Annotated in this window: 46 protein-coding genes and 1 pseudogene (1 of these 47 running past the window's edge); 24 read left to right on the top strand and 23 right to left on the bottom strand. The window is 72.1% G+C overall.

The genetic code is table 11. The features are described 5' to 3' along the window. Nucleotides 1–751 precede the first annotated feature (751 nt). Nucleotides 752–853: pseudogene (locus ACRB68_RS00520) on the top strand (IS5/IS1182 family transposase); the annotation flags it as partial. A 150-nt stretch (nt 854–1003) separates the two neighbouring features. On the opposite strand, the gene ACRB68_RS00525 reads toward ACRB68_RS00520, so the two are convergent. Further along, nucleotides 1004–1810 (bottom strand): GNAT family N-acetyltransferase, encoded by an 807-nt coding sequence (locus ACRB68_RS00525; protein WP_235958687.1) that lies wholly within the window; start codon nt 1808–1810, stop codon nt 1004–1006. 403 nt (nt 1811–2213) lie between these two features. Here ACRB68_RS00525 and ACRB68_RS00530 point away from each other — a divergent pair, with 403 nt between their 5' ends. From ACRB68_RS00530 to ACRB68_RS00540, 3 genes are all read left to right on the top strand, one after another. Continuing rightward, complete coding sequence (locus ACRB68_RS00530) at nt 2214–5156, top strand: protein kinase domain-containing protein (protein WP_194293159.1); 2943 nt, start codon at nt 2214–2216, stop codon at nt 5154–5156. Nucleotides 5157–5171: 15 nt separating this feature from the next. Then, entirely contained in the window at nt 5172–6116 is a 945-nt protein-coding gene (locus ACRB68_RS00535) for a hypothetical protein (RefSeq protein WP_153530364.1), read from the top strand. A gap of 152 nt (nt 6117–6268) precedes the next feature. Next, nucleotides 6269–7384 (top strand): hypothetical protein, encoded by a 1116-nt coding sequence (locus ACRB68_RS00540; protein WP_194293160.1) that lies wholly within the window; start codon nt 6269–6271, stop codon nt 7382–7384. A 215-nt stretch (nt 7385–7599) separates the two neighbouring features. On the opposite strand, the gene ACRB68_RS00545 is transcribed toward ACRB68_RS00540, so the two are convergent. Continuing rightward, nucleotides 7600–10023 carry a tetratricopeptide repeat protein gene (locus ACRB68_RS00545; RefSeq protein WP_153530366.1) on the bottom strand — a complete coding sequence of 808 codons (2424 nt, stop codon included), beginning with the start codon at nt 10021–10023 and terminating at the stop codon, nt 7600–7602. Nucleotides 10024–10224: 201 nt separating this feature from the next. Here ACRB68_RS00545 and ACRB68_RS41900 point away from each other — a divergent pair, with 201 nt between their 5' ends. Continuing rightward, entirely contained in the window at nt 10225–10350 is a 126-nt protein-coding gene (locus tag ACRB68_RS41900; protein ID WP_268890256.1) for a hypothetical protein, read from the top strand. A 29-nt stretch (nt 10351–10379) separates the two neighbouring features. Here ACRB68_RS41900 and ACRB68_RS00550 read toward each other — a convergent pair whose 3' ends face one another. The 6 genes from ACRB68_RS00550 to ACRB68_RS00570 all read right to left on the bottom strand — a co-directional run bounded on the left by ACRB68_RS00550 (nt 10380) and on the right by ACRB68_RS00570 (nt 14877). Then, complete coding sequence (locus ACRB68_RS00550; RefSeq protein ID WP_153530367.1) at nt 10380–10778, bottom strand: hypothetical protein; 399 nt, start codon at nt 10776–10778, stop codon at nt 10380–10382. Nucleotides 10779–10796: 18 nt separating this feature from the next. Further along, entirely contained in the window at nt 10797–11150 is a 354-nt protein-coding gene (locus tag ACRB68_RS42775) for a DUF3987 domain-containing protein (protein ID WP_194293161.1), read from the bottom strand. 5 nt (nt 11151–11155) lie between these two features. Further along, a complete protein-coding gene (locus tag ACRB68_RS40040) occupies nt 11156–11302 on the bottom strand; it encodes a hypothetical protein (RefSeq protein WP_194293162.1) in 147 nt (48 codons plus the stop codon). Between the two features lie 35 nt (nt 11303–11337). Continuing rightward, the gene (locus ACRB68_RS00560; protein WP_194293163.1) at nt 11338–12396 is read right to left on the bottom strand and encodes an alcohol dehydrogenase catalytic domain-containing protein; all 1059 of its coding nucleotides are present in this window, start codon (nt 12394–12396) and stop codon (nt 11338–11340) included. A 76-nt stretch (nt 12397–12472) separates the two neighbouring features. Further along, on the bottom strand, nt 12473–13609 hold the full coding sequence (locus ACRB68_RS00565) for a Gfo/Idh/MocA family protein (RefSeq protein ID WP_153530369.1): 1137 nt from the start codon (nt 13607–13609) through the stop codon (nt 12473–12475). Further along, entirely contained in the window at nt 13606–14877 is a 1272-nt protein-coding gene (locus tag ACRB68_RS00570) for an ROK family protein (RefSeq protein ID WP_153530370.1), read from the bottom strand. The genes ACRB68_RS00565 and ACRB68_RS00570 overlap by 4 nt, the downstream gene beginning before the upstream one ends. Before the next feature lie 237 nt (nt 14878–15114). On the opposite strand from ACRB68_RS00570, the gene ACRB68_RS00575 reads away from it, so the two are divergent. The 12 genes from ACRB68_RS00575 (at nt 15115) to ppk2 (ending at nt 27581) form a co-directional block, all read left to right on the top strand. Then, nucleotides 15115–16395 carry an ABC transporter substrate-binding protein gene (locus tag ACRB68_RS00575; RefSeq protein WP_194293164.1) on the top strand — a complete coding sequence of 427 codons (1281 nt, stop codon included), beginning with the start codon at nt 15115–15117 and terminating at the stop codon, nt 16393–16395. A 74-nt stretch (nt 16396–16469) separates the two neighbouring features. Then, on the top strand, nt 16470–18467 hold the full coding sequence (locus ACRB68_RS00580) for an ABC transporter permease (protein WP_153530372.1): 1998 nt from the start codon (nt 16470–16472) through the stop codon (nt 18465–18467). Further along, on the top strand, nt 18464–19264 hold the full coding sequence (locus tag ACRB68_RS00585) for an ABC transporter ATP-binding protein (protein ID WP_153530373.1): 801 nt from the start codon (nt 18464–18466) through the stop codon (nt 19262–19264). Before ACRB68_RS00580 ends, ACRB68_RS00585 begins: the two co-directional genes overlap by 4 nt. Continuing rightward, complete coding sequence (locus ACRB68_RS00590; RefSeq protein ID WP_153530374.1) at nt 19257–19967, top strand: ABC transporter ATP-binding protein; 711 nt, start codon at nt 19257–19259, stop codon at nt 19965–19967. The genes ACRB68_RS00585 and ACRB68_RS00590 overlap by 8 nt, the downstream gene beginning before the upstream one ends. A gap of 38 nt (nt 19968–20005) precedes the next feature. Next, nucleotides 20006–20410 carry a C-glycoside deglycosidase beta subunit domain-containing protein gene (locus tag ACRB68_RS00595; protein WP_153530375.1) on the top strand — a complete coding sequence of 135 codons (405 nt, stop codon included), beginning with the start codon at nt 20006–20008 and terminating at the stop codon, nt 20408–20410. Next, nucleotides 20407–21432, top strand: coding sequence for a sugar phosphate isomerase/epimerase family protein (locus ACRB68_RS00600; protein WP_153530376.1), 1026 nt, complete (start codon nt 20407–20409; stop codon nt 21430–21432). The genes ACRB68_RS00595 and ACRB68_RS00600 overlap by 4 nt, the downstream gene beginning before the upstream one ends. Beyond that, the gene (locus ACRB68_RS00605) at nt 21429–22937 is read left to right on the top strand and encodes a GMC oxidoreductase (RefSeq protein ID WP_153530377.1); all 1509 of its coding nucleotides are present in this window, start codon (nt 21429–21431) and stop codon (nt 22935–22937) included. The genes ACRB68_RS00600 and ACRB68_RS00605 overlap by 4 nt, the downstream gene beginning before the upstream one ends. 4 nt (nt 22938–22941) lie before the next feature. Next, complete coding sequence (locus tag ACRB68_RS00610; RefSeq protein WP_153530378.1) at nt 22942–23952, top strand: sugar phosphate isomerase/epimerase family protein; 1011 nt, start codon at nt 22942–22944, stop codon at nt 23950–23952. Nucleotides 23953–24535: 583 nt separating this feature from the next. Continuing rightward, nucleotides 24536–25243 carry a hypothetical protein gene (locus ACRB68_RS00620; protein ID WP_153530379.1) on the top strand — a complete coding sequence of 236 codons (708 nt, stop codon included), beginning with the start codon at nt 24536–24538 and terminating at the stop codon, nt 25241–25243. A 25-nt stretch (nt 25244–25268) separates the two neighbouring features. After that, a complete protein-coding gene (locus tag ACRB68_RS00625; RefSeq protein WP_153530380.1) occupies nt 25269–25850 on the top strand; it encodes a TetR/AcrR family transcriptional regulator in 582 nt (193 codons plus the stop codon). 345 nt (nt 25851–26195) lie between these two features. After that, nucleotides 26196–26513, top strand: a complete 318-nt coding sequence (locus tag ACRB68_RS00630; protein WP_153530381.1) for a DUF6920 family protein — start codon at nt 26196–26198, stop codon at nt 26511–26513. Between the two features lie 90 nt (nt 26514–26603). Further along, the gene (gene ppk2 / locus ACRB68_RS00635; protein WP_153530382.1) at nt 26604–27581 is read left to right on the top strand and encodes a polyphosphate kinase 2; all 978 of its coding nucleotides are present in this window, start codon (nt 26604–26606) and stop codon (nt 27579–27581) included. 277 nt (nt 27582–27858) lie between these two features. Here ppk2 and ACRB68_RS00640 read toward each other — a convergent pair whose 3' ends face one another. Beyond that, the gene (locus ACRB68_RS00640) at nt 27859–29262 is read right to left on the bottom strand and encodes an MFS transporter (protein WP_207709542.1); all 1404 of its coding nucleotides are present in this window, start codon (nt 29260–29262) and stop codon (nt 27859–27861) included. A 228-nt stretch (nt 29263–29490) separates the two neighbouring features. Here ACRB68_RS00640 and ACRB68_RS00645 point away from each other — a divergent pair, with 228 nt between their 5' ends. Beyond that, nucleotides 29491–30108, top strand: a complete 618-nt coding sequence (locus ACRB68_RS00645; protein WP_153530383.1) for an HdeD family acid-resistance protein — start codon at nt 29491–29493, stop codon at nt 30106–30108. Between the two features lie 96 nt (nt 30109–30204). On the opposite strand, the gene ACRB68_RS00650 is transcribed toward ACRB68_RS00645, so the two are convergent. Together ACRB68_RS00650 and ACRB68_RS00655 are read right to left on the bottom strand one after the other, a co-directional pair. Continuing rightward, a complete protein-coding gene (locus ACRB68_RS00650) occupies nt 30205–30699 on the bottom strand; it encodes a DUF1269 domain-containing protein (RefSeq protein WP_207709543.1) in 495 nt (164 codons plus the stop codon). Between the two features lie 122 nt (nt 30700–30821). After that, nucleotides 30822–31331: a hypothetical protein gene (locus ACRB68_RS00655; protein ID WP_153530385.1), complete on the bottom strand. Its 510-nt coding sequence runs from the start codon at nt 31329–31331 to the stop codon at nt 30822–30824. Between the two features lie 241 nt (nt 31332–31572). Here ACRB68_RS00655 and ACRB68_RS00660 point away from each other — a divergent pair, with 241 nt between their 5' ends. Continuing rightward, on the top strand, nt 31573–32031 hold the full coding sequence (locus tag ACRB68_RS00660; RefSeq protein WP_153530386.1) for a DUF6069 family protein: 459 nt from the start codon (nt 31573–31575) through the stop codon (nt 32029–32031). 69 nt (nt 32032–32100) lie between these two features. Here ACRB68_RS00660 and ACRB68_RS00665 read toward each other — a convergent pair whose 3' ends face one another. Further along, entirely contained in the window at nt 32101–33948 is a 1848-nt protein-coding gene (locus ACRB68_RS00665; RefSeq protein ID WP_153530387.1) for a glycoside hydrolase family 15 protein, read from the bottom strand. A 260-nt stretch (nt 33949–34208) separates the two neighbouring features. On the opposite strand from ACRB68_RS00665, the gene ACRB68_RS00670 reads away from it, so the two are divergent. Both ACRB68_RS00670 and ACRB68_RS00675 read left to right on the top strand, forming a co-directional pair. Continuing rightward, nucleotides 34209–35624, top strand: coding sequence for a hypothetical protein (locus ACRB68_RS00670; RefSeq protein ID WP_153530388.1), 1416 nt, complete (start codon nt 34209–34211; stop codon nt 35622–35624). Between the two features lie 116 nt (nt 35625–35740). After that, the gene (locus ACRB68_RS00675) at nt 35741–36292 is read left to right on the top strand and encodes a hypothetical protein (protein ID WP_153530389.1); all 552 of its coding nucleotides are present in this window, start codon (nt 35741–35743) and stop codon (nt 36290–36292) included. A 560-nt stretch (nt 36293–36852) separates the two neighbouring features. Here the strand turns inward: ACRB68_RS00675 and ACRB68_RS00680 are convergent. Together ACRB68_RS00680 and ACRB68_RS00685 are read right to left on the bottom strand one after the other, a co-directional pair. Then, entirely contained in the window at nt 36853–37767 is a 915-nt protein-coding gene (locus ACRB68_RS00680; RefSeq protein ID WP_153530390.1) for a hypothetical protein, read from the bottom strand. 69 nt (nt 37768–37836) lie between these two features. Beyond that, nucleotides 37837–38178 (bottom strand): STAS domain-containing protein, encoded by a 342-nt coding sequence (locus ACRB68_RS00685; RefSeq protein WP_194293165.1) that lies wholly within the window; start codon nt 38176–38178, stop codon nt 37837–37839. Nucleotides 38179–38768: 590 nt separating this feature from the next. Here ACRB68_RS00685 and ACRB68_RS00690 point away from each other — a divergent pair. Further along, the gene (locus ACRB68_RS00690; RefSeq protein WP_153530392.1) at nt 38769–41531 is read left to right on the top strand and encodes a LuxR family transcriptional regulator; all 2763 of its coding nucleotides are present in this window, start codon (nt 38769–38771) and stop codon (nt 41529–41531) included. 54 nt (nt 41532–41585) lie between these two features. Here the strand turns inward: ACRB68_RS00690 and ACRB68_RS00695 are convergent, their stop codons facing one another. Continuing rightward, on the bottom strand, nt 41586–42029 hold the full coding sequence (locus ACRB68_RS00695) for a hypothetical protein (RefSeq protein ID WP_153530393.1): 444 nt from the start codon (nt 42027–42029) through the stop codon (nt 41586–41588). A gap of 235 nt (nt 42030–42264) precedes the next feature. Between ACRB68_RS00695 and ACRB68_RS00700 the strand changes: the two genes are divergently transcribed. After that, entirely contained in the window at nt 42265–42813 is a 549-nt protein-coding gene (locus ACRB68_RS00700; RefSeq protein WP_153530394.1) for a hypothetical protein, read from the top strand. A gap of 13 nt (nt 42814–42826) precedes the next feature. On the opposite strand, the gene ACRB68_RS42320 is transcribed toward ACRB68_RS00700, so the two are convergent. After that, nucleotides 42827–45592 (bottom strand): LuxR C-terminal-related transcriptional regulator, encoded by a 2766-nt coding sequence (locus tag ACRB68_RS42320; protein ID WP_328594056.1) that lies wholly within the window; start codon nt 45590–45592, stop codon nt 42827–42829. Between the two features lie 110 nt (nt 45593–45702). On the opposite strand from ACRB68_RS42320, the gene ACRB68_RS00710 reads away from it, so the two are divergent. Further along, nucleotides 45703–46311 (top strand): hypothetical protein, encoded by a 609-nt coding sequence (locus ACRB68_RS00710; RefSeq protein ID WP_153530396.1) that lies wholly within the window; start codon nt 45703–45705, stop codon nt 46309–46311. Nucleotides 46312–46328: 17 nt separating this feature from the next. On the opposite strand, the gene ACRB68_RS00715 is transcribed toward ACRB68_RS00710, so the two are convergent. The 7 genes from ACRB68_RS00715 to ACRB68_RS00745 form a co-directional block, all read right to left on the bottom strand. After that, nucleotides 46329–46580, bottom strand: coding sequence for a hypothetical protein (locus ACRB68_RS00715; protein ID WP_153530397.1), 252 nt, complete (start codon nt 46578–46580; stop codon nt 46329–46331). Nucleotides 46581–46669: 89 nt separating this feature from the next. Then, entirely contained in the window at nt 46670–47122 is a 453-nt protein-coding gene (locus ACRB68_RS00720; protein ID WP_153530398.1) for a DUF7144 family membrane protein, read from the bottom strand. 514 nt (nt 47123–47636) lie between these two features. After that, nucleotides 47637–48470, bottom strand: a complete 834-nt coding sequence (locus tag ACRB68_RS00725) for a class I SAM-dependent methyltransferase (RefSeq protein WP_328593564.1) — start codon at nt 48468–48470, stop codon at nt 47637–47639. Between the two features lie 342 nt (nt 48471–48812). Next, entirely contained in the window at nt 48813–51887 is a 3075-nt protein-coding gene (locus tag ACRB68_RS00730) for a non-ribosomal peptide synthetase (RefSeq protein WP_153530400.1), read from the bottom strand. A 1-nt stretch (nt 51888) separates the two neighbouring features. Further along, the gene (locus tag ACRB68_RS00735; protein ID WP_153530401.1) at nt 51889–55848 is read right to left on the bottom strand and encodes a non-ribosomal peptide synthetase; all 3960 of its coding nucleotides are present in this window, start codon (nt 55846–55848) and stop codon (nt 51889–51891) included. Further along, nucleotides 55845–56906, bottom strand: a complete 1062-nt coding sequence (locus ACRB68_RS00740) for a TauD/TfdA family dioxygenase (RefSeq protein ID WP_153530402.1) — start codon at nt 56904–56906, stop codon at nt 55845–55847. Before ACRB68_RS00740 ends, ACRB68_RS00735 begins: the two co-directional genes overlap by 4 nt. Then, nucleotides 56903–57671 carry the 3' portion of an MFS transporter gene (locus tag ACRB68_RS00745; RefSeq protein ID WP_194293167.1) on the bottom strand. Its footprint extends 515 nt past the window's final position, so 769 of the gene's 1284 nt are visible here — the last part of the coding sequence; its start codon lies beyond the right edge, outside the window; its stop codon occupies nt 56903–56905. Before ACRB68_RS00745 ends, ACRB68_RS00740 begins: the two co-directional genes overlap by 4 nt.

Consider the following 57671-nt stretch of genomic DNA (forward strand, 5'->3'; position numbering starts at 1 on the left):
GCGGCATGAGTGACAGCGGTGAGCAGTCGCCCTTGGCGGGCGCGGGTTAGTCGCTGCTGCCTGTGACAGGCCAGATCTGGATCAGGTGGCGTTCGGTGTGGAGCCCGGGCTTCGCAGAAGGTTGGAGGGGTCTGTGCCGGCCTCGTGCGGAGATGCGGACCTGGTAGGTGCGGGTCTGCCCGGGGGCGGCGGGCAGGTCTTGGAAGGTGTAGGGGCTGGTCTGGTCGTCTAGGTAGTTGCAGCCTACGGAGGGGCCGGTGAAGACCATGGTGGCCTGTGCGGTCTCCCCAGTTCTCGGGGGCAGAGCTTGCGGGAGCGGCGCTGGGGGCGGGTTCCTGGTCGAGGATGTCCAGGACGGCCTCGACGGCGCTGCGGGGATGGGTGGTGAAGATCGTGGCCATGTGCCTGTCGGCCTGAGCGAGAATGAGGCTGCCCGGGGCACCGGCAGCGGGGGTGTCTGCGGTGTGGCGGTCGCTGCTGTGGTCGGTGAGCCAGTACCGCTCTGTGGGGGTCTCCACGATGAAGTCGGTGCGGGGCAGGGCGGGGTCGGGTGCCCAGGCCGGCCAGGTGAGCTCCTTCAGCCAGCGTTCGGGTTCAGGCAGTGACGGCCACAGCTGGATCAGGTGCCGCTCGATCGCCGGGTCGCCGTCGGTCAAGGAGACGTGCTGGGCTTCGGCGGCGTCCTGGCGGCCGGTCACCCAGTACCAGGCACCGGCTCCTCCTTCAGGGCCAGGGGAAGAGCAAGGTCGAGAAGGAGCGGAAGTTCCTGCGCGGCTGCCGCCTCAAGGGCGACGGCGTGTACCACGCGATGCTCGGCATCGCGCGCCTGCACAACCTGACCCTTGTGGGCTGAGAGGGCGTTCTTTTCCGATCTCCATGTGTGGTTTTCGCTGGTCATGCATGAGGTCGAAGCTGGAGGCCCATCGGGGCGATGCCCCGGGCGTGAAGCGTTGCCGATGGACTACCAGGCGTCGGTGAAGAGCGGAGCGGTTGCCCTGACGGGTCAGGGGGTGAGGGCGTACTCGGTGAAGTGGCCGCAGACGGTGAACCCGAGGCGGCGATAGACAGGTTCTCCGTCGGCGGATGCCTGCAGCACCGCGGTCTGGTAGCCCGCGTCCCGGGCGGTGTGCAGGATGGCCGCGGTGATGGCGCCGCCATAGCCGCGGCGGCGGTCGGTGGCGAGTGTGGCGATGTTGTAGATGCCGGCGACGCCCGCGTGCAGGAAGACCTCGGCCGAGCAGACGGGACGGCCATCGACGTAGCCGACCAGGTAGCGGGCGGGGCAGGCGGCGGCGAGCGCCGAATCGGCGGCGTCGGCAAAGAACTGGCGCACCGTGGCGGCGGGCGGGTTCCAGTTCGCGGCGAGGACCGTGGCGTAGTCGGCGAGCTGTTCCGGGGTGGTGACCGGGCGGATCTCCAGGCCGTCGACGTGCGCGTCGGGGAGGGGGGCGCGCAGGTCCTTCCACATGCCCGCCTCCGTTTCCGACGCCTCCAGGCCGGCGGCCTGAAGATGCTCGGCGAGATCGTCCGGCGTGGAGGCGGGGCCCACCCACCAGGAGAAGGGGCGGCCCGTGGCGGCCAGGGTCCGGGCCGTTTCCGCGGCGCGGGCCAGGGCGGTGCCCGGGGTGAAGCGGGCCGTCGCGACGATGTTGAAGGTGTCATCGTCGAGACCGCTGTCGGCGATCAGCAGGTCGCCGGTCTCCGTGACGGACGCGCCCTTCAGGGTTCGGTGCAGGTGGCAGGCATGCTCGGCGAGATTCTGCTCCATCGCGAGCGGAAGGTCGGATTCATTGGCGGACAGGGTGTGCATGGGTTTCATGATGATCCACCCCAGCACACCGTCCGAGGTGCTCGCAGATCCTTTTTCCGTGCCTGCGAACGGGCTGACCAGGAGCTATCCGCTGGAGACCGGGCAGAGGTCCGGTCGCGCCGTCGCCCGCCGTGCCGAGGAGCGACAGGATCACGATCAGTGCGGGGAACGCCGACAGCAGGGCGTAGTAGGTGAGGGTCACCGCTCGGTCCCCAGGCAGTCGGCGCGGACTTCGGACACCACCCGGCGAATGGTGGCGCGCCTCGCCTCGGAAGCCCTCAACCGAGCCTGGTCCGTAAGAACAACTGTTCCGGATCAAGGCGCCGGTCCCCTCCCCCACAGCACCTCGGGCGATATCGCCATATGCCATGGATGCCTGAAACGCCCGGAGTACCGTGGGGTCATGCGGACGCCAGGTGAGCTGCTGGCCGATCTCTTCACCGACGACACCGACGATCCCGCTCCGTCAGGCACGTTGGGCAGACTCGGCGACCTGGACGTCATCGAGGTCCGCCGGGGCGGCATGGGCGAGGTCCTCATCTGCCGCTCGCAGGTCCTGGACGACGCGCTCGGCGCGGCCTCGGGAACGCTCGCCTACGCCTACAAGTCCTTCCAGCGGCAGTTCTTCTTCAGTCCGCAGGTCCGGTCGGCGTTCCTGCGCGAGGTGCGGCACTGGTCGCGGCTCTCGGGCGTCCCGCACATCATGCCCGTGCTCGGGTTGCGGACCCTCGACGACCGGCCGTTCGTGATCATGCCTGGTATCCGCGGGCCGCTGCGCACGCTGCGCGACGTCATCGACCACCTCGAGCCCGGCCCTTGGTCGGCCGCCTTCCTGGCCGCACAGGTCGCCCTGGGCATGCAGTTGGCCGGTGAGCGGATCGACGGCCTCGTCCACGGCGATCTCAAGCCCGAGAACGTCCTGCTGTTCGACAACCTCGCCTTCGTCTCGGACTTCGGGCTCGCCCGCGCCGCCGGCGAGAACCACGGGCTGACCAGCACTCCGGCCTACCGGGCGCCCGAACTCCTCGCCGGTCCCGCGGCCTCGAGCGTCGCCTCGGACGTCTACGCCTTCGGGGCGATGCTCTGGGAGCTGCTGACCGGCGGCCTCCCCGGCGCCGAGGCGCCCGGGGACGATCCGGGGCTCGCCGAGCTGGCCCGCTCCTGTCTGGCCGAGGACCCGGCGGAGCGTCCGGCGTCGTTCGCGGAGATCTACCATGCGATCCTGCGGATCGCGGGTGACCGGACCACCGGCCTCGTCACGCAGATCATGGAGGCGACGGCGCGGATCCACCACGTGCTGGCGTTCATGGCGCCGCTCCTCACCGCCGCGCGGATGACCAACCTGATCGCGCTCGAGCAGTACGACCTCGCGATCCAGGAGGCCGACGACGCCGCGGAGCCGACGGCGAGGATCCTGTCCCTGCGCGGGCACGCGCTGTCCCTGTCCGATCGCGACGAGGAGGCGCTCGCCGCCTTCGACCAGGCCCTCGCCCTCGGCCCGGACCAGGGGCTGGTCCTGGACTGCGTGGTGGGCCGCGGGCTGTCGCTCAAGCGGCTCGGCCGGTTCGACGAGGCCGCCGAGGTGCTCCGCAACGCCGCGATCGGCCTCCCGGACGGCCTTCGCGCCGAGGTCCTGGTCAACCTGGGAACCGTCCACCTGGAGCAGGGCGAGCCGGCACGCGCCCTTGCGGTCTTCCAGCTGGCCGCAAAGCTGCGCCCCGGCCTCTGGGCGGCCTGGGCCAACGTCGGCCAGGCGCTCGGCAGGATCGGCGATCACCGCGCGGCGCAGTCGGTCTACCGGCATGCGGTGCGGATGGCGCCGCAGGAGGAGATGCCGGCGCTGCTGCTGGCCGCGGTCTGCATGGACCATCTCGGCGAGATAGGCGCCGCCTGGGCCGTGCTGGAACAGATGGATCAGCAGGGGTTGTGGAGTTTCGACTGGGCGGCCCGCTCCTGGGCCTGCCTGCTGACCGACGAGCGGCTCGCCGACCGCGCCGCCCGCTTCGAGCGGCAGATCCGCGAGACCTGGCCCGCCGATGCCGACGCCATCGGCGAGCGGGCCCGCCAGATCCTGGCGGAAATGGAGGTTCCCGACGAGTCCGGAAACGTCCCGGACGACCCCGGCCCCGAACCTCCCGCGGCCAAGCCCTACGCGGACTTCCTGAAAGACCTCCGGGAGAGCATGCCGGAGGGCACCGAGGTGGGCTCGGGCGATCAGAACGGCTTCGAGCCGCCGTCCGACCCCGCCATCGCGGCCGGCTACACCGTCGCCCGGGACGGCCGGTACTTCCTCGGTATCCGCCAATACCAGACGAGCGGCTACCACTGCTTCGACTTCTACGGCCCGTCCGACGACGCCGCCTACCTGGACCGGCTCGCCGACTTCCTCACCCAGGCGGTCACCGCGCTGGAAACCGCGGAACCGGCCACCCGGCGCCGCGAGATCCCGCCCTACTACCATCGATGCCCGGCCTGCGGCGTCCTCGTGCTGACCGACCGGACGCCGGGCGTCCTCCTGCGGTGCCGCGGTTGCGCCCAGAGCGCCCCGACGCAGCCGTTGCGCACCCCCGAGTTCGACGCCCTCGTCCAACGGGCCGCCGAGCACCTCGGATTCACGATCGCGGACGTCTCCGGATACGAGCAGCTCTTCCTCGCCGCACTCGACGACGAGCGGCTGGCCGAGCCGGCGATCATGCTCGCCGCGACGCTCGGTTTCACCCCGGTCGGCCTCCAGGCGCCCGCGCCGCGCGACCTCCTCGGCTGGATCCGCGCGAACCGGAGCCCGACGTTCGGCGACCGCGAAACCCTCGTCGCGCTGCGCAAGACCGCCGCCGACGGCGCGCTGGCCTACCAGGGCGGCGGGACCCCGGATCTGGAGGAGCTGGAGTTCTTCCTGCGCACCACGCTCGGCCTGGTGCTGTCGGCCTCGGTCTTCTACGACCCCGACGGCGGAACCCCGATGGAGATGCGGCTCACCGACCGGCAGGAGGACCTGCTCCAGAGCATCCGGGCGGAGGTCGCGGCCGATCCGCACGACCTGGCGCTGCGGGTGGCGCTGGTCCGCCGGCTCCTCCGCCTCGGCCGGATCCGGGAGGCCCTCGAGGAGGCCGCGGAGTGCACGGAGCGCTGGCCCGAGGCGGCGGAGTCCTGGCTGGCCCGGGCCGAGGCGCAGGCGGCGGAGGGCGTCGCCGCGGAGGCCGTGGAGTCGGTGCGGCGGTCCCTGGCCGCCGATCCGGTGCAGCCCGGCGCCTACCGGCTTCTCGCGACCTGCCTGTTCCTGCTCGGCGACCAGGAATCGGCCGCCGCCGCGATGCATCAGGCGATGGGACTCGGCGGAGGTAGCTGACCAATGGATCCGTCCATGGCGCGCGCGGTCGGCTCCGCCGGTTCCGCGCTCTCGAAGTACGCGGTCCGCGCGGCGCTCGGCACCCCCCGCCGGCGCGCGCTGGAAGGCGTCTACCGGCAGGCGATCGAACATGCCGTCCGGAAGGTCGCGGCCGACGAGGGGACGACCGACTTCGACCTGCAGCACGCGGTGGGGCTCCTGGAACTGATGGTGGGCGCGGCGGCCGAAGGCGACCTTCCGCTGCTCGACTCGGGCGTCGCGGCCGACGGGACGGCGCTGAGCCGGTGGCGGGAGATCGCGTCCGAGCAGGGCCTGGACGCCGGGACCTTCCCCCTCCCCTTCGAGAAGCTCATCGACCACCTCCTGAAGGGTGTGGCCGCCGAGGCGCTGCACACGGCGGTCGACGCCGAGGGCAACGCGCTGTTCCCCGCGGTCGCCGCGGCGCATCTCGCCGACCTGCGGCACAGCATGCGCACCCTGACCCGCACGATCGTCCCGGACGGACGTCTCCGCGCGGCCCTGGCCGCCGCCTACGCCTCCTGCCGTGACCGCGACCGCATGCTCCACACACCCGACGTGCTCCTGGCCCTGATGCACCTGTCGGACGGCTCGGTGACGGCCTGTTTCGAGCGGGTCCGCACGGGGCTGGCGGGGCGGGTGACCGGCTCGCTGGAACGGTTCCAGGCCGCGCCGGTCGACACCTTCCAGCCGTTCGACTGGGTCGAGCGCCCGGAGATGCGGCAGGCGCAGCTGTACGCGTGGGTGCACGGTGCGGCCACCGTCAACGGGCCGCTCCTGCTCCTGGGCGTCCTGGACACCCCGTCCGGCACCCGGGACGCCCTGCTCACCGCCCTCGGCGACGGCGTCGAACCGCTGCGGCTCGCCGCGATCAGCCGGATCGATCCGATCACTCCCGCCAGGACCCCGGGCATCTTCTTCGAGGGGCTCGAGGACGCATGAGCCTGGAGGAGATCTGGCGGGAGGCCGCCGCCGAGAGCCCGGAGGCCCGGCGGTTCCTGGCCGTCCACGAGAGCCGGGCCCTGCCCGTCCGCCCCGACGAACGGCCCGCGGACTCCGCGCGATCCCCCGGCCGGGACGGCTCAGAGCCGTTCATGGCCATCGAGATCGAGGTCCGGTTCGGCCCGTCGATGATCCTGGGCCTGGTGACCGATCCCGAGCAGCGCATCGAGCTCTTCCGCACGCTCACCGACGTCCGGCCGCAGCACTACCGCACCGCCCTCGCCGAGGCGATCATGGAGCTCGCCGACCGGCTCGAGCGGGGCGGTGACCTCGACGGCGCGGTCCGCCGGATCGATGAGGCGATCGAGGTCTCGCGCCGGGTCGTCCGGCGGGACGCCGGGACGATCCTGGCCCGGATGCTGTTCCAGCGGGCGCGAGTGACGCTGCGGATCATCGGCCGCCACGAGGAGGCGCTCCCCTTCCTCCGGGAGGTGGGCATGCTCCCCGCCGACGACGGCACCGTCGAGGCCGCGCTCCGGCTCCGCCTGAAGCTGCTGGATGCCTACAGCCAGGGCGCCCTGATGGAGCGCAACCGCGACGAAGCGGTCGGCTACCTCGCCGAATACGCCGAAGCTCTGCGGGCGGCCGCCGAGCGGGACCCGTCGCACCTCCCCGACTTGGCGATGGCCCTGAACAACATCGCCGGCCAGTGCATGGAGCACGATCGGGAAGAGGGCCGGGCGGCCGCCCGGGAGGCCATCGCGATCCGGCGGAGGCTCGCCGCCGACGATCCGGAGGAGTACCTCCCGGTCCTCGCGGCCGCCCTGCACAATCTCGGGCATCTCAGTTCGCGGTCGGGCGATCTGGAGACCGCCCGGTCGAGCCTGGCCGAGGCCGTCGAGATCCGCCGCAGCCTCGCCCGCATCGATTTCGCGAGGTTCGCTTCCCCACTGCTGCGGTCGCTCAGCAATCTCGTCGTCGCACTGGCGTCGTCCGGCCCGCCCGCGGTCGACGAACTGCTGAGCATCACGACCGAGGCCCGCGAGCTCTCCGAGGCGATCCTCTCGATCGCCCCGGACACCACTCACGACGTCGCGTTCTGCCTGTTCTGGTTCGCCCGAGCCCGCGCGTTCGCGGCAAGCGACCTTCCCGCCGCCCGAACGGCCGTCGACACCCTTCTGACCACCTACCGCCCCGACATCGAGCGTCTCGGCCTGCTCGAGCCGACGAAGCTCCTCGACGAGCACCTCCCCACCCACCCGAGCTGACGCGAGGTCACCTCTGGTCAGCGGCGCACCGGGACGGTCCTTAGCCGCTGGAGACCAGCGGGCTGGCCCGGAGGTCTCAGGTCAGGCGCGACCTTGAACGCGTCGCCGTGGCCGGTGGCCGAGGGGGCATCGAGGACTCGGTAGCGCTGGTAGAACTTGGCGAGGGTGCGCGGCAAGGAGAACCTGCAAACGAGCGTTCTCGGCGACCAGGCCGTCTACTCTTGGCCGCCCATCTGGTTCCGCCAGTACGCCAGGCTGCTGCGGATGCTGTTGGTGCGCGGATGGCCGGGGCCGAGCACTCGTTCCGCGTCGACGAGTAGTTCTGCAAAGGATGTGGCTGCACCCGGCGCATCTCCTGTTTGTCCGCGCCAGAAGGCGACGCTAGAGCGGGCCACAAGGGTCTCGAGATGGTCAGGACCTAGCACCCGCTCCATGTCGGCGAGAAGGGCCTCGAAGGTGGCGGCACCGGTCGGGTCTCCGACTTCGCCTCGCCATCGTGCCAGGTTGCCGCCTGCGATCAGGGTGTCGCGGTGGTCGGGACCCAGCACCCGCTCCATGTCGGCGAGCACCTCCTCTGTCGCGGTGACCGCAGCCGCCGCGTCGCCCGCTTCGCCTCGCCATCGTGCCAGCAGGCTCCGCTGGATGAGGATCAGGTGGTCGTCAGGGCCGAACGCCCGCGTCACGGCAGGGAGCAGCTTCTCCAGTGCTGCGGCTGCTCCCGCTGAGTCACCGGCAGCCCCCAGCCAGTACACGAGGTTGCCGGTGATGGCGACGATGAGGTCGGGATCGGAGCCGGGGTCCAGCACGCGCATCGCGTCCGCGAACAGCTCATGGAATGCGACGATCGCACCCGCCACGTCCCCCGCCAGGCCCCGACACACCGCCAAGTAGTTACGGACGATGAGTACATCAGGGTGGTCGGGACCGAGGTGACGTAAGGCGGTCGCATGCAGGTCGGTGAAGACAGGGATGGCGGTGGTGAACTGCCCGGCCTGGTAGAGGCTGTCGGCGGCGTGGATCAGCACCGTGGGGAGACCGTCGGCGGAGTTCCACAGCGCGGTACCGGCGGCTTGGCCGAGGGCGGCGGTGTTGGCGCGAAGGATCCGGCTGAGCTCCTCGAACTCGGGCTTTGCCTCTGGCCACACATGAAGGAGCGCGTCTGCGGCAGTGTCAGCGAGAGCCGCGAACAGTTCGGGGCCGAGATCCGGCTGGGCGGCGAGGTTTTCGCGGGTGGCGCGTTGCACGAGTTGGTGGACGCGGACTTCGTGGTGGATCGCGCTGCGGTCGTGGTCGATCAAGCTGTACCGGTGCAGCGTCCGCAACGCCTTGCCCACCATTGCCGCGTCGACTGCTTGGGCTCGGATCGGTTGGTGGCTGGTGAGGTGGTCCAATGCGGGCGGGCTGGACAGGACGGTGTGGGGTATCCCCGCGGAATCCAGCACGCTGGCCAGTTGCAGGACCGGTTTGGCGAGTCCGGCCGGGTGGGCGGCATCGGCCTGGTCGATGGACAGGTTCCAGGTGGCGGTGACGATCTGCTGGTGGTCGTCTGTCAGGTGCCCCTCCTCGGGGACCACGTCCTTCAGCAGTTCGGTCGCCAGCAGATTCCGGTAGTCCCCCGGGGTGATCTCCATGTTGGCGATGTAGGCGGCGGCCTGGGCCAGCGCCAGCGGCAGATGTCCCAGGCCACCGGCCAGCGCCCTGCGGTCGGCGGCGTCAGCGCGTTCTTCGAGCCTGGCCCTGAGATAGGAGTCGGCTTCCTGGGGGGTGTAGATGCCGATCTCGAGGAAGTGGTGATCGGCGCGGGCCAAGGCGGCCTCGCGCAGCCGGGTGGTGACCACTACCCGGCCACCGGCCGCCGAGGTGCCGGCGGGCGGCCACAGCCCGTTCACATCCGCCGGGCGCTGCACGTCGTCCAAGACCACCAGCCAGCGGCGGTCGGTCGTGGTCTCCGCCCACACCAGGAACTTCTCGGCGGCCTTCCTGGCGTCCTCGTGGCCGGCCGGGACCAGGCCTAGTTCCCTCGCCGTCTCGGCATAGGCGGAGATGATGCCGTCGCGCGACCTCGCGTTCACCCACACCAGCACCTCGACCCCGGTCTTCCAGGCGTCGCGAGCGTAGGCGGCCGCCAGCTGGGTCTTGCCGACCCCGCCCATCCCCGCCAGCACCTGCGTCAGCGCCACCGTTTCGCCTGCCCCTGCCGCCGCCCGCATCCGCTCGGCGACCTGGCGGTCCTGGAAACAATCGGCCGGCCGCGGGATCCGACCGACGCGGATCCGCTCCAGCACCAACGACCTCGGCCCCGGCGGATGCTCACGGTGCGGACGGCCGCCGCTCTTACGCTCGGCCCGCGCCCGCCCCCGAACCCTCTCCCACCAGCCATCATCGGCGCAGATGAACTCCGGCGCCCGCTCCCGGGCCCGGTGTCTCAGGAACACCACCAACCAGCCCGCGACCGCCGGATCGGCAGGAACGCGGCGGCCGTTCAGCCACTCGCTCCACGACGACGACGTCACCCTCAACGGAGGCCTCTGCGCCTTGGCCTGCCGCTCGATCGTCTCACCGGTCGGTTTACCGGCCGCCGTCCACAACTCCCGCAGCGCCTGCGCCCACACCTGCGTCCAATCCAGCGGTTCACCCACGACCGTGCCCTCTTCCTGATCGCCCCGGATCCGGCCAAGCCCCCTCCGGAAAACCCGAGGCGCGCCCGGCGACCCAGGTCACCAGCGTGTCCCGCCTTGACCCCCGACAGAAGACAAACCGGAAAACCCGCCGGACAAGGTCAATCGGTGGCACCAGGCCCCAACACCGGCAGCGGGCCGCCACCGAAAGGAACAACCGCCATGTCCCGACGTACCTACCTGCGCCGCCTCGCCGACATCGCCGCCCGGGCCGCCATCCGCGGCGCCGCAACCGCCGCCGGCACCAGCCTCGTCGCCCTGCTGTCCTGGTGGATCACCCGCCACTGACAGACCACCACAAAGCGGTCCGTGCACGCCTAGATCGTTGATGGGAAGTTGCCGAACCTGGTGCGGACACGATGAAGGGCGCCCATGGTCGGTGCGTGAAGACTGATCTGGACGCCCTTCTGACCGCACTCTAGGTTCATCTGGACGATCACGTCCTGCCTTCGCCGCGACAGCGGCAGCCGGGGCCGGCCCCGGCTGCCGACCGATGCCGAACTGGTCTGCGTGGCCCACTCCAAGATGATGCGGGCCTGATGAACGGCCGGATCGGCGCCGATGGCGTCGTAGGCGGCTTGGGCGTGGGTGAGGAAGTATTCGCCGAGCTGGCGGGCGTCGGCGAGGGTGGCGGCGGTGAGGGGATGTTCTGCGGCGCGAGTATGTGGGTGGCGATGTGCAGCAGTGCGGCCAAGCGGACCACGACACCGGTCCACTCCCCCATGTAGGCCAGGTCACCGGTGCCCGGGGCCAACCGGAGTTCGATCGTGCCGAGCAGGTCGGTGACGGCGTCGTGGGCCTCGGCAGTGCGGGTGAGGCTGATCGGACGCCGTGCGGGCGTAGTCGTCCGCCAAGTGCGCAGGTACGGGGTCGGGTCGGGTGTTGCAGCGTCCGAGCAGGGATTCGGGCATGGACACCAGCAGGCGCCCGAGCAGGCCCTGCTCACGGAACTCGGGGGTGTCGCCGAGTTCCGTGAGCACCCCCGGCTGCAGATACACCCCGATGGTGAGGGTGGCGGCGTCGATGCGCTCGGACGCGCGCCCGATGCGTTCGATGCGGATTTCCTCACCCGCGCGCCCAGACAGCACGGCGCTCAGGTCGGGGGGCCGGAGTACCTGCCGCCCTCGGGCGCCAGCACCGCGTACCGGCCGTTCTGCTCGGCCAGGCGTGAAGTGACCTTTTCCATGGTGGAGTCGTTGCCGCCGAACAGTGCCGGTTCCGTGGTCTCCTCCAGCACCACGCGGGCGACGGCGGCCTTCCTCGGCTGCCAGGCGGCTACGGGACGAGCACGATCTTGCCGATGTGGGCGCCGGCGTCCAGGGCCCGGTGGGCGGCCGCCGCCTCGGTCAGGGGGTAGCGCGCACCGATCACGGGGGCGATCTGCCCGCGCGCGGCGAACTCCAGCACGAGTTCCTGCTCGCGGCGGGTGGACGCGCGGGTGCCGAGGATGTCCAAGTGCTTGGCGAAGATCTCACCGATGTGCACCTCGGCGGTGCGGCCGCCCATCACCGCGGCCAGGACGATCCGGCCGCCGAGTCGCGCGGCCTTGATGGCGAGAGGGACCATCGGGCCGCCCACGTTGTCCAGGACGACGTCCACGCCGGTGCCGCCGGTGTGCTCGCGGATCTGCTCCACGATGTCGGTGTCCTTGTAGTTCAGGACGGTGTCGGCTCCGGCGGCCAGGATCGCGTCGGACTTGTCGTCCGATCCGGTGAGGCCGATGATCAGCCGTGCGCCGGCGAGGCGGGACAGCTGGAGCGCGGCCGTGCCCATACCGCCGGACGCGCCGGTGACCAGGACGGTGTCGCCGGGCTGGACGCGGGCGCGCGCGTTCACCATGTGCAGGACGGTTCCGTAGGACCACAGGACGCAGGCCAGGGTCTCGAAGTCGAGGCCGTCCGGGGCTTTCAGCAGGCCGTGCTCGGGCGCGGTCACGTATTCGGCGTAGCCGCCGAAGCGCTGGTGCCCGGGAAGCTCGGTGTCCTGGCAGAGGTTGTCGTCGCCGCGGCGGCACGCGGCGCAGCGTCCGCACGCGGGGCAGGTCATCACCACCACGCGGTCGCCCGGCGCGAAGGACCGCACGTCCGCGCCGACGGCGGCGACCTCGCCCGCGGCCTCGCGCCCGAGCTGGAAGGGCAGCGGCAGCGACGGGACGCCCGGCCGCGGCTGGACGATGCCCTTGCGGTATCCGGCATCCCACCAGTTCACCGAGGTGGCGCGCACCCGGAGCAGCACCTCGCCGGGGCCGGGTGCGGGAACCGGGACCCGCTCGACGGTCAGGACGTCGGGTCCGCCGTGCTCGTGGATCCGGACGGCCGTCATCGTTGCACTCATGAGTTCTCCTGATTTGTGACGGACTGAAGTCGCGATGAGGCTCGGCCGGGCGGCAAGCAAGATCGCGCGGGGGTGATCAGATGGTGGGCGGGACGTCCGTCCAGGCGCCGGTCGCGGCCGAGCGCAGGACGGCATCGGTCAGGCGGGCGGCGGCCAGGCCATCGTCGAAGGTCGGCATGGTGGCGGGCACGGTGCCGGTGCGCACGCCGGTGTAGACGTCGCCGAGGAACGCCTCGAAGCACCGCTCGTACCCCTCGGGATGACCGGCGGGCAACGAGCTGACGCGCCGGGCGTCGGCCGGGAGGCGGGCGGGGTCGCGCACGCGCAGCTCGACGCCGTCGCGGCGTCCGCACCACAGCGTCTCCGGCCGCTCCTGGTCGAAGGCGAGCGACTCGGCCGCCGCGTCGAACTCGATGTGCAGCCGGTTCTTGTGGCCGGCGGAGATCTGGCTGACCATCAGCGAGCCGAGCGCGCCGCGGTCGGTGGTGAACTGGACGGCGACCGCGTCCTCGGTGTCGACCGGAACGAGGCCGCCGGTCGGGGCCTGCTGCGAGAACGAGGTGCGGCCGGGGGTGCGACGGCGCTCGGCGTGGGCTTGCAGGGTCCGTGCGGTCAGGCTGGTGATGACGTGCCCGGAGACGAACTGGGCGAGGTCGCACCAGTGCGAGCCGATGTCGCCGAAGGCGCGGGAGGCGCCGCCGAGGGCCGCGTCCACCCGCCAGTTGTCGTCGCCCTCGTCCAGCAGCCAGTCCTGCAGGTAGCCGCCGTGGATCAGGCGCAGGTCGCCCGGGCCGCCGCCGCGCAGCCGGGCGCGGGCCTGCCGGACGAGCGCGTAGTAGCGGTAGACGAAGGGGACGGCGGTGACGAGTCCGCTCGCGCGCGCCTCCCCGGCGAGGGCCTCGGCCTGCGTCACGTCCATGGCCAGGGGTTTCTCGCACACCACGTGCTTGCCTGCGCGCAAAGCCGCCGTCGCCAGCGGCGCGTGCAGGTGGTTGGGCGTGCAGAGGTGGACGATGTCGATGCCGGCGGAGGCGATGAGCTCTTCGGCGGAGTCGAAGGCCCGCTCGGCGCCCAGCCGGCGCGCGGCCTCGCGTGACCGCTCCGGCGTCGAGGCGGTGACCCCGGCGATCCGGGCGCCGTTCAGCAGGGCGGCGCGGGCGTGCACGGAAGCGATCATGCCCGCGCCGACGATCCCGATGCGCAGGGTGCTCATGAGGCCTTCCCGGTCAGCAGGGTGGTCAGTTCGTCCAGGTGGGCGGGGCCGAGAAGCTCCTCGACCGCGGTGAGCGCCGCGCCGACGACGCCCGCGCGGTCGGCGTGCTCGGACAACGCGACCCGCAGGTCCCGGGTGGCCAGCGGGAGCGACCGCTCGTAGACGACCTTGCGCAGCGACGGCAGCAGCAGGTCACCGGCCATGGAGACACCGCCGCCGACCACCACCAGCGCGGGGTTGAAGATGTTGATGAGGCTGGTCAGCGCCTCGCCGAGCCGCTCCCCGGCGGTGCTCAGCAGGTCGAGGCAGACCGGGTCGCCCTGCGCGGCGGCGGCGCTGACGTCGGCGGCGGTGACCTCGCCGGCCTCGGCCAGGCGGCGCGCGAGCGGCCGGCTCTCCCCGCTCTTGGCCAGCCGCGTCGCGGTCCTGCCCAGCGCGTTCCCGCTCGCGAAGGTCTGGAGGCAACCGGTCTTCCCGCAGCGGCACTGCCGCGTGGACGCCGGGTCGATGCACAGATGTGCGATGTCGCCCGCGCAGCCCTGCGCGCCGCGGTGCAGGCGTCCCGCCGACACCAGGCCCGCGCCGATGCCGGTGCCGACCTTGACGTAGATGAAGTCGTCCAGCCCGCGCGCGGTCCCGGCGCGCAGTTCGCCGAGCGCCATGGCGTTGACCTCGTTGTCCACCCAGACGCCGACGCCGAACCGGGAGGCGAGCCATTCGCGGACGGGGTAGTCGTCCCAACCCGACAGGATCGGCGGGGACACCGGACGGCCGCTGGCGAACTCCACCGGGCAGGGCAGCCCGACGCCGATGCCGGCCAGCGGCGGCGCGTCCGGACGGGCGGCGAGGATCTCCCGCATCATGGCCTCGATCCGCGCGAGGGTCTCCTCGGGCCCGCGCGTCACGCTCCAGGCGTCCTCGCGGACCTCCAGCGGCGCCCCGTCCAGCGAGGTCAGCCCCACCATCACGCTCGTGACGCCGACCTCGACGCCGAACACCGTGGCCGCCTCGTGATGGAAGCGCAGTTCGCGCGGGGCCCGCCCGCCGGTCGAGCGGCCCTTGCCCCTGCGGGCCAGCAGGCCGACCTCCAGCAGGTGGCCGATCCGCTGTGCGACCACCGTCCGGCCCATGCCGGTCGCGTCGCACAGGTCGTTCGTCGTCGCCAGGCCCTGGGTGCGGACGAGCTCCACGAGCGTCGCCGACATCGTCGTCGGCGTGGACCTCGGCAGCCGGGACGGAGGCACGCGCACCGCATCTCGACCGTCCATGTGCTGTTTCAATCGCGTTTCCTCACGTTGCGCAAGGGTTGACTTATTGCCGATCACTGGCTTACTTTCCTCGCATTCCGACAAAAGTTCAACCGGTTCCGGCGTAAGCGATCGAACGACCGCCTCCGCGCCGCCGCGGCCCGCCGTCCCTCCCCGGTGACGGAGCCGCCCCACCCCACCCCCATGACCACCGGCGCGCCTCGGCGACCGGCGGTGACGCACCTGCAGGAGCTGCGAATGAGCGCTTTCCCCACCGGGCGGCTGGCCCTGATCGCCATGGCCACCGGCCTCGCCGCGAGCCTCACCGCCTGCGCGAGCGACGACTCCGGGCCCAGCGCGGGCGCGGACGACAAGGCGCCCACGACCATCGACGCAACGCTCGCCAAGTCCGTCAGCGGCGCCACCGGCAACGGCAAGGCCACCGGCGCGCCGATCACGGTCGGTCTGATCAACCAGCAGGGCGGACCGGTCTCCAACCCCGAGTTCAGCGTCGCCGCCAAGGCCGCCGCCGACTACCTCAACGCCGAGCTCGGCGGCGTCGGCGGGCACCCCATCGAGTTCTCGACCTGCGACATCGTCTCCGCCGAGTCACAGGGGCAGAAGTGCGGGCAGCAGATGCTCGCCGACGACGACGTCAAGCTCGTCGTGCAGGGCGGCCTCAACGTCGGCACGCAGTCGCTGCACGCGACCCTGGACGGCAAGAAGCCCGACCTGGTCGCCGTCGCCAACCCCGGTCCGGACGTGTCCGCCAAGAACACCTACGCGCTGAACGCCAGCTCGCTGGCGGGCAAGGCGTCCACACCGATCTTCCTGGCCACCAAACTCCAGGCGAAGACCGTCGCGATGATCGCCGACGACAACCCGGGCAACCAGGAGATCGCCAAGAGCATCAAGCAGGGCATCGAGGCGCGCGGCCTGACCGTCAAGCTCACCACCTACCCCTCCGGCAGCGCGGACCTGATGAGCCCGATGCAGGCCGTCGGCGCGGGCAGGACCGACGTCATCATGCCGATCGCCGTGACGCCGACCGCGTGCGTCGCGATGGCCAAGGCCTACGAGCAGGCGGCGATCAAGGTGCCGCTCGTCTCGTCCGGGCTGTGCGCCTCCGGCGCGGTGAGGAAGGCGCTCGGCGACCTGCCCAAGTGGATTTTCAGCGGGTCGCTGCTCAACACCAACGCGCCCGACCCGTCCGGCCACGTCGGCCTCTACAAGGCGGTCATGAACAAGTACGCGGGCAAGGGCGCCGAGCTCGGCATCAACGCCCCGGCCGGCTTCGCCGCCATCATGGCCGCCGCCAAGGTCCTGGCCGCCGCCGGAGCGGACACGCCGACCGTCGAGAAGGTCTCCGCCGCCGCCCGGGCCTACACCGGACCCCTGCTCATGGGCCCGCCCAGCCTCAGGTTCGGCGTGAACCCGCAGTTCCCGACCCTGGGCGCGCAGGCCGCCAGGTACTACCGCTACGAGGGCGGCGGCAAGTGGACCGACGCGTCCGGAGGCTGGATCAACCTGCCTTCCTGACCCCGACCGGACGACTCTGACCGCGGCCACCGCACACCACCTCTGACCGCGGACCGCACGACCGGAGAGATCACGTGGACCAACTGATCCTGTTCATCCTGCTGGGGGTCGGACCCGGCGCCATGTACGCCGGCCTGGCCCAGAGCCTCGTGCTGACCCACCGCGGCGCGGGCATCATCAACATCAGCGCCGGCGCGATGGCCATGTGGGGCGCCTACACCTTCTACGGGCTCCGCGACGGGCACCTGCTGCTGCCCTTCCTCTACCCGGGCCTGGGCGGCCCGGTGCCGGTCATCCCGTCGTTCCTGCTGGCCGTGGCGCTGTCAGCGGGGCTCGGCGCGCTGATCGACGTGGCGGTCTTCAAATGGCTGCGCGGCTCCGCGCCGCTGGCCAAGCTCGTCGCCAGCGTCGGGCTGCTGCTGACCGTCCAGGCGCTGATCGTGCTGCGCTTCGGCGGGACAGGACAGACCGCCCCTCCGGTGCTGGCGGGCGGCAGCATCCAGGTCTTCGGCGGATCGGTCCCGGTCGTGCGGCTGGAGGTCATGGGCATCGCGGTCGCCGCCGGCGTCGCGCTGACCGCGGCCTACCGCCACACCCGGTTCGGGCTGGCGACCCGCGCCGCCCAGGAGGACGAGGCCGAGGCGATGATGTCGGGGTTGTCGCCCCGGCGGCTGTCGCTGCTGAACACCACCTTCGCCGGCGCGCTGGCGGGTGCGGTGGGCATCCTGGTCGCGCCGATGACCCAGCTCGACCCCGTCACGCTGGCGCTGGCCGTCGTACCCGCGCTCGGCGCGGCGCTCATCGCCCGCTTCACCTCCTTCACCGTCGCGGCGTTCGCCGGCCTGGGAATGGGCGCACTCCAGTCGGTCGCGCTCTACCTGCAGACCCTGCCGTGGTTCCCCACGTCCAAGGGCCTGCCGATGCCCGGCCTGCCGGACGTCCTGTTCTTCGTCGTCATCGCGGTGGCGCTGATGTGGCGCGGCAAGAGCCTGCCGGACCGGGGCACCGCCGTGGAGCCCCGGCTCCCGCCCGCGCCCGCCCCGCGCCGGATCACCCGCCCCGCCGTGACCGGCTTCGTGATCGGCGGCGCCGCGCTGCTGATCCTGCCGTTCGACCTGCGGCAGGGCCTCGTCAACACCATCATCGCGGTGATCGCCTGCCTGTCGCTGGTCGTCCTGACCGGGTACGTGGGGCAGGTCTCGCTCGCCCAGTTCGCCTTCGCCGGACTGTCCGGGCTGGTGGTCTCCAAGCTCGGCGTCGGGCTCGGCATCGGGCTGCCCTGGGCGCCGCTGGTCGGCATCGCCGCCGCCGCGGTCTTCGGGTTGGTGGACGTGCTGCCCGCGATGCGGGTACGAGGCGTTCATCTGGCGATCCTCACGCTCGCCGCCGCCGTGGCGTTGCAGAACTTCGGGTTCCACAACCCGTCCTGGGGCGCGAGCGGACTCGGCTCGCCGGTGCCCGCGCCCAAGCTGCTCGGCATCGACTTCGGCCCGTCGGGCCACTTCTTCGGCTTCAAGCGCCTGCCCAGCCCGCTGTTCGGGCTGGTCTGCCTGCTGGTGATGGTCGTGTGCTGCGCGGCCGTGGCCAACCTGCGGCGCAGCGGCCTCGGCCAGCGGATGCTGGCGGTGCGCTCCAGCGAGCGCGCCGCCGCCGCGGCCGGGATCTCCGTCCCGGGCATCAAGGTCACCGCGTTCGTGCTGTCGGCGTTCCTGATGGGCGTCGTCGGCGTCCTCACCGCCTACAACTACGGCTCGGTCGACCCGGCCAACTTCGGTGTCGTCAACACGCTCGTCCTCATCGCGCTGGCCTACCTCGGCGGCATCTCGGTGATCAAGGGCGCGCTGATCGGAGGCATGCTCATGTCGGGCGGGCTCGCCTCCACGATCGTGGAGGACTACCTCGGCCTGCCCGCCGACTACCTGCTGCTGTTCGCCGGGGTCGCGCTGATCCTGACCGTGACCACCACTCCCGGCGGGATCGCCCTGGCCCACCGCAGGTCCCGGCCGGCCGGGGGACCACCGGACCAGACGGACGCCCGGCCGCCCGCGACGGTCGTGGAGGCCGTGCGATGACCGAGACCCTGCCGAATCCCCTCTCGAAGAGCAAGACCCTTCATGTCAGCGACCTCACCGTCCGGTACGGCGGGGTGGCCGCGCTCAAGGGCGTCGGCCTGACCGTCGGCCCCGGCGAGCTCGTCGGCCTGATCGGCCCCAACGGCGCGGGCAAGACCACCTTCATCGACGCGGTCTGCGGCTTCACCAAGGCCGACGGCCAGGTCAGGCTCGGCGACCGCGACCTCACGGGCAGCCGCGCCTACGTCCGGGCCCGCGCCGGCCTCGGCCGCACCTGGCAGTCCGCCGACCTGTACGACGACCTGACCGTCCGGGAGAACCTGACCGTCGGCGCGTATCGGCCGGACTGGCGGCGCACCGTGCGGGAGGCGCTGCGCGGACGCGCCCGCCACGACGACGGCGTCGCGCACCTGCTCGGCATCCAGGACCTGCTGGACCGTCCGAGCGACGGCCTGTCCGCCGGACAGCGCAAGCTCGTCGACCTCGCCCGCGCCCTCGCGGGCCGGCCCGACGTGCTGCTCCTGGACGAGCCCGCCGCCGGCCTCGACACCGACGAGAGCGGCCTGCTGGCCACCCGGCTGCGGTCGGTCGCCCGGTCGGGCACCGGCGTGCTGCTGGTGGACCACGACATGAGCCTGGTGCTCGGCGTCTGCGACCGGATCGTGGTGCTCGACTTCGGCAGCGTCATCGCCACGGGCACCCCCCGCGAGATCCAGACCAACGACGACGTCATCGCCGCCTACCTCGGCCGCGCCGCGCGATCGGACGTCGACCCGGAGGAGATCACCCATGACTAGCCCGCCCGAGCCCCTGCTGGACGTTCGCGGCCTGACCGCGGGGTACTTCGGCGCCGCCGTGCTGCGCGACCTCAGCCTGACCGTCGGCCCCGGCGAGGTCGTCGCGCTGCTCGGCCCCAACGGCGCCGGGAAGTCCACGACCCTGCGCGCGATCTCGCGGATCCTCGCCCCGATGTCCGGGACGGTCCTGTTCCAGGGCCGGGACGTGGCCGGGCAGAAGCCGCAGGACATCGCCCGCGCCGGGCTCGTGCACATGTCAGAGCGGCGCGGCGTCTTCCACGGCCTGACGGTCGAGGAGCACCTGCGGCTGCACCGCCTCGACGCGGCCATCGCCTACGCGTACTTCCCCGAGCTGAGGAAGCTGCGCTCTCGCCGCGCCGGGCTGCTGTCCGGCGGTGAGCAGCAGATGCTCGGCATGGCCCGCGCGCTGGCGCGCCGTCCCGCCGTTCTGATGATCGACGAACTCAGCAAGGGCCTCGCCCCGGTCATCGTCGAGCGGCTCATGCCGGTCGTACGCGCCTACGCCGACGAGTCGGGCGCGGGCGTCCTGCTGGTCGAGCAGCAGGTGCAGCTCGCCCTGGAGGTCGCCGACCGCGGCTACGTGCTGGCGCACGGCAACCTCACCGACCACGACTCCGCCGCGAACCTGCTGGCCGACCGGGAGGTGCTGGTCTCCAGCTACCTCGGCGCCACCACCCTGTAGGCCCTCCGGGCCGACGTCTTTGTAGAAGGAGCCGCTCCTTGTTCCGCGAACGCATCATCGTCGACGACTCGCTGGCCGTCACGCCCGACGGCTACGAGCTGGCGGTCCGGCTGCCCTGGTACCGGGCCCTGCCCGTCAGCGCGATCGAGCAGCTGGAAGTCACCCTCGACGGCGCCCGGGCCCCCGACGACGCGATCACCTTCGAGGTGAACGGCCGCGCCCGGACCCTCGCCGAGGCCCGCGGCGACTGGGACGACGTCTGGTACGTGCTGGACGACGCCCTCGTCCGCGTCGCCGCCCCCGCCCCCGGCCCGGCCGGGGGGACGCACGAACTCCAGGTCGTCCTCGGCGTCCGCATCCCCTACCTGCCGGTCGCGGGGAAGCCGCTGCTGATGACCGAGCGCTGCACCAAGACCATGCCTGCCAAGGAGACCGCCGCGTGAGCCTGCCCAAGCTGGGTGTGACCCTCTACAGCTTCACCCCCTACTTCCACGCCCGCCAGTACACCTTCGAGGACCTTGTCCGCATCGCCGGCGAGCGAGACCTCGGCCCCGGCCTGGAGATCGTCGGATTCCAGAGCATCAAGGGCTTCCCCCGCCTGCCGGACGGGTTCGCCGCCCGCTTCCGCACCCTCGTGGACGCGGCGGGCCTGGAGCTGTCGTGCCTCGGCGCGAACGCCGACGCCGGGCTGCGGCAGGACCGGCTGCTCACCGAGGACGAACTGGTGGAGTACATGCTCGCCCAGCTGGAGGCCGCGCACGAACTCGGTTTCCCGACCGTCCGCGTGCAGCACTCGGTGACGCCCGACCTGATGGAGCGGCTGCTGCCGCACGCCGAACGGCTGGACCTGCGGCTCGGCATGGAGATCCACAGCCCGCACAGCGTCGGCCACCCCAAGATCCAGGCGCTGCTGGAACGCTACGAACGGCTCGGCTCCCCGCACCTGGGGTTCATCCCCGACTGGGGCGCCTCGCTCACGCGGCTCCCGCCGAGCCTGCTGCGCGCCTACCGCGCCAAGGGCGTCCCGGACGCGCTGCTCACCGCGTTCCGCGACCAGTGGAACGCCTTCCACACCGAGCCGCTCATCATGGACGACCGCGAGCAGGGCGCCCGGTTCAGGCGCATGCGGGAGATCAACGAGCAGTACGGCGGCGACGACGTGTCGGTCCGCATCGGCACCAACTCCGTCGGCCTGTTCGGGCACATGGATCCGGCCGACTGGAAGCAGATCATGCCGTGGGTCGTCCACGTCCACGCCAAGTTCTACGACATCGACGCCGACGGGGCGGAGCCGTCCGCGCCGCACGACATCCTGCTGCGCGACCTGGTCGAGGCGGGATACGAGGGGTACATCTCCACCGAATGGGAGGGGTGGCACTGGAACGACACCGACGACCCCTTCGAGATGGTCGCCGCCCAGCACCGGCTGAGCGAGCGGGTCTTCGCCTCGCTGGCGACGTCATGACCGGTCGCCGGTCCGAACGCGTGGACCTGCTGGTCATCGGCAGCGGCCCCGCAGGCGCGGCGTTCGCCCGCCGCGCCCTGGACACCTACCCGGCGGCCTCGGTGCTCGTCATCGAGGCCGGACCGCGGCTCACCGCCGCGCCCGGCGAGAACGTCCGGAACGTGCCGGCCGAGCGGCGCAAGGAGCTCCAGGAACGTGTCAGCGGACCCCAGCCCGCCGGGTTCCGGCCCTTCGGGGCGCGGCCGCTGCACGCCCGGCCCGGCACCGTCCTGATCAAGGACGACGACGGGACCGGCGACGGCCAGGACGGCATGCCCGCCGCCGCCTACTCGGCGAACGTCGGCGGCATGGGCGCCCACTGGACCTGCGCGGTGCCCCGCCCCGGCGGCACCGAGCGCGTCCCCTTCATCGACGACGCCGAGATGGACGCCGCCCTCGACGTCGCGGAAGACCTGCTGAACGCGACCACGACCGGGTTTCGTCCCACGGCCGCGAGCACCACCGTCCGGGAGAAACTGGCGCGGCGCTACGACCACCTGCTTCCCCAGGGACGCAGGACCGGGCCGATGCCGCTCGCCTGCGCGCCGTCCGCCGACGGCGGGCTCCCGCGCTGGACCGGCACCGACACCATCCTCGGCGAGACCGGCGACCGGCTCGTCCTGCGCGCGGACACGGTCGCCCGCCGGCTCCTGCTGGACGGCGACCTCGCCACCGGCGCCGAGGTCGTCGACACCCGCACCGGCGAGGTGTCGCAGATCCGGGCGGGCGCCGTCGCCGTGGCCTGCGACGCGCTGCGCACCCCGCAGCTGCTGTGGGCGTCGGGAGTGCGGCCGGACGCGCTCGGCCGCTACCTCAACGACCAACCGCAGGTCGTCGTCGGCGCGCGCGTCGACCTGCCCGCCGAGACCGCACGCGGCGCGACCGCGACCGACCCCCGCGACACCCTCACCGGAGTGTCGTGGGTGCCGTTCGCCGACGGCGTCCACCCCTTCCACGGGCAGGTCATGCAGCTGGACGCCTCGCCCATCGCCGTCCACGTCGGCGACCGTCCCGACCCGCGGCCCATGGTCGGCCTCGGCTGGTTCCTGCCCAAGGACCTTCAGGCCGACGACCGCGTTTGGTTCGACGACGATGATGTGGACGCGTACGGCCTGCCGCGCGTCCACATCGACTACCGGCTCACCGCCGGCGACCGGGACCTGGTGAGCCGCGCCGTCAAGGAACTGGAGGGGCTCGCCGCCGAGCTCGGCGAGCAGACCCGCGTCCCCGACCTGCTCCCGGCGGGCAGCTCCCTGCACTACCAGGGCAGCGTCCGGATGGGCCCGGCCGACGACGGCACGAGCGTCTGCGACGAGCGCGGCCGCGTCTGGGGCTTCCGCAACCTGTTCGTCGGCGGCAACGGCGTCATCCCGACCGCCACCGCCTGCAACCCGACCCTCACCGCCGTCGCCCTGGTCGTCCGGTCCGTCGAGGCCATGGCCGGGCTCCTGGACACGAGAGGCTGACCCGATGCCCCGTCCGCACACCCTGTTCACCGGCCAGTGGGCCGACCTGCCCTTCGAGGAGGTCTGCCGCAAAGCCGCCGTCTGGGGCTTCGACGGCCTGGAGATCGCCTGCGACCCGCGCCACCTCGACGTCGAGCGCGCCGCGTCCGACCCGGCCTACGTCGCCGAACGCCGCGCGGTCCTCGCCGACCACGGCCTGGACTGCTGGGCGATCTCCGCGCACCTGGTCGGGCAGGCGGTCTGCGACGACCCGATCGACTTCCGGCACCGGGGCATCCTGCCCGCCGCCGTCTGGGGCGACGGCGACCCCGAGGGGGTCCGCCGCCGCGCCGCCGAGACGATGAAGGCCACCGCCCGCGCGGCCCGCGCCTTCGGCGTCGACACCGTCGTCGGGTTCACCGGCTCCAGGATCTGGCCCTACGTCGCGATGTTCCCGCCGGTCCCGGACGAGGTCATCGAGGCCGGCTACCGCGACTTCGCCGAGCGCTGGACGCCGATCCTGGACACGTTCGCCGAGCACGGCGTCCGCTTCGCGCTGGAGGTCCACCCGTCCGAGATCGCCTACGACTACTGGACCGCCCAGCGCGCCTTGGAGGCCGTCGACGGGCACCCCGCCTTCGGCTTCAACTGGGACCCCTCCCACCTCACCTGGCAGAAGGTGGACGTCCGCGCCTTCCTCTGGGACTTCCGCGAAAGGATCTTCCACGTCGACTGCAAGGACACGCGCGTCACCCTCGACGGCCGCAACGGCGCCCTCGGCTCACACCTTGCATGGGGCGACCCGCGCCGCGGTTTCGACTTCGCCTCGGTCGGCCACGGCGACGTCCCCTGGGAGGCGTGCCTGCGCACCCTCACCGCCATCGGCTACACCGGCCCCGTCTCCGTCGAGTGGGAGGACCCCGGGATGTCCCGCGAAGAGGGGGCCCCGGCGAGCCTCGCCTACCTCCGCGCCCTCGACTTCACGCCCCCCGCCACCCGCTTCGACGCCGCCTTCGCTGAAGCCGCACCGTCCTGATGGCAGCCCGGTCCATCGCGTCGTACCAAGGTGTCCGGACAGGGCTCAGCGCCGCAGATGGGCCAGGACATCCGAGACCGGCAGGTCGTACCGGTCCTTGTCGTCTTCCCAGCGGGACATGACCGCGACCATGTCGGACGCCATCACCTCGCCTCGGCGGTGAGCCGGTCGCCGACGCCGTGCGCGTCCGCCAGGGCGTGGCGACGCCGGCGAGGGTGCGGGCGGCCTTCTGGTAGGCGGCGAAAGCCATCTTCAATGCGGAGGTCGAGCCATCCCCGGCAAGGTCATCGTGACGTCCATGGCCGCCGTCATCGGTTACGGCGGTCATGGACGGTTCCGGCAAGGTCACCCGGTTGCGCATCCGCGGCACCGTATGCCATTGCCTAACCGGCTTCTTGGGGCTCCTACGATCACGGGGGCTACCGCCGCCGCCCTGGACTTCCGGGACACTTTTCCATTTATGTCCAGTTCACTACAAGGGGAGCGATCTGTTCATTGACCCGCGTTTTCGGCGAGAGCAATACTCCGTTGCCGAACAGGTGTCCGATAACGGGCGATCGTCGAAATCTCCGGAGGAATTGTCATGGCGCGAAGGAACCAGGCCGCGGTGAGCAGGACGCTGCGGACCGCGGGACGCTTGTCGCTGGTACTGGCCCCGCTCGGGCTCGCGGTCGGGTGGGCGCTGAGCTACCGGTCCGTCGGGGACTTCTTGACGCCGGACTTCAGCTCCCCCTACACCGACTCCGGCGGCAAGACCCCGGCGGCGGAGTTCCTGACGACGATCACCGGGCCGGATGGAGGGTTCCGCGAGCTGATCCTCCCCCACATCTTCGTCTACGCCTCGATGCCGGTCCTCATCGCCGCCGCCCTCTACCTTGCCTTCATCCTCTACCAGAGCACCCCTTGGCGCGCGGTGTCCGGAGCCGCCCTGACCACCGTCGGCGCGGTCTACTTCGTCGGCGTGCTCGGAGCCTGGCTCTCCTTCCCCGCCGTCGGACGGGTCCACGCCGACCGGAGCGTCCTGCTGCCCGTGGTGAGCGAGCTCGTCAAACCGCGCGGCATGCTCCTGGTGTCCACCTCGTTGTCCGTGCTGGTCTTCGTCGGCCTCATCGTCCTGGGCGCCGCCCTGTACCGCAGCCGGACCCTCCCCCGCTGGGCCGCCACCCTGGTCATCGCCGGCAACGTTCTCATCCTGGCGTTCGCCGGTACCGAGAACTGGATGACCCTGGGGTCCCTGTGCATGTTGATCGGGTTTCTCCCGCTGGCCAGAGCCCGCGACACTGTCCTTTGAACCGCCGAGGGAACGGGGAGCGGCCATGGCCGACAGCAAGGACCGCCGGTCGCTGCGGACACGGCGGGCGCTCACGGCCGCGCTGATGGACCTCATGCGCGACCGCCGGTACGACGCGATCACCATCCAGCAGATCACCGACCGCGCCGACGTGGGGCGTTCCACCTTCTACGCCCATTTCACCGGCAAGGACGACCTGCTCGCCGACGGCGTCCGCTTCCTGGTGGCCTCTTTCGCCGAGTCCGAACCCCGCCCCGAGCTGGCCCTGCTCCGCCATCTCGGTGTCCAGGCCGAGCTCTACCAGGTCATGGCGCGCAGCCGCGCCCTCCCGGTGTTCCTGTCCGCGCTGCACGACGAGCTGGCCACCCGGCTCACCCGGCATCTCCAGAGCCGGGTGCCGCCCGGCCGGGAGCCGGAACTCCCGCCGCCGCTGCTGGCCGCCATGGTCACCGGCATGTTCCTCACCATGGTCCGCTCCTGGCTCGAAACCGGAGCCCACGAACCGGCCGAGGCGCTCCACCACATGTTCCAGACCGTCTCCGAACCCGCCATAGAGGCCGGCTTGCGCGGTCAGAAGCCCGGCACGGCCTCTGCGGTCGGGCTATAGGGCGGCGAGCAGCCGGTCGGCGAAGTCGGCGGGGTGGGACAGGAAGCCCCGCGACTCCTCGCCTGCGGCCGGGACGATCCGGGCGGCGTGCGTGGAGAGGACCGAAAGGTCGAGGTCGACGGCCGGATACTGGCGAAGTTCGCGTTCGAACCAGTAGGTGGTGTTGACGGGGACGGGCGTCCCGGCGGGGGAAGCGCGGCCCGGTCCGAGGCGGTCAGGATCCGTTCGGCGAACCTCTGCTGGGCGGGGCCGGTGCCTGAGCGGCGGTACTGCCGATAGACGTCGAAGAAGAACGCGATCCAGGATCGGCCGTCGGGAAGCAGGCGCAGCACGGCGCGGCTGATCATGCACGGCCGGATCCGGATCGGCCGGTGGCGGCTGCTCGGTGCGGTGCCGGTCATGTCCGGTGACGGCCCCGACATCGCCCGCAGTGCGGCCGGGCGGCTGGCCGGCGAACCGGCCCTCGTCCCCGCACTGTCCCCCGCCGTCTTCTGGGAGCCGGTCGACGATGAGCGGGCCTTGGCCCGCGTGTCGATCGACGACGCCGAGCACCAGGTGACGTTCACCATCGTGCGCGGTCGCCCTCTCCCGCTGGGGCGACCCCGGCGGGACGGGTTTCGCGAGCACACCTTCGGCGCCGAGATCAGCGCCGGATGGTGGTAGGGAACGCCCCACTGGACCGACGGGGAATTCTTCAGGTCCACAATCGATCATGCGGACTTCCGCTGAACCATCTGCCCAGGAGGCCGACCGATGACGCAGCCCGAGCCAAGACGAAGCGACCGTCCGGACCCGGCCGAAGAGACGCAGGCCGCACTCCACGGCGGCCCCTACCTGGACGGTTTCACCGTGGCCGACAGCGGCGACGACGATCCCGTCCTGGTCCGTCCGTCCGGACGTGACAGCAAGGCCTGGCGTGAGGGCTATCCCTATGCGCGCAAGCTGAAGCGGGCGGCGTACGAGAAGGAGAAGAGGGCGCTGCAGATCGAGCTGCTGAAACTGCAGGCCTGGGTCCAGTCGACCGGGCAGCGGGTGGTCGTGCTGTTCGAGGGACGCGACGCCGCGGGCAAGGGCGGCACGATCAAACGGTTCACCGAGCACCTCAACCCGCGCGGCGCACGCGTGGTCGCGCTCGCCAAACCGACCGAGCGGGAACGCACCCAGTGGTACTTCCAGCGCTACGTGGCACATCTGCCCAGCGCCGGTGAGATCGTGCTGTTCGACCGCTCCTGGTACAACCGCGCCGGCGTTGAACGGGTCATGGGGTTCTGCACGCCGCGCGAATACGTCGAGTTCATGCACCAGGCACCCGAGTTCGAGCGGCTGCTGGTCCGCGACGGCGTCCACCTGGTGAAGTTCTGGTTCTCGGTGTCGCGGGCCGAGCAGCGCAACCGCTTCCTCATCCGGCAGGTCGACCCGGTCCGCCAGTGGAAGCTCAGCCCGGTGGACCTGGCCTCCCTCGACAAGTGGGACGCCTACACCGAGGCCAAGGAACTGATGTTCTTCCACACCGACACCGCCGACGCGCCCTGGACGGTCGTGAAGTCCAACGACAAGAAGCGCGCCCGGCTGGAGGCGATGCGGCACGTGCTGCACCTGTTCGACTACCCCGGCAAGGACACCGCGGTGGTCGGCACCCCCGACAAAAAGATCATCGGCCCGGCGGCGCACCTGTTCGAGGAGGGCGAGCGCGAGGCATGGATCCTCGCCCGCTCCGCCCGGGAGCGGTGACCCCGCGGCCGAGGCCGTTCCCCCTCATCATGATCGGCGGCGGCTGCGGATCCTGCCGGGCGCGCTACCCCTGACCCGTATGAACGCACGTTCGCACAGCAAGATCAACGCCTGATATGTCCCCGTGTCGGCTCGATGTTCGCTTGCTCGGCTGCGGCCCGTCGTGGCGGAACGGAGGGCGGCGACCGGGACGCGGCCGCCGCCGATGCCTCCCCGTGTCTCTGCGTTCCGATGAAGCCGCCGAGGACGCGGCCCTGCCTTCAGTCCGCCCACACGCTCATGCGAGCTTCGAAGGTGCGGTCGCCGGGCTGCCGCGTGGGAGGAACAGGGCGCTGATGAGGCCGATGAGGCCGATGGCGATGAGCGCGACCATCGCGGCCGCGTAGGCGTGCCGGTCGAGGCCGGCGACGAGGATGGTGCCGGCGATCGCGGTGCCCAGCGACGAGCCCAGGTTCGAGACGCTGCGCGACAGGCCCGAGATCTCCCCCTGCCGGTCCGGCCCGAAGCTCGACTGCACCACGTTGACCGAAGGGGTGAGCATCAGGCCGATGCCGAGGCCGATCAGCAGGAGCCCGGGGGTGAAGGCCCAGGGGTTCGAGGAGGCGTGCACCATGGCGATCAGGACGGCGATGCCGGGGATGGTGACGGTGAAGCCCGCCACGATGAGGGTCCGTTGCGCTCGCCGTCTGGCCAGGCGTTCGGCCGCGAGCGACGACGCCAGCAGGCCCGCGGTGGCCGCGGTGAAGACGACGCCGGTCCGGACCGCGTCGTAGTGGCGCACGACCTGCAGGTACGCGGCCACCGTGAACGACGTCCCCATGAGCATGAGCCACTGGACGTGCTGGGTCACGAGCCCGAGGTTGGACCGGCGGTCGCGGAACAGGCTCGTCGACAGCAGCGCCTCCTCCCCGGCGCGGTCGCGGGCGCGGCTCCAGCGGAAGAACCAGGTGAGGACGAGCCCGCTCGCGGCCAGCAGTCCGAGGGTGATCCGGACGTCGTTCTTCGCCGCCAGGATGCCCGCCACCAGCAGGACGAGTCCGACGGCCGACAGGACCGCGCCGCGCAGGTCGAAGGGCCGGGTGGGATCGGGCGGCAGCGGATCTTCGATCGCCCGGCTCAAGGCGATGATCAGCGCGATCACCAGGGCCTGGAACACGAAGGCGACCCGCCAGCTCAGCGCCGAGGTGATCATTCCGCCGATCAGCGGGCCCGCGGCGGCACCGATGCCGCCGAAGGCCATGATGGCCCCGAAGGCACGCGCCCGCGAGGTGACGTCGGTGAACAGCAGCGTGGTCAGGATGTAGACGGGCGGGATCAGCAGCGCCGTGCCGGCGCCCTCCAGGAGCGAGTTGCCGAGGATGAGGACGCCCAGGCCGGGCGCCGCGGCCGACAGCAGGGCGCCGATGCCGTAGACGGCGAGGCCGGTCATCAGGCACCGCTTGCGTCCGTACCGGTCGGTCAGCTTGCCGCCGGGGATCATCAGCGCCGCCATCACCAGGAGGAACACCGTGATGGCGATCTGCACGCCCTGGACCGTCGTGTCCAGGTCCCGGCTGATGTCATTGATCATCACGTTCATGTTCGACCCGGCGAAGCTGCAGACGAACTGGGCGAGGGCGAGCGGGAACAGCACCCTCCGCGTCCCCGCCCGCGCGTGCGGTCGGGCCTTCGTACCGGTCACCGGCGTCCCCTTCTCTCAAGACGTGCACCGTGCCAGGGTCCGGTGGTCTTCCCGGCCGGGCCTCACCCCGTGAGGGGGATCCTGCGCCGCGCCGGCGCGCGATGGGACGGAGCGCACCGGCCGCCGCGTGCGCTCACCTGGTGCGGGTGATGCCGCGCGGGTCCGGCGAGGCGACGATTCACAGCTGACGCGGCAACGACCCGCACCACCGCACCGGAGGGAACCACCATGTCCGTGACCCAGCCGAACACCGGCGCCGACCTCCCTCGCCCGCCCGGCGAAGGGGACGGGGCCCTGCTCATGCGCCCGGCGGGCGGCCACTGGGCCCTGCCCGTCCTGGCCGGCGTGCTCTCCTTCGGCCTGGGGCTGGCCATCGTCTGCTGGCCGCGGGCCACCATCGGCGTCATCGCCGTGCTGATCGGGCTGCAGTTCGTCTTCGGCGGCGTCCTGCGCCTCGCGCAGGCGGTCTTCGCCGACGGTGACGGAGGCTCGCGTGTGCTCTTCGCCGTCCTCGGGGCGCTGTCGCTGGTCGTGGGGGTCCTCGCGCTGCGCGACGTGCATCGGACCGTCGCGGTGCTGGCCCTCATCGTCGGCCTCGCCTGGCTGGCGGGCGGCGTCATCGAGTTCGTCGTCGTGCTGTCGGACAAGGCCCGTCCCGGACGCCGCCCGGCGCTCGCGCTCTCGGCTCTCTCGGTGCTGGCCGGGATCGTGCTGCTCACCTTCCCCGGCATCACGCTCGTCGCGCTCACGTGGGGTTTCGGGCTCGGGCTCATGACGTGGGGGATCGTGACGGTGCTCGTCGCGCTCTGGATCCGGCACGCCGTCACGAAGGCGGAGGCGGCCTGACGTCCCCCTCCGCCTCGTGCTCCGCCCCTTGAGGACGCGCCCGGGCGCGTCCTCAAGGGGCGGAGCACATTCATGTGCGTCCGGTCCTGGCGGTCGTCAGCTCCGCTGCGCGCCGTGCAGAGCCTCTTGGAGCTCGCGCTCGGTCTCCTCCGACAGCGACGACTGCAGTACCGTGCCGCCGTACTTGCCGAGGGCGGCGACCGCCTTGTCCGGCGTGACCTTCTGGACGACCATGAACAGCGCCGACGTGCCCGGCTGGAGCATGTCGCGGACCTGCTTCTGGAAGTGCTTGTCGATGCCGGACTTCTCGATCCTTCCCATGAGCGCCCCCATGCCGGCGCCGATCGCCATGCCGAGGAAGGGGACGAAGAAGATCAGGCCGAAGAGCATGCCCCAGAACATCCCCCAGGTCGCGCCGCCGGCGACCGCGTGGTGGTTGGTGCTGACGTGGAACTTCCCGTCGCCGTCACGGGAGATCACCGCGACGGCGTCGGTCTGGACGACGAGTTCGTCGCCGAGCCTGTGGACCTCCCGCTCGGCCTGGGAGGCCGTCACCTCGTCCGGGTATCCGATTGCGATCAGTTCGGCCACCGCCGTACCGCCTCTCTGGTCGTTCTCCGACTGGTGTCTGACGGCTTCAGCCAACCGGGGCCGGGAACGAACACCATCCCCCCAAAAGGATGAAGTCGGCCTTCGCGCCCTGGCGCCGGTCGTCAATGCGACAGCAGCACCTTGAGGGCGACGATGATCAGGCCGAGGAAGAGATTGACCACGACCGTGAGCACGGTGAGGGAGACCGGGGCGTTCGATCTGGCGCCCGCGACGGCCGACCAGCCCACCTGACCGCACAGCGCCACCACCAGCGCGGTCCAGGACGCGGCGGAGTCGGGGAGACCGAGCAGCCGGCACAGTCCTGCCGCCACCGCCGGCGGGAACATCGCCTGGACCAGCGGCCACTCGTGCCGTCCGACCGACCGGATCTCCGCCCGGCTCAGCCGGACGGCGTGCCTGCGGTCTCCGACCAGCCGCGCGTACACGTGCGCCAGCCAGAACACGAACCCGGTGGCGAGCAGCAACGCGATGAGAGTCGCCGGGGAGGCCGGCTCCTCTCGCGGGCTCGCCCCCACCACGACGGAAGCCGCCAGCAGGGATCCGTACACCGCGCCGGCATAGTCCGCCCGCTCCTCCGGCTCCGGTTCGGCGACCGTTCGTCCCTCGTTCATCCGGTTCCCCCGATCTCGCCCTGGGACCCCTGCCCGGACAGCGTCGGCATGGCCGCGGTGGGAGGGGCGGAACCCACCCTCCGCCGCGGGGACACGCGCAGAATCACCTGCGACGGATGACCCCGTCTCGATGACGCTCCCCTGACGCTGCGTCCATGAACACCGAACGAGAACGCCCCGGCCGCCGGCGTCGGTGGACGCCGTCCCGCCCCCGGACGACATCGCGGAAGGGAGGCGGGCGATGACCGGCCCGGGTCCTGAAGGAGAGCCGAAGATCGATGCGTTGCGCCTGTGGGGCGGAGGGCTGGCCACCGCGCTGGTCGCCGCGCTGGTCGCCTTCCTCGGTGTCCTCATCACGCACGGCGTGCTGGGCGTCCGCCTGCTCGTCCCGGAACGCGAGGAGGCTCTGGCGGACACCGCCGCGGGAGCCTATGTGCTCGCGGCGGCCGCCGGCGCGCTGGTCACCACCCTGGTCCTGCAGCTGCTCGTCGTCCTCACCGCGCGGCCCATGGACTTCTTCGCCCGGGTGACCGGCCTGCTCACCATGGTCCTCACGATCGCGCCGTTCATCACCGGCGCCGCTCTCGCCAGGGAGGTCGCGACCGGCCTCGTCAACCTCTTCGTCGGCCTCACCATCGCCTCACTGCTCACCCAGACCGGATACGCGGCACTGCGTTCCGGCCGGACCGGCGATCGGTGACCGGCGCCGGGCGGTCCGCCGCGCCGGACCGCCCGGCATGCCGCACCGCCCGTCATGCCGGACCGCCCGTCATGCCGGGCGGGCGGCCTCCAGGTCGAGCCGGCGATCGAGGTCCACGGCGGCGGTGATCAGGGCCAGGTGGCTGAAGGCCTGCGGGAAGTTGCCGAGCTGCCGCCCGGTCGGCCCGATCTCCTCGGCGTAGAGCCCCAGGTGGTTGCCGTAGGTGAGCATCTTCTCGAACGTCAGGCGCGCCTCCTCCAGCCGCCCCGAGTGGGCCAGGGCGCTGACGTACCAGAAGGTGCACATCGAGAACGTCCCCTCCGATCCGCGCAGCCCGTCGGGCGACGCGTCGGGGTCGTACCGGTAGACCAGGCTGTCGGAGACCAGTTCACGGTCCATGGCGTGCAGTGTCGAGGCCCACCTCGGGTCATCGGGAGCGATGAAGCCGACCGCCGGCATGTAGAGGAGCGAGGCGTCCAGCACGATGCCGTCGTAATGCTGGACGAAGGCCGCCCGGTCCTCGTTCCAGCCCCGGCTCATGACCTGCTCGTAGACCGCGTCCCGGGCGCGCGTCCAGGCGGCGAGGTCGGCGGGAAGCCCGCGCTTCTGGGAGATCCGTATCGCCCGGTCCAGCGCCACCCATGACATGACACGCCCGTAGGTGAAGTCCTGGGGTCCGCCACGGGTCTCCCACAGCCCCGCGTCGCGCTGGTCCCAGTGCCGGGTGAGCCAGTCGACGATGCGGCGCAGATGCGTCCAGCCGTCGTGCGGGACCCGCAGGCCGTGCGCGTCCGCCACATGGACGGTGTCCAGGGCCTCGCCGTAGATGTCGAGCTGCCTCTGGGCGGCGGCGCCGTTGCCGATGCGGACGGGGCGCGATCCCAGGTAGCCGGTGAGATGCCCCAGCTCCTGCTCCGCCAGGTCGGCGGATCCGTCGATCCGGTACATGATCTGCAACGGGGACGACCGCTCACCGGCCTCGCGGACCCGTTCCCCCAGCCACTTCAAGAACCCCTCCGCCTCACGTTCGAAGCCCAGTCCGAGCAGGGCGCGCACCGAGAAGGAGGCGTCGCGCACCCAGGTGAAGCGGTAGTCCCAGTTGCGCTCCCCGCCCACGAGCTCGGGCAGGCCCGCCGTCGGCGCCGCCACCAGGGCTCCCGTCGGGGCGTACGTCATCAGCTTGAGGGTCATCGCCGAACGCTCGACCATCTCGCGCCACCGGCCCCGGTAGGTCGACCGCCCGATCCAGTTCCGCCAGAACGCCCGGGTCCGGTCCAGGGCCTGGAGCACCCGCTCCGGTTCCCACCGCGCCGGCGGGCCGTCCGGCCCGGTCTCCAGCACGACGCCTCCCGCCTGGCCCGCCGACGCCGTGACGACGGCGCGGACCCCTCCGCGCCCGTCGACCCGCAACTGCGCGGCGTCCACCGCTTCCTCCTCGGGGCGGCGCACGATCGACAGGTTGACCGCGCAGCCGGGACCGCGGAAGGCGACGCCGTTCTCGGTGACCTCGGTCGTGTGGGCCTGGCGGCCGTAGTCGAACGCCGGTGCGCACTCGACGACGAACCGCATCCGCCCCCGCACGACGCGGACGATCCGGACCAGCAGGTGGCGCCCGGTGGCCGGCCCGTCCTGGACCGGCATGAAGTCGATCACCTCGCCGACCCCGTCCGGCGCCATGAACCGCGTGATCAGGACCGCGGTGCCGGGCAGGTAGAGCTGCCGGCTCACGCAGCCTTCGGCCTCCGGGGCGATGCGGAACCGGCCGCCGCGCTCCTCGTCGAGCAGGGACGCGAACATGCTCGGCGAGTCGAAGCGCGGGCTGCAGAACCAGTCGATCGTGCCGTCGTCGGCCACGAGCGCCGCGGTCTGCAGATCGCCGATGAGCCCGTGCTGCTCGATGGCTGGATGACCGTCCATCTCCGTCTCTCCGTTCCAGTGCAGGGGCGGACTCCGATGAAGCCCGAACAGTCGGGTGGCGGGCCGTGCGGATCGGCACGAACCGCCCTCTCCTCGAAGCCTCGCGGGCCGCGCCCGGCGCCTCCTCCCCCACGGCGGGTGATCACCACGGGCGGGAAGGCGCACCACCGTGATCGGGATCGGCCACCCGGTGAGGGTGATGGCGTCGTGGGCCGGGCGTTCCACGATTCCCGCATGGCTCCCGACCATGGAGGCTTGGAATGAGCGATGCAGACCATGCGGCCGGCGAAGGCGCCGGCGCGTCCGGAACCGAGGACGTGCAACGGCTGCGCGCAGAGGTGGCGGACCTTCGGCGACGGCTCGCCGAACGCCCCGTCCCCCGCGCGCGTCCAGGGCCGTTGCGAGTACGGCGCACGATCGCGGCGGCGCTGGTGGCGCTGGCGGGCTTCGGGCTGGTCGCCTCCGTCATCGGCGTCTGGGGCGCCCGCACGACGCTGGACACCGATCGCTGGGTCGCCACCGTGGCACCGCTTCCGCAGCGTCCAGAAATCAACGCCGCGATGGCGGCCTACCTGACCGATCAGGTCTTCGACCGGCTGGACGTGCGGAAACGCCTCGCGGAGGCGCTCCCTCCGAAGGCCGCCTTCCTCGCCGATCCGGTCACCGGCGCCGTCCGCGACTACATGCGCGAGCAGGTGCAGGCGTTCATGGCGACCGACCGGTTCGCGGCCCTCTGGCGCCAGGCCAACGAGTTCGCGCACGCGCAGATCGTGGCGACCGTCAAAGGCGAGAGCAGCACCCTCACCGTCCACGACGACACGGTCACGCTCAACCTCCTGCCGGTCATCAACGACGTCCTGGTCAAGGTGTCCAACGAGATGCCGACGCTCTTCGGACGGCAGTTGCGGCTCCCGGCGCTCTCCTCGGCCGAGGTTCCGGCGGACCTGCGCGAGAGGGTGCAGGCGGCGCTCGGGGTGACGCTGCCCGCCGACTTCGGGCAGATCACGGTCTACCACGATGCCGACCTCAGCGGTTTCCAGGACGCGGTGCTGCTGTGCAAGCGCGGCCTCTTCCTTCTCGTCCTCGGCACGCTCCTCTGCCTCGGGCTGGCGGTGTGGGTCTCACCCGGGCGCAGGCGCACGCTGCTGCAGTTCGGCGTCGCGGTGGCGATCGGCGAGGTGGTGCTCGCGGGGGTGCTGCGGGAGATCCGCGACCGGATGCTGGAGCGCGTACCGCAGGGCGTCTACCGGGAGGGGGCGTCCGCGGCGGTGCACGAGGTCTTCAGGATGCTCCGAGAACGCGGCGACCAGATGCTCTGGCTGGGCGTCGCCGTCGCCGCCGTCTCGTACCTGGTCGGTCCGGGCAGGCTTCCGGTCCTGGTCCGCCTGTCGATCGTGCGCGGCGCCCGCTCACTGGTGGGGAGGGTGCGGTCCACCGCCGCCGACGAGAGCCTCCGGACCTGGACGGCCCGGCATCTGGACGCCCTGCGCATCGGCGGCGCCGTGGTGGCGTCCCTGTTCGCCTTCCTGTTCCCGTCCTGGACGGCTCTCCTGGTCGTCCTGGTGATCGTGGCCGCCTACGAGGCCGGCGTCGCCGTCCTGGCGCGGCCCGCCACGCCGGACCCGCGCGGAGACCGCACGCCCGCGCGGACGGAATCACCGACCGCCGGGAGGTGACGGCGATCCGGGCACGGAGTCATCCCCGGCGGGTGAGGCCCCGCGGCCGCGTGCCCGCCACGGTGGGAGGCAAGGCCCGGTGGCCGCCGGGCCGCCCGAGAGAGGAGAGGACCGCCATGGCCATAGGGCCGGTGCAGTTGATCGTGCTGGGGTTCGACCGTCCGCGTTTCCGCGGCGAGGTCATCGCCGAGCTGGAGCGGCTCCGCGCCAACGACGCGGTGCGTGTCATCGACGCCCTCGCCGTCCACAAGGACGAGGAGGGCGCGCTGGAGGTGGAGCACCTCAGCAACCTGACGACCGAGGAGGCGATCGAGCTGGGCAGCAAGGTCGGCGCGCTCATCGGCCTCGGCATCGAGGGAGAGGAGGGGATGGCGGCCGGCGCGCTCGCCGGCGCCGAGGCGGCGGCGGACGGCGTCCACCTGTTCCCCGAGGGCCCGGACGCCTGGGACGTCATCGCCGACATTCCCGCCGGCACCGCCGCGGCCCTGCTGCTCATCGAGCACCACTGGGCGGTGCCGCTGCGCGACGCGATCATGCGCGCGAACGGGTTCCGGATCAGCGACGCGTTCGTCAGCCCGTTCGACCTGGTCGCGATCGGGCTGCACACCGCGGAGGAAGCACGGCGGCTGGACGCCCTGGAGACATCGGGAACGACGACGGGCCGCTGAGCGGCCCTGGAACGGTTGGGAGGGACACATGTTCGGAGCTCGCAGAATCGCCCGCCGCACGTCACGGCGCACCGCGCGCCGGGTGGCGCGGCGGCGTTGAGGACGGTGCCGGCGTACCCGCCCCCGCCGGCACCTGAGAGTCCGGCCCGGTCCGGCCCTGCCGGGCCGGACTTCTCTTCGTCCGAACAGGGCCGATGCTTCCGCGGCATCGCCGGGACGGGGTGACCCGCTGTGAGGGGACCCGGCGATGCCGCGGAAGCATGTGCGCGTCGAAAGCCGACGGATGATTCTGTTACGGCCCCTGAGGCGGGCCGATGGCGAGATTCGCCCTTCTGCTCGCCGCACTGACGGTCCCGACGCTTCCGCCCTCCGCGAGGATCCGCAGCGTCGCGCTTGTGGGGGCCGGTGCGGCGGCTGTGGTCCGTGGCCTCAGTGCGCTGAACGCGGACAGGACCCGGGCCTGCTAGCCCGGGCCCTGTCCGGCCCCCCTACGGGCGGGGGCCGCGGATGCCCCCGCTCCACGCGCGGCCCCACCCCCAGGGACCGCGCGCAGCCTTGTGTCAAGCGTGCGTCACGGACGATCGAGCCGATGCGTCGCGCCGCACCGCGCCCCCGGCCGGCGTCCGAGCCGCCGGCGCCGGCCGCCGGAGGACCTCGAGCCGGTCGACTTCGGTGAAGCCCAGATCCCACAGGGCCTCCCGCATCGAACGGGCTTCGGGGCCGGCCGCCGGTGCGGTCGCCACGACGTTCCTCGCGGCGTGAAGGCCGAGGAGGCGGATCGCCGCCGGGACGAGTTCGGCGGCCTCGGCGCAGGCCCCGCCCGGCCCGCCGTATGCGATCCAGCCCGTGTCGTCGGGCGAGACGGTCACGTCGAGGTGCGCCTCGGAGCCGGGCTCGTGTATCCGCCAGCTCCGGGAACCGGTGCGCTGTGCGAGGCCGATCCGCCCGGCGGGCCGCGAGAACGCCGAAGGAGCCAGGTGCCGGTGAAGGTAGACCGACGAGCTCGTCGCCTCGAAGGACCGGCTCCGCAGCGCGGAGAAGGTCACGGGGCGGTGCTCGCGCGGGACGCCCCGCAGCCCGAACCCGAGCGGGTTCAGCAGGGGGAAGGCCTCGATCGCCCTTCCCGCCAGCCGGCCGATGACGGCGTCCAGGAGCGGGTGGACCACCGCCGGCTCCTCGCCGGCGTGCAGCCACAGCAGCACTCCGGCGCCGTCCGGCCGCCGGACCGCGGTGGACACGACGCCGAGCACGACGTCCTCCTCGTCCACCACGACGTCCGTTCGCACCGGGACCAGCCGCGCCCAGCCCGCCGTCTCGGCCGCGGACCGGCCGACCCGGGCGGCCTCCAGCATGTTCCACGTGCAGAAGGGCTGGCCGGTCAGCCGGTCCTCGTTGATCAGCGCGAGGACGTCGTGCTCGTCGTCGGTCCGGTAAGGACGGATGAACTTCCGGCCTAATTCGAACGTCAATGCCACGGCGAACTCCCGATCTCGTGATATCGGTCACATTGCTTCCACTGGCAACCTTCCATGCGGGAAGATCACTCAAGAAAGGACATGATCGGGAACAGCGGCCTCATTGCAGTACGCGAATGCGCCGTCGAGCCCACCGAGCCTTATGATGCGCTGAACCCTTTCCGGCACGGAGGCGAGGTACAACCGCTTCCGCAGGAATTCCGCTCTCGCGCGGGCGGCGACGAGCGCCCGCAGACCGGAGCAGTCCATGAATTCGACGCCGGCGAAGTCGACGACGAGCGCGTCTTCGGCGGCGCGGAGGGCGGCCATGAGGTGATCGCGCATCCCGTCGGCACAGGCGATATCGATCTCTCCGCCGATATGCACGACTGCCACCCGCTCTGCGGGTCCGGTTCGAAGCGACAGGTTCACGGTCGACTCCCCTAGCGAGATGTCCGGAGTGGATTCGCGTTTCCCATACGACCGCGAGGCACCGGCTGCGCACATCCCCGATCGCTGTAGTCACCGCGTTCCACGCTGGGGCGCCGAGTGGGACCGGCCCGGGTTCTCGAGCCGGCCGGCGGCCGGTCCGGGCGAGCGACCCGGCACTCGCCCGCGCATCGTCCCAGGTAACAGGCGGGTGCCGAAGAACCCTACACATATGAACGGGTTATCGGCCGCCACTGCGGGCAGATTCCGTTCCGGCGGGAACGAACCTTGATTCATCCGAGCCAAACGAAGTGCAGATACTCGAAACCAGCCCGATAGATGCCTGTTGGAAAGTTTCCACCACACTTACGTACACAGGATCGTGAAGTGTGACCGAATGTTTTCATTCGGTTGCCACATGGAGCAACTTCACTGACGAGAAACTTGGCTCTTGCCAACTCAATTGGCGGATGCTCTTATTGACCACCAAGACAATCATGGAGAAGCGCCCACTGCGCATCAGCTCCGGAGTAGGGCTCTCCGATCCCGGTTCCTGATGACGTCAGTCACTTATAGAGCCCGGAGACGATGCCATGCGAGGACGCGACAGCGAGTGGGAAACCGTTCATGGTTTGCTCACCAAAACCGGAGACGGCAGGGCCGGCGTCCTTCTGGTCAACGCCGAGACCGGAATGGGAAGAAGCCTTCTTCTCGCGAAGGCGGCGGCGGAGGCGGAGGTTCGCGGCTTCGCGGTGACCGGCAGATCGGTCACCGGCCTCGGCCGGCTCGCCCCGCTCGAACCTCTGGTGTCGGCTTTCCAGGACATCGGGGCCTCCCCGGCCATCGCGTACACCGCCGCCGCCTCCGAAAGGCTTCTTCCGGCGATCGAGGAGTTGCGCGCCCTGCTGACGGAACGTTCCGCCGAGAGGCCCGTGCTGGTCTGGCTGGACGATGTCCACGACGCCGATCCCGCCACGCTTCTCGCCCTGAAGATGCTGCTGGCACAGCTCGCCGCCGCTCCCGTCGGGTGGATCCTCGCAAGGCAGATCACGGCGGAGCGCACGACCGAGGCCGATCTGCTCTTCGAGCAGCTGAGGAACGAGGGTGCACGGTCCATCGAATTGAGGCCGCTCGACCACGAGGCGACCGTTCAGCTCACGCGCGACGTGCTGAGGGCGGAGCCCGACCAGGAGGTGCTGCGGACGGCGGCCCAGACCGGCGGCAACCCGCTGCTCCTGGTGGAACTCCTGGAGGGGCTCCTCGAAGAGGAGGCCATCGTCATCGAAGACGGCCAGGCCAGACTGATCTGGAATGTGGTGCCCATGCGCGTGCGGACGACCGTGCAACGCCGCCTGGACGAGCTGAAGCCCGACACCCGCCGCCTGATCGAGGTCGCGGCGATCCTCGGCCTCTGCTTCTCCGCCGAGGACCTCGCCGAGCTCCTCGACCGGACACCGGTCGAACTGCTGCCGACCATCCAGGAGGCCATGGCCGAGGGCGTGCTCATCGAGACCTCGACCGCCGCGTGCTTCCGCCACGAGATCGTTTGGCAGACGATCGTCCAGATGATCCCGATGACCGTCCGCCAGGCCGTTCATCGCCAGATCGGGGAGTTCCTGCTGGAACGCGGGGAGCTCACCGCCGCCGCCGCGGAGCATCTCATCGCGGGCGCCTCCCGGGGGGACGCGCGCGCCCTGTCCCGGCTCGACCGGGCGGCCGCGCAGGCCCTGCCCTCGTCGCCCAGCACGGCCCTCCACCTGATCGAACGGGCGCTGCAGCTGACCGACCGGCGCGATGCGGACTGGCTCACCCGGACCGCGACGGCGGTCGAGACGCTCACCCTCACCGGAAACCTCGAGAAGGCGGAGAGCATGGTCAACGCGGCGCTCGCGGAGCCGGTGCCCATGCCCACCGGCGCCCGCCTCCGCATCGCCACCGCGACGATCCTCCACCTGCGGGGCAGGGCCGCCGAGGCCCAGGCCCAGGCGGTCGACGCGCTCGCCGCCGCCGATCTGCCGGCCGACATGCGCGAGCAGGCCGAGGTCGCGCTCCTGCTGGCCCTGACCGCCACGCCCGACCAGCGGACCGCGGCACAGCGCGCCTCGGAGATCCTCGGCAAGCCGGAACGAAGCGGTGACGCGACGCTCATCGCGGCCCGGATACTGCTCGCCGTCTCCCACTGGGGGAAGGGGGATCTACAGGAAGCGCTGGGCCTCGCCCGCGAAGCGGTGGGCGAGGCGGTCCTCGGTTCCGTGCAGGCCAGGCGCACCCATCCGCGGCTCGCCCTCGCCTCGATGCTCACCGACGCGCGCCGGCTGGAGGAGGCGCAGGATCTGCTGCGCTCCGCGGAGCAGGAGCGCAGCTCACTCGACCATCATGCCTGGGCGGCCGGGACGAGCGCGTTGCAGGCCCGGATCCACCTGGCCGGCGGACGGCTGCTGGACGCCGCGACCGAGGCCGCGGGCGCGCTTCGCCTCGCCGGGGAGTCCGGGGCCGACCTGTTCGTCCCCACCGCCCTCTCGGTGCTCGCGACCGCGGCCCTTCGCACCGGTGACATGAACGCGGTCGCGGACCAGATGGAGCGTTTCGCAGCGCGCCTCGCCGAGGGGCAGAGCGTCCCGGACACCCTGCGCTGCACCATCGCGCTCGCCCAGTACGAGGAGGCCCGGGCCGCGCCGGGCGGCTCGCCCGCCCTCCTCGCTCGTCTCCGCATGTCGCACGACCAGTGCCGGCGGCTGCTGGTCACCGCGCCGGAAACAGCCGCCTGGCTCGTGCGGGTCCTGGTGGCCAACGGTGCGGGGCCGCAGGCCGACGACGTGGTCGCCATCGTCTCGGACCTCGCCGGCAGGAATCCGCGTTTCGCCTTCCTCACCAGTGCCGCGGCTCATGCGCGGGGGGTGCGCCGCAAGGACGCCGCCCTGCTCGACGAAGCGGCCCGCAGTCCTGACCCGTGGTCGCGGGCCTCGGCTCTGGAGGACTGCGGGGTCGCGCTGGAGGACTCCGGAGCACGCGCCGACGCCGTCCAGCGGTTCGACCAGGCGCTCGAGCTCTACCAGCGTCACGGCGCGGTGCGGGACGCGGCGCGGGTGCGGAGCAGGTTAAGGGAGATCGGGGTACGGCGCCGGCACTGGTCACGGAGGGCACGGCCGGAGACCGGCTGGGCCAGCCTGACCGAGTCCGAGCAGAAGATCGCCGAACTGGCCGCCCAGGGACTGACGAACCGGCAGATCGCCGAGCGGCTGTTCCTCAGCGTCCACACGATCGCGTTCCATCTGCGGCACGTGTTCCGCAAGCTCGAGGTCGGGTCGCGCGTCGAGCTGACCCGCCTCTCGCTCGAACGGGGCCGTCCCGGCTGACGCCGCGCCCGCAGCCGCCGCACGACCTCGCCTCCGCCCTCCCCGCAGGGGCGTTCACAACAGCAGCCGGTTGACCGACCGCCGCCGGGTGTCGACGCGGACCTGGTCGTAATCGCCGGCGCACTCCGCCAGCCACACCGCCCCGCCGAGAAGGCGGGGCTCTGCTTCTCTCACGACATGGCGCAGCACCCTGTCATGGGAGAAGCGGACCTGCGGCGGGCCCTCGGCGCCGACCGCCCCGTACGCGAGCGCCCACCCGGTCCGGCCGCCACGCCCGGTGCCGGCGTTCCCCATGGGCCAGCCGGGCTGCTCCCGCCGCCGATGCCCGCCGATGACCAGCTGGCTCTCCGCGGTGTACTTGAGAACGCTGTAGATCTCCGGGGATCCGCTCGGAGAGAACAGATACAGCATCCACCAGTACTCCCCGCCGGGATAGAGCAGCGCCCTCCAGCCGGACACCGGCAGCTCCTCCTCGGCGATCAGTACCCGCTCCCCCATGACGAACCTCCAGGCCGCTCGTATTCGCTGTCCGTTCAACCCTGGCTTCGGCGCCGCCGCCGGGAGATCCCCGAACCGAGGGGGATTCGTGGCTCTCCCTTCGAGCCGGCGGGTGGTCTTCGGGGCGCGCCCCGTCCGTCACCCGTCACGGGCGATGCGCCGCCGGGAGGCCCGTGGGAGGTTCGGACGGTGCGCAAGGGGCACAGGCTGCGACCGACACGCGCGGAGGCGGATCATGCCGACCGGACCCGTACAGCTCATCGTGCTCGGCTTCGCCCGCGCCGGCTTCCAGGCCGGGATCAACGCGGAGCTCGGGCGCCTTCGGCGCGCGTGCCGTGAGGCCGTCGACGTGCTCGACGCGCTCGCCGTCTTCAAGGAGCCCGGCGGCGGGCTCGAGGTCGAGCATCTGGGCGCGCTGACCCGCGACGAGGCGATCGAGGCCGGCAGCCGGATCGCCGACCTCGTCGGCCTCGCCATCGAAGGGGAGCGGTCCGCCGCCGCCGCGCGCTCCGCCGGTGAGGCGGACATCGGCGATGCGGAGATCCTCGCCGAGGACGCCTGGGACGTCCTGGACGAGATCCCGCCGGGCTCCGCGGCGGCCTTGGTCCTCCTGGAGCACCGGTGGGCGATCCCGCTGCGCGACGCGATCGCCCGGACGGGAGGCCACCACATCAGCGACGGCTTCGTCAGTCCCCTCGACCTCACCGCGATCGGCCTGCACACGGCCGAGGAGGCGGAACGGCTGTACCGGTGGGAGACCGGGGACGCGAGGCGCACCCGGTAGCCGTCCGCACCGGCTACAGCAGGGAGAGCCTGCGCGCGCGCCGCACCGCCTCGGCTCGCCGTGTCACGGAGAGCTTGCGATAGATGCTCTTCAGGTGGGTCTTCACCGTGTTCACCGACAGGTGCAGATCCGCCGCGATCTCCTCGGTCGTCATCATCTGCTCGAGCCTGCGCAGGACGTCGGACTCGCGGCTGCTCAACCGTTCGACCGGAGTCGGCTCGTCCAGGAGGCGAGGCCCTGCCCCCGCCGCCGGGGTGAGGTGCAGGGGTTCCAGAAGGCGCCGGTAGGGCTGTGCCAGTTCACGATCTGCAAGCAGCACCGGCCGCAGCCAGGCGCGCGACATTCCGAAGGGCCGTCTTATCTCCTCGCGAGCCGCCAGCCTGAGGGCGCGGGTGAGCGACCGGCGGCCACGGGAACGGTCCCCTCTTCGGTAGGACAGCCCGGCGTCCAGCATCCAGGCGTCGACGCGCAGCGCCGTCGGGTCATCGGACGACGCGTGCAGCGAGCGGCGCAGAACGGCCGCGGCCGCCGCGTCATCGCCGTCGCTCATCGCGGCCCTGGCGTACGACACGCGCGAGTCGAGATCCGACACCCTTCCCGCCCGTTCCACGGCAAGCCGCGCCGCCTTGCCGTCCCCGAGGGCCGCATGCGCGTCGGCCGCGAGGAGCGTCAGCCTGCGTCTCAGCCATCGCGGACGCGGGGTGACGGGTTCGAGCGCCCGCAGGCCGTCGAGCGCACGGTCCGGGCGCCCCTGAACGAGATCCGCCCAGGCGCCGACCAGGCCGTGGACGAGAGCCAGGAACGGGTCGGGGCACTCGGTGAGCATCGCGCTCACCCGGTGGAGCTCGTTCCTGGCGCAGTCGATGCGCCACTGCTCCACGTGCACCCAGGCGGACGCGAGGGCGGCGGTCCCACCTCCCCCACCCGCGGAGGCGGCAGCCGGCTCCGCGCCCTTCCCGGTCTCGGCCACGAGAGCGGCCGCGGCCCTCGTGTGGCCGAGCAGCGCCTCGGTGAGCGCCAGGTTCTCGCGGAGAGACGAACACGCACGAGCCGTTCCCGAGTCCTCCGCGACGGTCAAGGCCTCACGAAGCAGGCGTGCCGCCTCCCTCAGCTCCCCGTGCCAGAGCCGCTCGGTCCCTTCTCCCCCCGCGGCCAGCGCGCGCAGTTCCGGCCGCTCGTCGAGCACCTCTGCGGGGAGCCGCCGCACCATGGCGGACGCCCCCGCGAGCGGGCTCGTGCGTTCGGCCGGACGCGGTGCGCGCGCGCCGCACAGCTCGATCACCGCCAGACCGGTGCGCTCGGCCTGTGCCTCGTCCTGCGGCGACGCGTTGAGGAGGGCGTTCGCGTAGGTCAGCGCATGGTCGCGGGCCCGGTCGTCCTGCCCGGCCGTGGCCGTCGCGGCCCGGACGATCGCCGGCGCCGGATGCGGGCAGCCGAAGACCGCGTCGTCGGGCATCGCGTCGAACACGCCGGTGAGCGACTCGCGGGAACGCAGCCCCAGCACGTGGCCGACGGCGAACCGCTCCACCACCATCCGCGATGCCCGATGCCATTCACCCGCCTGGGCGGCGTGCTCCACGGCCTCGGTGAGCATGCCCGCCCGCTCGAACCAGGCCGCGGCGCGGCGGTGCAGCTCCGCCACCTCGCCCGGCGCCTCCTGCCCCAGCACGAACCGCATGGCCTGGGCGAACATGGGCAGGTGGCGGTACCAGCCGTCTCCCTCGGGAACGATGAACGCGTTCCGCCGCACCAGTTCGGGGAACAGCTCGCACGGTCCGCCGATCAAGGCGGCGACCAGGTCGGCGTTGAACCTGCGCGTGATGCCCGTGACCAGAAGGACCCCGCGGAGCTGCGGCGGCTCCGACTCGAAGACCTCCTCGGTGAGGTAGTCGACGACGGCCTGGTCGTCTCCCGCGAGGGCCTCCACGAAGTCCTCCGGATTGGTGCGCCGGGCCATCGCCATCGCCGCGAGCCTGATTCCCGCGGGCCAGCCACCGGTCTTCTCCCGAAGCCTCCGCTGCGCGGCGAAGGGAAGCCGCACCGCGTGCTGCGCCAGCACCGCCGCCGTCTCGTGCTCCCCGAACGCGAGTTCCTCGGTCCTTATCTCCGTCAGCTCGCCGGCAAGGCGGTATCGCTGCAGGGGGATCCGAGGGCTGCTCCGCGCCAGGACGACGATGTGCAGCCACGGACCGGCGTGGCGGAGAAGAGCGCTGACCGCTTCGGCGGGCGCGGAGCCGGCCTCCGCCGGGAAGTCGTCCACGACGACCACGATCGCCCGGCCCGACCTCCCGAGATGGTCGCCGATCGCTTCGACCAGTGCTTCGTCGCTCGTCTCCCCGTCCGGGAGCGCGGGGACGTCCACGCCGGCCTGGCCGAGCCGCCCGAGGAGGAGCCGGCAGAACCGCCGAACGCTCACGATCGTCTCGTCGCAGGTGATCCAGCAGATGCACCGGTCGGCACGTCCCGACACCGACGACGCCCAGTCCAGGGCGGCGACCGTCTTCCCCGCGCCGGGCGGACCCGTCACGACCGTCAACCTGCGTCCGGTCCCCCGCCGCAGGCGTTCGGTCACCTCACGGCGCGGAACCACCCAGGCCGGCGGTCTCGGCAAAGAAGCCGTCTTTCCCAAAGGCACTCCGGTCATGGCGCTCACCTCTCTGAACCTCCCTGTCCGCCGTTCCCCGTGGATTCGAAGAGCCCGGAACGGCCCACCGGTGCGGCACTTCAGCACGCCGCACGCGTCCGTTGAAAGGTTCACTCGCTTCCGGTGTGCGCACATCCCCTGACCTGACGGTGTGAGCCCGCGGCCCGACCACCCGTGAAGGGTGATGAAGAAGAGCACCTGGTTTTCGAGGATCCCGGTGAGGCTTTTGATTCCGGAGGTTCACGATGAGCGACCACGACGAAGACACGGGCACGGCCCGCACCTCCTGCTCGGCGAACACGACTTCGCGGGCGGCGCGGCGACGAATCACAGCAGTCCTGGCAGCGACGGCGGCATTCGGTGCCATCGCCGCCGCGATCGGCGGCCGCGACGTCATGGGCACCACCGATGCGGAGGCCGTGCTCATGCCTCCGGTCTGCCCGCCGGCGGCCAGTGCCGCCGCAGCCGGCTACATCGGAGAACAGAAATGCGATGCGTTGACGACTTGGCGACAGCCGGTCCTATGTTCACCGAGGGCGCCGTCCACACCGGCCCCGGCCTATGGCAGGCTTCACGCCGCTCCGCAAGACCCGGAGCAGGAATCAAAACGCGCAGCGCCTTTTCGACACAGCGGACCGCCCGGCCTGCCGGACATCCTGGCCATGTTCCGGCGCCTGCTCATCACGTTCACGGTTCTCGTGCTTCTCCTCTTCGGAACCGCGCTCCTGCTCTCCGCACGCCTTCGCCGCGTCCTGTTGCGGTTCGTCACCGTGATGGCGGTGTCCGCGGTCGTCCTGTCGACGATCGCACGAATGATCCGCGACTTTCTTCTCGGACTCGGACACGTCCCATAAGGGTTCGGGCGACACGCTCAACCACTCGGCGTCTCTTTCAGTCTCTCGACGATGTCGGCCCAGGCGGCCTCGTCCACCTGGACACCGGAGTCGTACGGGCAGGCACGGGCCTCCCATTCACGGACGTCCGCCGTGCGCCGGGTCCACTCGCGCCATGCGGAGAGGCGCCGGAGGCGACGGCGGCAGACCCGGTGCACGAGTTCGCTCAGCAGTACGGGCAGGGTCGCGAGCGCACAAATGATCGTTATGGACATGGTCAGGGTGAGCATGGTCGGACTCCTCTCTGGACCGCTGAGAGCCGGCCGGCGAGGAATGCGGGCGCCTCGGCTCCGCGCGGGCAGCCGAGGCGCCCGCAGCCTCAGTAGCCGGCGCGCTCCGCGGTCCGCTGCCCGTACACGCACAGCGCCCAGACGACCGCCACGTCCAGCGCGATCATCACCAGACCCCACACGGGGTAGTACGGAATGAACAGGAACTGGCTGACGGCGTTGGCCGCGACGCAGACGACGCCGACCGCACGCGCCCACCCCCGCCCGGAGAACACGAAGAAGCCCGCGACGGCGACGAGGGCTCCCAGCACCAGATGGATCCACCCCCAAGTGGTGGTGTCGAGGTCGTACACGTAGTCCCGCGTGACCAGGTAGAAGTGGTCGTGCGCGATGGCCGCCACTCCCTCGAGGGCTTGGAAGGTGCCGATCAGCACCATCATCACGCCGCCGAAGATCGCGAAACCGACGGCCCAGCCGCCGGCCGGCTCCGGTTCTATCGAGGACTCGGTCTCCTGCCGCCGCGCCGTCGTCCGTTCTGACATGTGGCACACCTCCCGGTTGGTAGGGCCAAACAGGAAAAGGCTCGCCTGAGACGAGCCCCGCGCGATTCACCCCATTCGGAGGAGATTCACGATCGGAGCAGGGGAAGGTCTGCCGGCATGAGCGCCGAACCGCCCGAGCTCACCGGCTCGGGCCGCGCCGGCATCGCACCCTCCACCGAGCGAGCCTGAAGCGGACCGTCTTACACCTGAAGGGATTCAGACACCCTTGCCCAAGTGGGCCAGCACCAGCAGCCCAGCGGTGCGCAGGTGTCGGGGCACACCCCGGACCCGGGCGGCCCTCAGGTCGTACACGCTCTCGACACCCACACCAGTTCCCCTTTCGGAACGGCGATGACATGCAGGTTCATACCGTCTCCGGTAATTCCCGTATTACCGTTCCGGTCCCGGCAAACGCGGGAACACGGAAAAGGGGTCTCTCCACATCGGGTGCCGAACGCCTTTTGCGGAGAACCCCTCCTCGCCTGCGCCGGCCGCGGTGCGCGGGCGGTCTCGGTCAGCCGGTGCCGTGCCGGACCGCGGCGACCGCCACGGTGTGGTAGGTCATGGTCACGCTTCCACCCAGGCCGTCGATCGCGGCGCCGACGGTGTCCAGGATCGTGGCGAGCCTGTCGGGCGGGAGCCGGGTGAGATTGCCGTGCGTGGGCAGCTGGTCGAGCCATTCGTCCCGGCTGAAGGTGCGCTCCCAGTCGAACCGCCACTGCTCCGGCTCGCCGAACTCGCCCGCCTGCCGGATCCCGTCGGCGATCTTGTCGAACAGGGCCTGGTAGGCGTCCAGGGCCCGTTTGAGGATGTCCACGTCGACCGGCGAGTCCGGCGCGACCTGCCGGTACGCCGCGCCGAGGGCGTCCGCCACCTCCGGCGGGTACTGGAACACGTGGTGGAACGGTGCGAGCAGGCCGCCGGGCCGCAGCAGGCGCGCCGCCTTGGCCGCCCCGGCGACCGGGTCCACCCAGTGCCACGCGGTGCCCGCGACGACCGCGTCGAAGGTCCGGCCGGCGTCGTCCCACTCCTCGAACGTCGCCACCTCGACCTCGGTCCCGCCGCGCCGCGCGAACTCGGCCATCTTGGCGTCGGGCTCGACGCCGAGGACGGTGCACCCGGCCGCCCGGAACTGCCGGGACGCGATACCGGTACCGCAGCCCACGTCCAGGAGATCGGGGCCGGGGCTTTCGGCCACGATCCGCTCCACCAGCGCGTCGGGATAGGACGGCCGTGTGCGGTCGTAGCGCTCGGCGTCCTCACCGAACGACTCGGCTACCTGCCGATGCCGATGGGGCTCCGGAGTAGAACCGGCGCGGCCTTTTCGGGGAGAAGATGCAGTAGGCACCCGGCCACCATAACGAACGACATCCGGCCGACTCCACGTTTCCCGGCATTGGACGAGCCCGCATATCGACAGATCACCAACGGAGTCTCCCGCTTGTTCGTGTTCAGAAAATCCGTGTCCTGTTCACTCCTCGCTCCCCCTGGGGCGCGCCATGGGTAATTTGCTGAAAATCATCGGATGGCAGGTATCCAAGGGTTGCCTGCGCCGTCCGGGCGTAAGTCCCAGGTATGTGCCTGTCGCATACAGCCGAGGCCGGAAGCGTCTGTGCGGTGGACGCTTCCGGCCTCGGCGCGGAGGAAGGCCAGGACCGGGACCGCCCGTTTCACGGCGGCACGGCCCCGGTCAGCCGGTGGGCAGCGGGGCGCGCAGCGATGACGGGCCGGCCCGCAAGGTGCCGGCCAGTTCTTCGCCGACGGCATGGGCGAAGGCCGCCGGTACCTGGTGCGGCCGGTTCTTCACATGGACGAGGCAGCCTCCGGCGCGGTGCGGCCACACGCCTGTGACCAGGTCGCAGGTGGCCTCCGCGGGCTCCGGCCGGCGGAAGCGCGCCTCGCAGCCCTCCAGCCGCAGGACGGGTTCCGCCTCGTGCAGGCTGAACATGGCCTGGTAGAGCGGGTTGCTCGTGCCGTCGCGCACCGGCTTGACCAGGTCGACCACCTCGCTGAAAGGCACGTCGGCCGCGGCCAGCGCCGCCCCGGCGGCGTTCCGCACCTGCGTGATCAGGTCGTCCGCGTCCTCGGCCAGGCCGGGGCGGAGCCGGATGCACACGGTGTCGATGAGGCAGGTCAGGGCCTGGTCGAGGATCCGGCCGCCGCGCAGTGAGACGGGCGTGCCGACGGCGAAGTCGGGCTGCCCGGTCACGCGGTGCAGCGCGTCGGCGTAGGCGGCGAGGAGCATCGTGAACCGGGTGGTGCCGTGGCCCTGGGCCGCCTTGTCCCATGCGGCCAGCTCGGCGGCGGTGATCTCCCACGTGAGCGCCGGGGAGGCGCCCGCGGGGGTGCCGGGGACGTCGGGCACCGCCAGCCGGGGCAGTCCGCGCAGGGCCGACCGCCAGTACTCCCGCTGGGCCGCCAGATCGGTGTGGCGGAGCCTGCGCCGGTGCTCTCCGGCGATCCGCGCCAGGGTGGGGGGCTGCGGACGGCCGCGTCGCGCCTGGTAGGCGTCCGACAGGTCGGCGCAGAGGAGGTCCTGCGACCACTCGTCGAAGGCGACATGGTGCACGGCGACCTCGAACAGCCTCCGCCCGGTGTCGCGGGCCCGGACGAGGCCCGCGCGCCACACCTCGCCTTCCTCGATGCGCAGCGGGCGGACGAGGGCGGTGTCCAGCGCCCGCCAGGCCCGGTCCTCGTCCGGCTCGTCCGGCAGCACCTGCCAGGCGGGCTCGGGCCGCCCGCCCGCCAACGCCACCGGCGGGTCGTCGATGACGTAGCGCGCGCGCAGTGCTTCGTGCCGGGCGGCCACGTCCCTCAGCGCGTCGGCCAGGGACTGCTCGCGCACCGTCCCGTCCAGCCACCAGGCCAGCCGGCACAGTCCGGAGACCTCGTCCGGGTCGAGCTGCTGTTTGAGCAGGAACCCGATCTGCATGGGCAGCAGGGGCACACGCGCCGGGTCGGGGATGTCCTGGTCCAGGTCGGCACGGGGGCTGTCCAGCCATGCGGCGAGTGCTTTCACCTGCGGGGTGCGGAACAGCTGCGACGTCGGCACCGCCGACCCGAACCGGGATTCCACCCTTGTGCACAACCGCATCGCGTCCAGTGAAGTGCCGCCCAGCGCGAAGAAGGAGACGTCGTGCGGCACCTCGCGTACGCCGAGTACCTCGGCGTACGCCGCGGCCAGTTCGGCGCAGGTGCGGTCGCCGGAGGGGGACGGGTCCGCGGCGGGGGCGGCCGGCCGGGTCGTCCGCAGGAGCTCGGCGTGGTCGAGCTTGCCGGTCGGGGTGAGCGGGACGTGCTGGATCCGGCGCACCTCGTCCGGGACGAGGTAGCCCGGCAGCCGCCGCTCGAGCTCGCCGATCAGCTGGGACGGTTCGAGCCCGTCGCCCGAGCGGTAGAAGAGCACCAGCCGCCGGTAGCTACCCTCCTCGGCCTCGGGGACGGCGGCGCACCAGTGCACGCCGGGGACTCCTTCTGCCGTGCGCTCGATCCCGGCGGGTTCGATCCGGTTCCCCCGGATCTTCACCTGCCGGTCGGCGCGGCCGGCGAAGTGCAGCAGCCCGTTGTCCGACCAGGAGCCGAGGTCGCCCGTGCGGTAGGCCCTGGTGGGAACGCCGCCAAGGAACAGCGTGACGAACCTGCGCGCCGTCTGGGCGGGGTCGCCGAGGTACTCCGTGGCCAGCCCGTCGCCGGTGATGCAGATCTCGCCCTGCTCCCCGACCTGGCAGATCCGTTCTCCGTCGAGCACGTGGACCTGGGTGTTGGCCACCGGGCGGCCGATCGGGATCTGCGCGCCGGCCGCGAGGTCGCCGGGCGTGATGGGGTGGGTGGTGGCGAAGATGGTGCTCTCGACGGGGCCGTAGGCGTTGGTGAGGCGGACGCCGGGGTGGCGGTCGAGGAAGCGCCGCACGTGCGGCACCGACAGGCGCTCCCCGCCGGTCATGACGTGCCGTACCCCGTCGAACGCGCCCGGGTCCTCGTCCACGTACAGGTTGAACAGCGACGCGGTCAGCCACACGGTGTTGACGCCGTGGTCGGCGACCATCTCGCGGAGCCGTCCCGGCAGCAGGTGCTCGCCGTGGACGAGGACCGACGTCCCGCCGTTCATCAGCGTGCTCCACAGCTCCAGGTTGAAGGCGTCCCACGGCATCGGCGCGGCCTGCGGCATCACGGTCCGCTCGTCGAAGTCGGCGAAGTCGCACTCGTGGAACAGCCGGACGGTGCCGCGGTGCGGGGACACCACGCCCTTGGGCGTGCCGGTGGTGCCCGAGGTGAAGAAGACCGAGCACGGCGCGTCACCGGGCACGGCCACCGGGTCGTGCGGCCGCGCGGCGGCGGCGACCGCGGCGAGGCCGGTCCGCGGGACGGGCCAGGCCGGCACCGGCCAGGAGCCGCCGGTGTCGTCGGCGACCAGGACCGAACCGCACTGCCGCGCGATGGCGGCGAGGCGGCCGGCGGGCCACCTGGCGTCCAGGGCGCCGTACGCCGCGCCCCGCTTGAGGACGGCCAGCAGCACCGCGACCAGCCGCGCCGACCGGGCCATCACGACCGGGACCAGCGATCCCGGGCCGACGCCCATCTCGCTGAGGACCACGGCGTACTCGTCGGACGCGGCGTCGAGCTCCCCGTAGGTCACCCGGTCCGCGCCGTCGACCAGCGCGACGGCCTCCGGCCGCCGCGCCGCCTGCCCCCGCACGAGCTCGTGGATCAGCTCCGCGCGGGGATAGGGCCGCGTCGTGGCGTTCCATCGTGGGTCGGGCCTCATGTCAGACCCCTTCCTGTCGCAGTGTGCCGAGGAGCGCGCCGAGGCGCGCGGCGAGCGCGGTGACGGCCGGCGGGCGCATCACCGAGTGGTGGTCCCCGGGGACCAGGTCGATCGTGAGCCGCGGGCCGGCGAGCGCCGGCCAGCCGAATCCGGCGTCCTGCCCGTCGTCGAGCTCGCGCACCGGCCGGTAGAGGACGACCGGGTGGTCCGGCGCGTCTCCCGGGGTGAAGTCCCTCAGGTAGGCGTTCACGGCCTGGATGTTGTGCTTGTAGACCCGCAGCAGGTGGCCGAGCTGCTCCTGTCCCGCGTCGGGGGGCAGCACGCCCTGGTCGCGGGCGAGGTCGAACAGGTGCCGAAGCTGCTGGTCGGAGGTGAGGCCGTCCAGGTCCGGGTGGAGGTCCTGGAAGCCGAAGTGCCACGCGAAGCGCCTGAACAGGGCGGTGTCGCCCGCCGCGGGTTCTTCGGAGGGGGCCGCGGCCAGGGCGGCGGCGGCGGTGAGCGGGCTCTCGGTGTCGATGACCACCAGCAGCGCGACGCGCTTCCCCTGGGTCCTGAGCACGCGGGCCATCTCGTAGGCGATGATGCCGCCCAGGCACCATCCCCCGATCACGTACGGCCCCTCGGGCTGGACCCGCCGCATGCGCTCGACGTAGCGGCGGGCCATCTCCGTTATCGACGGCAGCGGCTCGCGGACGCCGTCCAGCCCGAGCGACTGCATCGCGTAGAACGGCTGCTCAGGACCGAGCGCGGCGGCCAGGCCCTGGTATCCCAGGGTCGTCCCGCCGCCGGCGTGCACGCAGAAGAACGGCCGCCGGGAGCCGCCCGGCCGGATCGGCACCATGATCTCGTCCGGGCCGTCCGGGGTGTGGCCGTCCTCCCGCAGGAAGGCCGCCATCGACTCGACGGTGCCGGCGGGGAACAGCGCCGCGAGGGGCAGGGCGCGCCCCGTCGCCTTGCGGATCTGGGCGATGAGCCGGACCGCGAGCAGGGAGTTGCCGCCGACGTCGAAGAAGTTGTCCGTCACGCCCAGCGGGCCCGGGGGCAGTGTGTCCTTCCAGATGGCGAGCAGGCGCTCCTCCTCGGCGTCGCGGGGGGCGACCACGGTCCGCGCGGGCCCCGCCGGCGCCGCGCGCCCGAGCAGGGCCGCGCGGTCGACCTTGCCGTTCGCGGTGAGCGGCAGCGCGCTCACCGCCTCCACCGCCGCGGGGACCATGTGGTCGGGCAGGCGGGCGCGCAGGAACTCGCGGAGGCCGACGTCCGCGCCGGCCACGCGCGGGACGAGGTAGGCGGCCAGGTACCGGTCCCCGGCGTCGTCCTCGCGGGCCAGGACGACCGCGTCGCGGACGCCGGGATGCGCCCGGACCACCGCCTCCACCTCGCCCGGCTCCACCCGGTAGCCCCGGATCTTGACCTGGTCGTCGACCCGGCCGAGGAACTCGTGCGCGCCGCCGGGCAGCCGCCGGACCAGGTCCCCGGTCCGGTACACGCGCGCGCCGGGGGCGCCGCCGGGGTCGGTCAGGAACCGCTCCGCGGTCAGGTCGGGGCGGTTCAGGTACCCGCGCGCCACCTGGGGCCCGCCCAGGTACGCCTCACCCGGCACCCAGTCCGGGACGGGGTTGCCGCGGGGGTCGGCCACGAGCAGCCGGCTCTCGCCGATGGGCCGTCCGATGGGGACCGTCCGGCACCGCTGGTCGACCCCGTGCGCCGAGACGTCGTGCGTGCTCACGCCCACGGTCGCCTCGGTCGGGCCGTAGTGGTTGATCACCGTGCAGGAGGGGGCGAGCGCGGCGATGCGCTCGGCCAGCTCCCGCTGGAGGGGCTCGCCGCCGAGCACGACCGCCACCCGGGGCAGCAGGTCGCCCGGCCGGGCCGCGGCGTCCAGGAGGGCCCGCAGATGGGACGGGACGATCTTCATGCGGTCGATCGCGGAGTCCCGCAGGTAGGCGGCCAGCGCGTCGGGCGAGCGGGCGAGGTCGGCGCCGATCACGTGGAGGGTCCCGCCGCCGCAGAGCGCGTGGAACATCGCGGTGTTGCCGAGGTCGGCGCCCATCGAGGAGACCATGGCGAAAGCGCCCGCCACGGGCGCGCCCAGGACCTCGGTCACCCCGGCCACGTAGTGCGCGAGCTGGCCGTGCTCGACGACCACGCCCTTCGGGCGCCCGGTGGTCCCCGAGGTGTAGATCACGTAGGCGGGGCGGTGCGGGGGCGTCTCGGGCAGCGGCCGTCCGGGCGCGGCCCGCTCCCCGCGCAGCGGGTCCAGGCGGACGCGGGCCGGCCCGGGCGGGAGCAGACCGGCCAGGCGGTCCTGGACCAGGACCGAGCGCGCGCCGGTGTCGTCCAGCAGGAAGGCGAGACGCTCGGCCGGCGTGGCCGGGTCGATCGGCACGTAGGCGGCCCCGGCCATGAGGACGCCGAGGACGGCGGCGACGGCGTCGACGCCCCGGTCGGCCAGGAGCGGCACGAGATCGCCGGGCCGGACGCCCGCGTCGGCGAGCCGCGCGGCGACGCGCCGGGCGTGGCCGCGCAGCTCCGCGTAGGTGAGGCGGTCGTCCTCGTGCACCACCGCCGTGGCGTGCGGGGTGGCGGCCGCGCACCGCTCGAACAGCTCGTGCACCAGCGGCGGGGCACCGGCGGTGCCCGCGCCGGGCCCGGCGGTATGCCCGGAGCAGGGCCGGTAACGCGGCCGGCGGGTGTCCGCGTCGATCAGCCGCAGGTCGCCCACGGCCGTCTCGGGCTCCGCGCTCGCGTGGCCGATCAGGGCGCCGAGGCTCGTCGCGAGCCGGACGACGTCGTCACGGTGGTAGCGCCGCGGGCAGTGCGCCAGGGTGAGCCCGGCCGAGCCGGGAAACTCGACGCAGCGCAGTTCCAGCGGGTGCCGGCGGGCCCCGAGGTCCAGCGAGCCGATGGAGGCGGTGACGCCGCCGCCTTCCGGCAGCGCCGGGACGGCCACGTGCGCGAACGCGACCGTGTCGGCGGCCGGGCGGTCCCCGCCGGAGGAGAGCAGCTCCGCCCGCAGCCCGGCCTCCAGCCGCGCGACCTGCTGCGCCGCCTCGCCGATCGGCATGGTGCCGGAGAGTTCCAGCCGCATGGGCAGGTCCCTGCGGAACGGCCCGATCATGTCGTGCAGCCCGTCGTGGCCGGAGCCGTCCACGGCGACGGTCAGGGTCGTGGCCTGCTGCCGGGTGTAGCGGTGGAGCGTCGCCGCCCAGCAGGCCGTGAGCAGGGTGCGGGGCGGGACCGACAGCCGCTCGGCGGCCCGCCGGAGCAGCTCCCATCCGGCCGGCGTCAGCGGCACGTCGACGGGCTCCTCGGCCTCGTCGCCGGGGTCGGCGGCGGCCGCCGCGGCGGCCGGGATCTCGAAGGGCATCCGAAGCGCGCCGGCCACCGCGGACGGGTCCGCGGTCTCCTCGGCGACGCCGATCTCGTTCATCCATTCCGCCAGGTCCGCGTACTGCGGCCGGTGCGGCTCGTCAGCGGGCGGCGGCCCGGAGCGGTACAGATCCATCAGCTCGCCGACGAGATTGGCCATGCCGGTGCCGTCGGCGCACAGCACCGGCAGCCGCAGCAGGAGCGTGTACCGCCCGGGCGAGCGCCGGCACAGCACCACGCGGAGCTGGCTCGGGCCCGTCAGGTCGGCCGGGCCCCGCTCCCACGGCGCGCGCCCAGCGGGGCCGGCCTCCTCGATCGGCACGTCCGCGGTCGCGTTGACCACCTGGACGGGCACCGCGAGACCCGGTACCGGCCGGAAGGCCGTCCGCAGGATCTCGTGCCGCCGCACCAGCGCGGAGACCGCGCCGCGCAGCGCCTCCCGGTCGAGGTCGCCGTCGATGTCGACCGCGCAGGTGAGCGCGGGCACCGGCCGGCCGGTGGCCTCGTGCGACCGCCATGCGTGCCGTTGCTGGGGCGACAGCGGGAAGCCTTCGAGCGCGGTCGTCGTCTGGGATTCCGCCGACGTGGTCATTGGTCGTCCTCCTGGTCCGAAATCGTCTGCCGGGGGTCGGTCATCGCGACGAGCACCTTCCGCGGCCCCTGGTAGGGCTGCCTGCCGTGGGACATCAGGACGTTGTCGATCAGCAGGACCTCGCCCGCGCTCCACGGCTCGGCCACGGTCTCGGCCTCGAACGCCCGCCTGATCTCCTCGAGGGCCGAATCCTCGATCCGCGTCCCGTCGCCGTACTGCGCGTTGCGCGGCAGGTCCTCCTCGCCGGAGGCGGCCAGCAGCGAGTCGCGGACCTCCGCGGGCAGGCTCGAGGGGTGGAACAGGTGGGCCTGGTTGAACCAGGCGGCCTCACCGGTCACCGGGTGCCGCACCACCGCCGGGCAGACCTGCCACGTGCGCAGCCGGTCGCCGGACCACGCGAACTCGAGCCCGAGGTCGCGGCAGGCGCGCTCGGCCTCCGCGCGGTCTCCGGTCTCGAACGCCTGCTGCCAGGACAGGTCGAGCCCGCCGCCGTAGTTGCGCACGTAGCGCACCCCCCGCTCGGTGAACCGCCGCCGCAGGGCCGGATCGATCCGGCGCAGCACGCGGCGGCTGTCGGCCAGCGGGGTGGCGCCGCCCGAGGCGGCCGGGAGCCGGCAGAAGAACCACAGCTTCATCGGCCAGCGGCGCGCGTAGGCCATCTCGTTGTGCTGGGGGATGGTCTGGTCCGCCGGGTACTCGGTGGAGGTGTAGACGCCGCCCTTCTCCCGGTGGCGGGGGGTCGAGCCGTACACGTAGTCCAGGAGCCCGTCGCCGCCGAGGCTGCGCGAGACCTGCTCGAACCCGGCCGCGTCCGTGACGCCGAACCGCTGGAAGCGGACCGCGCCCCGGTCGTGCAGCAGGCGCTCCACCTGCCGGCGGTGGTTCCGCAGCCAGTCGGCCAGGTCCACCTCGGCGGTCCGGGGCCGGACGACGGCCGCCGCCCCCGCCGGGGCGTCGATGGTCACCAGCTCCGGGGCGGAGAGGTCGATCCCGCGGCGCCTGGGCGTGCCCGGGAGCGTCCCGGGGAACGTGAACTGGTCGGTCGGTCCGGTGGTCATGGGGTATCTCCAAGAGTTGTGATCGACTGTGCTTTCAGCCGCGCGAGCGGCGAGACCAGGACGAGCAGGACCGGGGTGGCCAGGCCGATGCCGGCCGCCAGCACGGTCGTGCGCAGGCCCGCCTCCTCGGCGAGCGCGCCCCCGGCGAGCGCTCCGGCGGGCATCGTGCCGAACACCAGGAAGCGCATCGTGGCGTTGACCCGCCCGAGGAGCCGGTCGGGGGTGGTGAGCTGCCGCAGCGTGACCACCGCGACGTCGAAGACCGGGACGCCGAAGACCGTGAGCATCACGGCCGCGACGGCCCACAGGACCCGCAGCGGGTACGGGCCGGTCACGGCGGCGAGCAGCAGGGCCCCGGCCGCGGTGGCCGACAGTCCGACGGCGAGCGTCGGCCCGAGGCCGATCCGCCGGAAGAGCCTGGTGGCGACGGCGGCGCCGAGGACCCCGCCCAGGCTGCCGAGGCCGAGGACCAGCCCGATGAGGGCCGGGCGCAGCCCGAGGCCGGTGAGGACGTACAGCACCAGGATCGCGAGCAGGGCGCTGCCGAAGAGGTTGGCCAGCGCGGCCACGAACACGTTCCACCGCAGCAGGGGGTGCCGCAGGACGAACCGCAGCCCCTCCCTGATCTCGGTGCGGAACGATCCGCGCCCGGCGCGGTCGTCCCCGCGCGTCTCCCGCGTCCCGATACGGGCCAGCAGGACGGCCGAGGCCAGGAAGGACACCACGTCGACGATGATCGCCAGCGGTGCCGTCACGGCCTGGACC

It is taken from the genome of Actinomadura macrotermitis (assembly GCF_009604375.1).
GTDB classification, from domain to species: Bacteria; Actinomycetota; Actinomycetes; order Streptosporangiales; family Streptosporangiaceae; genus Spirillospora; species Spirillospora macrotermitis.

What these genes read in the sequence shown, in the direction of transcription:
- ACRB68_RS00525 (WP_235958687.1), bottom strand. Translation starts at nt 1,810, where the DNA reads ATGCACACCCTGTCCGCCAATGAATCCGACCTTCCGCTCGCGATGGAG.
- ACRB68_RS00530 (WP_194293159.1), top strand. Translation starts at nt 2,214, where the DNA reads ATGCGGACGCCAGGTGAGCTGCTGGCCGATCTCTTCACCGACGACACC.
- ACRB68_RS00535 (WP_153530364.1), top strand. Translation starts at nt 5,172, where the DNA reads ATGGCGCGCGCGGTCGGCTCCGCCGGTTCCGCGCTCTCGAAGTACGCG.
- ACRB68_RS00540 (WP_194293160.1), top strand. Translation starts at nt 6,269, where the DNA reads ATGGCCATCGAGATCGAGGTCCGGTTCGGCCCGTCGATGATCCTGGGC.
- ACRB68_RS41900 (WP_268890256.1), top strand. Translation starts at nt 10,225, where the DNA reads ATGTCCCGACGTACCTACCTGCGCCGCCTCGCCGACATCGCCGCCCGG.
- ACRB68_RS00560 (WP_194293163.1), bottom strand. Translation starts at nt 12,396, where the DNA reads ATGAGTGCAACGATGACGGCCGTCCGGATCCACGAGCACGGCGGACCC.
- ACRB68_RS00565 (WP_153530369.1), bottom strand. Translation starts at nt 13,609, where the DNA reads ATGAGCACCCTGCGCATCGGGATCGTCGGCGCGGGCATGATCGCTTCC.
- ACRB68_RS00570 (WP_153530370.1), bottom strand. Translation starts at nt 14,877, where the DNA reads ATGGACGGTCGAGATGCGGTGCGCGTGCCTCCGTCCCGGCTGCCGAGG.
- ACRB68_RS00575 (WP_194293164.1), top strand. Translation starts at nt 15,115, where the DNA reads ATGAGCGCTTTCCCCACCGGGCGGCTGGCCCTGATCGCCATGGCCACC.
- ACRB68_RS00585 (WP_153530373.1), top strand. Translation starts at nt 18,464, where the DNA reads ATGACCGAGACCCTGCCGAATCCCCTCTCGAAGAGCAAGACCCTTCAT.
- ACRB68_RS00590 (WP_153530374.1), top strand. Translation starts at nt 19,257, where the DNA reads ATGACTAGCCCGCCCGAGCCCCTGCTGGACGTTCGCGGCCTGACCGCG.
- ACRB68_RS00605 (WP_153530377.1), top strand. Translation starts at nt 21,429, where the DNA reads ATGACCGGTCGCCGGTCCGAACGCGTGGACCTGCTGGTCATCGGCAGC.
- ACRB68_RS00610 (WP_153530378.1), top strand. Translation starts at nt 22,942, where the DNA reads ATGCCCCGTCCGCACACCCTGTTCACCGGCCAGTGGGCCGACCTGCCC.
- ACRB68_RS00620 (WP_153530379.1), top strand. Translation starts at nt 24,536, where the DNA reads ATGGCGCGAAGGAACCAGGCCGCGGTGAGCAGGACGCTGCGGACCGCG.
- ACRB68_RS00625 (WP_153530380.1), top strand. Translation starts at nt 25,269, where the DNA reads ATGGCCGACAGCAAGGACCGCCGGTCGCTGCGGACACGGCGGGCGCTC.
- ACRB68_RS00630 (WP_153530381.1), top strand. Translation starts at nt 26,196, where the DNA reads ATGCACGGCCGGATCCGGATCGGCCGGTGGCGGCTGCTCGGTGCGGTG.
- ppk2 (WP_153530382.1), top strand. Translation starts at nt 26,604, where the DNA reads ATGACGCAGCCCGAGCCAAGACGAAGCGACCGTCCGGACCCGGCCGAA.
- ACRB68_RS00645 (WP_153530383.1), top strand. Translation starts at nt 29,491, where the DNA reads ATGTCCGTGACCCAGCCGAACACCGGCGCCGACCTCCCTCGCCCGCCC.
- ACRB68_RS00655 (WP_153530385.1), bottom strand. Translation starts at nt 31,331, where the DNA reads ATGAACGAGGGACGAACGGTCGCCGAACCGGAGCCGGAGGAGCGGGCG.
- ACRB68_RS00660 (WP_153530386.1), top strand. Translation starts at nt 31,573, where the DNA reads ATGACCGGCCCGGGTCCTGAAGGAGAGCCGAAGATCGATGCGTTGCGC.
- ACRB68_RS00665 (WP_153530387.1), bottom strand. Translation starts at nt 33,948, where the DNA reads ATGGACGGTCATCCAGCCATCGAGCAGCACGGGCTCATCGGCGATCTG.
- ACRB68_RS00670 (WP_153530388.1), top strand. Translation starts at nt 34,209, where the DNA reads ATGAGCGATGCAGACCATGCGGCCGGCGAAGGCGCCGGCGCGTCCGGA.
- ACRB68_RS00675 (WP_153530389.1), top strand. Translation starts at nt 35,741, where the DNA reads ATGGCCATAGGGCCGGTGCAGTTGATCGTGCTGGGGTTCGACCGTCCG.
- ACRB68_RS00690 (WP_153530392.1), top strand. Translation starts at nt 38,769, where the DNA reads ATGCGAGGACGCGACAGCGAGTGGGAAACCGTTCATGGTTTGCTCACC.
- ACRB68_RS00695 (WP_153530393.1), bottom strand. Translation starts at nt 42,029, where the DNA reads ATGGGGGAGCGGGTACTGATCGCCGAGGAGGAGCTGCCGGTGTCCGGC.
- ACRB68_RS00700 (WP_153530394.1), top strand. Translation starts at nt 42,265, where the DNA reads ATGCCGACCGGACCCGTACAGCTCATCGTGCTCGGCTTCGCCCGCGCC.
- ACRB68_RS42320 (WP_328594056.1), bottom strand. Translation starts at nt 45,592, where the DNA reads ATGTGCGCACACCGGAAGCGAGTGAACCTTTCAACGGACGCGTGCGGC.
- ACRB68_RS00710 (WP_153530396.1), top strand. Translation starts at nt 45,703, where the DNA reads ATGAGCGACCACGACGAAGACACGGGCACGGCCCGCACCTCCTGCTCG.
- ACRB68_RS00715 (WP_153530397.1), bottom strand. Translation starts at nt 46,580, where the DNA reads ATGCTCACCCTGACCATGTCCATAACGATCATTTGTGCGCTCGCGACC.
- ACRB68_RS00720 (WP_153530398.1), bottom strand. Translation starts at nt 47,122, where the DNA reads ATGTCAGAACGGACGACGGCGCGGCGGCAGGAGACCGAGTCCTCGATA.
- ACRB68_RS00730 (WP_153530400.1), bottom strand. Translation starts at nt 51,887, where the DNA reads ATGAGGCCCGACCCACGATGGAACGCCACGACGCGGCCCTATCCCCGC.
- ACRB68_RS00735 (WP_153530401.1), bottom strand. Translation starts at nt 55,848, where the DNA reads ATGACCACGTCGGCGGAATCCCAGACGACGACCGCGCTCGAAGGCTTC.
- ACRB68_RS00740 (WP_153530402.1), bottom strand. Translation starts at nt 56,906, where the DNA reads ATGACCACCGGACCGACCGACCAGTTCACGTTCCCCGGGACGCTCCCG.